Source organism: Paenibacillus sp. FSL H8-0175 (assembly GCF_045040615.1).
GTDB lineage: Bacteria > Bacillota > Bacilli > Paenibacillales > Paenibacillaceae > Paenibacillus_AQ > Paenibacillus_AQ odorifer.
This window is the reverse complement of record NZ_CP150299.1, coordinates 1,153,431-1,211,101: the sequence shown is the minus strand read 5'-3', so window position 1 is coordinate 1,211,101 and position 57,671 is coordinate 1,153,431. Positions and strand designations below refer to the sequence as shown.

Below are 57,671 nucleotides of genomic sequence, written 5' to 3'. Positions count from 1 at the left end.
CGACAATTGCCAGTAATGCTTCCACCGCTCCGCTCCCAGACGAGTTCAGGACTCCTTCGACTGCGTTGCACCCACCCGCAGTTCTCTTATCCCAGAGTATCCTTACTACTTCCGCTCATCGCGTTTGCTTGTTTAATTGAACTGATTATACTCGTTAGCTCCAAATGATGTCAATAGGCAGATACAGACCATTGTTCCAGTGAGAATCCAGGGTCAGCTACCATATCCAGCGGTATTCCACCGTCATGCTGCCACTTCACGTATGCAGCCGCTCCAATCATCGCCGCATTATCCGTGCAATACACCGGTGGAGGAATAATAAGTTCAATGCCCTCCGTTTCACAGCGCGAAATTAATGCCGAGCGGAGTCCGCCATTAGCAGCGACCCCCCCACAGAGCAATAACTGTCTGGAGTTAGTGGCCTTAACGGCGCGTACCGCCTTTTCCACCAGCACTTCAACTACGGATTCTTGGAACCCCCGGGCGATGCCTGCGACATTGGGTTCAAGACCTTTCATTTTGCTCTGATTCACCACATTCAGCACCGCCGATTTTAGACCGCTGAAGCTGAAATCATAAGAGTTCGGCTCCAGCCATACCCGCGGCAATGCAACAACTTCCGTCGCTTCGCGTGCCAGGCGATCTACATGGGGTCCGCCGGGATAAGGGAACCCTAGCGCCCGAGCCACTTTATCATATGCTTCACCTACAGCATCATCACGCGTGCGGCCGATAATTCGAAACTCACCCTCACGCTCCATATGAACCAGTTCCGTATGTCCACCTGACACCACTAGTGTCATACATGGATACTGCAACTCTGCAACCAGACGGTTAGCATAGATGTGGCCTGCAATATGATGCGTGCCAATTAACGGCTTGCCCCATGCAAGAGCAAGGCTTTTAGCTGCTACTACCCCGACCAGTAAAGCTCCCACCAAACCCGGGCCTTGAGTCACCGCTACCGCAGTCAATTGTTCGGGTGTAACGCCTGCCTTGGCGAGCGCTTCCTCGATTACGAGCGTAATTACCTCCACATGTTTACGGGAAGCCACTTCTGGCACCACGCCCCCAAAAGCACGATGTGTCTCTATTTGACTCGAGATGATGTTGGATAACACTTCTGATCCGTTTTTGACCACGGCCACCGAGGTTTCATCACAACTGGTCTCTATAGCAAGTATTAGTACAGGTTGAGCTGCGCCCGTTTCTGTCTTCATTTCAAGTCCACGCTTCCTTCCAAATAGCCATGCTCCTTATACTCCGGTAGATCCGCCCACATAATGAGTGCATCCTCGCGATTATCGGAATAATATCCTTTGCGTGTACCGGCAGAACGAAAGCCTTTTTTACGATATAAATTCTGAGCTACCTCGTTGGATACCCGCACCTCAAGCGTAATGGATTTCATGCCTACGTAAGAGGCTGTATTCATTAACTCCTCCAACAGGCGCTCCCCCCATTTACGTCCACGATAAGCTTCGAGTAAGGCAATATTCGTCACATGCGCCTCATCCACGATAGCCCACATTCCAGCATAGCCAATTATATGACCTGCCAGCTCCATAACCATGTATTTAGCAAAATGATTATGCGTCAGCTCATTCCGGAAAGCTTCCTCCGTCCACGGCATGGTAAAGGCTTCGCGCTCAATAATAAGAATGTCCGGAATATCCTCCAGCTTCATCAGACGAAAAACAAGGTCAGCCTCTTGTGCTCTCAATGATTCCACTTCCGTCATCGTTTTAAGCCTCCTTTACTACTTAACCGCAGATTGGCCTCCGCTTCCGAAATCTGAGTATAGTTAGGGATCAAGCTATGAATATCATCATTCTCTACTTGCAGCCGGGCTTCACCAAGGAAGCCTGTCCAGCGGCCCTCCAGCTCATATGGAATAGCTACAGAAGTGCCGAGTTCCGCCAGCGGATGTAGTGATTCTTCGCTGCCATGTACAGCGGTTTCTCCAACAAACCATAGAATAGCTGGTTTAGTTCCTTCAGCTGAAGCCTGTTGTAAACGTTCTGCCAAGTACTCCACCCAGTCGGCCATCAACCGGATGGCATCTGGTTCAAGGCGGCTAAGAGAACTATTCCCATCCGCTGCGAATAATCCTGTGTAGACCTGTCCCCGACGCGCATCCATCAGTGGAATGATCCAGTCTGGACCGTAGCCACTGTTCGCAGTGGCTTGTCCTGACTCTGCTGTCGTCTTATTCTTAAGGGCTGTTTCATACCCACCCCATGCCACAGCATGCAGGCTCGAAATACCAACTACCGGGACATTCCATGCCCAAGCCAGTGTTTTGGCAGCGGTAACCGCGATCCGTGTTCCCGTATAAGATCCCGGGCCCACACCAACCGCAATCCCGCCCAGATTAGCAACGGTTGTTCCCGAAGCTTGTAGCGCCTGCTCTATAATCGGCAGCAAATGCACCGAATGATTCCGTTCACCGGAAGCATTAATTTCATGCAATAATTCTCCATTCTCGGTCACTGCAACCCCCAATACGGCAGTTGATGTATCCAGCGCTAAAAGCCGCTTGCGCGGCTCTGTATTCTCGTTCGTCATTTTTATTAACCCCACTTCTTGATCAGCTCCCGGCAAAGCTCACCATAAGGCTCCCCGATTGCGGTCACCGTAATGATTCTTTCCTCCGGTCCAACTGTTTCCATGTATATATGCATATGCCGCGGCGGCATTAACTCCGTAATAATACTGCTCCATTCTACCAAACAAACACCCTGACCATAGAAATACTCATCCAATCCAAGCTCATCTGCTTCCTGAAGTGAAATCCGATATACATCCATGTGATATAACGGCAGACGACCTTCGTACTCTTTAATAATAGTAAAAGTAGGACTGTTTACGATCCCTTTCACTCCAAGATGGCGAGCGTAACCTTGCGAGAAGGCCGTTTTTCCTGCGCCTAGATCACCGTCCAAACCGATAACCATGCCTGCCGTTGAAGCAGCAGCTATTGCACTTGCCAGTTGCTCCGTATCCTGCAGATTGTAAGAACGGTAAGTGAACACCGTTTCGACTGTTTTGTCCAACTACAACTACCACCTTTTAAAATATACCTGTCGAAAACCATTACATTCAATTATATCGGTATGGTGCATCCACCGCAACAACTGTCCCTGCCCATTGTTTAAGCTGAAGGAGATACAGTCCTCTTCTTCACTTGCGTGGTCAAGCTGGATTTCGATACCGATCGCTGCGAGAAAAGGCTATGTAGTATCATTCCAAGGATAATGACTAAGATTCCTCCCCATGACAATAAAGAAGGTGAAGGCGAAGACAGGATCAACATTTCACTTAATAATGCGAATAATACCTCTAGGGTTTGGGTGGCTTCGACTGCCGCTAATCCGCTCATGCTGCTCCTACCATATCTGTAGCTTGAAAGAATAATACTGTGGCAATAACTCCTGAACACAGCGCAACAATAATGGACTGTCCTGCCTGATCCAATATATTGGTTTAAATCTTACACCGTCAACCTTGACGTCAGTTATGCTCCAAATCAAAAAAGAGACCTTTACGCAAACTTAAGCATAAAAAGTCTCTTTTTTTTAAACTATAATTCAGCTTTAACGTACGCTCTAAGTAGACCTTTGTTAGTGCTCTTGCTCTTCGAGTCGTTCAACACCCACAGTGTGCGTATTGGTTGGTCGAGAGCCAACTTGTACCGTAGCCATTCCGTTCTCTTCATCCACATGTTCAATCCATACAGGCTCCCCATCCAAATGTACACTTACAGTTTCTTTAGAAGCATAAATATCCTGTGCCCGTTTGACGTCCACAACTGTTCTCCTCCTTTATCTTTCCTAAAGTTTACGATTCTAAGGGTGACGTATCTTCGAGGGTTCGTTCCGCATCTAGCTTTTCCGAATCGGAAACCTGACTGGCCTCCGTGGACGCAATAATGCTCTCCCAATCCACAACTGTGGCCGGAATATCCTGCTCGCTCAGCGCATCGCTCCATTCGTTATCTCTTGGTTCCATACCTTAGATTCTCCTCCTCAACTTCACAGGTCCGAGTTTATTTTTTCCCAAGCTTCTCAAAAAATGCACCCGGCTAGAAAAGCCTTTCCTGCCTCATACTAACCCAAAGCAAATCAACTTAGATCAGGAGGTGTTTCTCATGCATACCGTTTGGAAAGGAGCCATCAGCTTCGGGCTTGTGCATGTTCCGGTTAAAATGTTCTCCGCTACGGAAGACAAGGACATTTCTCTGCGTTATATCCATAAGGAGTGTGGCAGCCCGCTGTCGTATGTACGCAAATGCCCGGTGTGTGACAAAGAGGTAGCTTGGGAAGAGATCGGTAAAGGATATGAGTATGAAAAAGGGAAGTTTGTGCTCTTCGACAAAGAGGAATTGGATCAACTATCCGACGAGACCAGTAAAAGCATCTCCATTCTCGACTTTGTAGACCTGACGGAAATCGATCCGATTTATTTTCAAAAAACCTATTATTTATCCCCGGATCAGGCAGGCTCAAATGCTTATCGACTTCTTATGGAGGCCATGAAGCAGACAGGTAAAATTGGTATCGCCAAAATTTCAATCCGCTCAAAAAGCAGTCTGGCAGCGATCCGTGTGCTTGAGGATTGCCTTGCGATTGAGACCATTTTTTATCCTGATGAGGTGCGGCCGATCTCGCAAGTGCCTGGTCTGCCCGAAGCAGGGACAGTGAACGATAAAGAGCTGGAAATGGCTAAGCTGCTGATCTCACAGCTATCCACTCCTTTTGATCCGGCAAAATATACCGATGATTATCGCCAGCGTATGCTTGATCTGATCTCACATAAAATTGCAGGCGAGGAATTTCATATCGCTCCTGCTAAACAGGAAAGCAATGTGATTGATCTAATGGCTGCCTTGCAGGCTAGTATTCAAGCTGTGCAGCATATTCCTTCAGACCCTGGTCCTTCATTAACAGGCAACACAAAAACCAAAACTAAAGCGGCTCCTGCTGCCAAAAGAAAAACAGCCAAGACCAAAACAACCGCCGCGGAACCTGCGGAGCAGCAAAACGAGGTCTCCGGGCCGACTCCAGTCATCACGCCAAAACCGAAACGCCGCAGCACGAAAAGCAAAACAACCGTATCTTAGGAGGCTCTGCGGATGAAGCTTCAGCCCATTATTCCTTTTGAACCTATACTGGCTGGGCAGCTTCCAGCAGGTGACCAGTGGATCGCACAAATTAAATGGGACGGCGTACGGATGTTGTCCTATTACGATGGAAGCACTACTCAGCTTATTAACAGACGTGGCAATTACCGTACCACGCAATATCCAGAACTTATTGATGTATCTGCTTACTGCAAGGCTGACTCCGTGATTCTTGATGGTGAGATTATCGCGCTCAAGGACGGCAAACCCTCATTTCATGAGGTGATGCGGAGGGACAGTTTGAAAAATGGTTCCACGATTTCCGTCGTTAGGCATCAGGTTCCTGTCATTTATATGATATTTGATATTCTGTTTTATAATGGCCAATCGACGATGGATCAACCATTATTCTTGCGGCAGCAGCTGTTAAGTGACATTCTGCTGCCGCATCCCCATGTTCAAGCTGTGCCAAGTTATACCGATCCTACAGAACTGTTCGCCGCCACTCAGAACCAGGGCTTGGAAGGAATCGTCTGCAAGGACATCAACAGCACTTATGCTCCGGGCGGAAAAGATAAACGTTGGCAGAAACGCAAAATCAGTTCTGATATTACAGCTGTAGCCGGGGGTGTGACGTTCCGTGACGGTATCGTCAACGCACTGCTTCTTGGTCTTTATGATGATAAAGGAAATTTGCATTATATCGGACATGCCGGTCCGGGAAAATTGACTGTGCAGGATAAACGCGACTTAACTGCGGAGGCACACCGCCTTAAGCTGGATCGGATGCCCTTTGCAGATGTTCCACAACGAGGTAAGGATGCTTTTTGGATAAAGCCGGAGCTCGTCTTCAAAGTTCATTTTCTGGAATGGAACACCTCGGGCACTCTGCGTCAGCCTGTTACTCAAGCTAAAGTGAATCTTCCCCCGGAGGCATGCACAATGGAGCAAAAAGGATAAAAGAACGTCCTCCCAATCTGAAATGGGAGGACGTTTCTTATTGTGCTGTAAAACTTGTTACAAGGGCCTCAAGCTCTGCCTTTGTCTGCGCAGTATTTTTTGTACTCGTAAGTGTATAATCGACACTTCCATCAGCACTGGACCATACCAGCTGGACTTTAAGATCACCGTGATGAGGCCCAAAAACTGTGTAAATCGCCTCAACCCCGTTGAGGGTCAAGCTCTCATCCTGATCCCCAGGCAGCTGGGCCAAAGTCACCCCTTCCGGTAGCGTGTATGCAGGTGCAGATCTTAAATTCAACCTCTCTCCATTTCGTAGATAGGTGATAGAGGTTTCTGTATTGCTCCACTTCAAGCTTTGCGAAATCACCTTTTTACCACCAGCTTGGGCTTTAGCTTTTAACTGATCCCTAAGGGTTTTATACTCTGAGCTAAAAAACATTGGAATCACCGGATTTAAAACGACATCCTGTAACTTATAATCCTCTGGTAGAGAAGTAGGTATCAGGAGTGACTTCCCGCTTAATGAAAGTAACTTCTGCGCCGCTTCGTTTATAGAACTGAATCTATATGGCATATAGCTTATACTCAAGGTTTCATGTGGATTAGATTTCTTATCATTTACATACAGGATCTTAAGTTCGCCTGCTTGTAAGGGAACTGTATTTTCTTTGGCAATCAAAGCTTCAATCGTTGAAGATATGGGCGTATTCTGCTCAACGGGTGCTGTAGCTTTACTTTTATTATTACTCCCCGCAGGCACTGCGCCTGCTGTTCCACTCACCGCACTTATCAATACTAATAAGCTTAAGGCTGTAATCGCCGCGCTTTTCTTAATCATCATTATAATATCCTCCTTTAGCCCCTTGGTTATTTGATCATGGTTTTAGCTACCGCCAGCATTTCATTTGTCGTCAGCGTACTGGCCCGATTGTCTGAAAGGGTATATTGTATCGTGCCTGAGTTATCCAGCCATACTAGCTTTGTGTTAAAGCTTGCGTCTTTAGCGGAATCAGTTGTAAGTACTACTTTCCTGCCGTTGACCGTTAATTCTTTCTTAGATTCCGAGGCTCTTACAAAAGGTACCGCTCCTTCCGGAAGTTTGGCGGGCGGCGACCCAGTTACAATGCTAAAATTGGCTTTTCCTTTGGCATACAGCTGCATAGACAAATTCGTCTGGTTCCAGCTGATGATTTTACTAAACAACTGTTTATTAGAATTACCAGCAACCGCTGCTGCCTTCAATTCCTGCTCTAGTTGCAAATACAGCTCTGAATCATTAGCTACAGCCGGTGGATAGATGATGGCTCTCGCCAGAGTGAAGCCTTTAGGAAGATTTCCGGGCTGCGGAATAGACGGACCCCTTAGCGCTTTAAACTTCGCAGCAAAGGATTTATAGTCCTTAAAAACAAACCCTTTGCCAGAGAAGCTGATCGCATCCTGTGGATTGGAGACTTTATCCCGTACGTAGTAGGCCAAAAGCGTACCTTCCTTCACTCCAGCTACGAGTGCCTGCAATTCCTTTTGGGTCTTCTGATCGGTTTGTGAGGCAACCTGCGCTCCTGATGCCGCCGCAATTGTAAGAGACAAGCCGGGTACATCCACACCCCCGGCCACTCCTGTTCCCAGCAAGATTGCTGCAGAGAACGCGATAACTGTTTTTTTGAAATCATAATGGAGCTTCAATTTCTAACATCCTCTCCTTCAATAAGGTAAATGTATTTTCACCCCTGTTTTTTAACTACACTTCTATAACAATCCAACATTAGAAAAAGGGACATTTTCTCACAAAAAAGAGGCTGTCCCAAAAGCCATGAAATAGTTGCTTGGGAAAGCCTCTTTTTTGTTCTTAACATTACAAGTGACGCATCAAGTGACGCTCCTAATGATGCAATAAGTGAAGTACTTATAGAACAATTGAGGAATTTCTCCCTAAACCTCAGATATTTCTGTTCATTGGACCTATAATTAGGGAAAACTTCCCTGAAATTCAGCCAATTCGGCAACGAATAAAGCAATTCTCCTGATTATTAGGGAGGAATTCCCTGATTTCGTTCATTTAGAGCAAATAGCGGCTATTTTCAGGGAGTTTTTCCCTAATTAGTTTAAAGCATTCTATACATTGCACAAACACAGAACGTATCGCCCATAGTCCACCGTCACATATACCACTAATTCCACAAATCATCTACTGCAAGCCGCACGAAAATCATACATAGCACATCGCACATCGCCCACCGCCCCAACCATTAACATAGAACTCTACGCGTGGCATATCGTCACATGGCACAGTAAAATCCATTATTCCCCTATTCCATAAAAAAGCTGCCTCCCAAGTAGAATTCACTACTTTTGAGACAGCTTCTCCTAATGTACAGTTAGAACAGTAGCTAGTGAATAAAACTGGTGGCAATCTTTTGCCATTGCTCACGAGTCAGTTTACTCTCCTGCTTGTCGCTTAGAGAAAAAACCATCTGGGTGACTTCATCATACCAATACAATCGATTCTGAGAAGACCAGGCATTCTTCCCTTTTCCAGTACCCGCCGCGATAAATATTGCCTCTTTACCTGTACCTGTCACAGACCATTTTTCAGCAGTCTGGCCTTCCAAGATAGACACTTGCATGTTATAACCCTTAAAAACACTCTGCCTTAAGGATAGTGTAATTCTTTGATCTCCGTTGTGGTAGGTAACCTCAGCATTATCTATGGAATTTGCAGCTATCTTCTCCATAAACAAGTTTTGTCCAGTTTTATCGGTTGTAGCCTTTTTTTGAAATTGTTCAAGGATTTCTTCATATTCTGTGTCTAGCGACTTGTATAGGGGAGCTGCATTAAAAGTTCCTTGCTCGAATTCATAACCATCAGCTAACGAGGAAGGCAACCCTGGCCAGAAATCGCCAACCGTTTTTAATTCTTTTACGAAGTCTTGATATTTCGAATACACCGGCGAAATAAAAGCAAACTGCAATTGATTTCCATAGCCTAACCCTAACTCCAGCTTATTTAATTCAGCATCCTTCACATAATAAGCAGCCATTTCCCCAGTGTTTAAACGAGCAAGCACTTGCTCTTTATAAGTCATAGATAAGCTCTGATACTTTTCTATCGCAGGCGAGGTTGTCGGATCAGGCGTATTATTATGCACCGTCTTCACAACAGCCTTCCCTCCGCTGTTCACTAGTGTAATAATACCACCTTGGGGTTTTGAGATATCAATTGTAACCTGGCTACCTTGTTCCGATAAATCTCCATCAGCAGATAGCTGAAAAGCACCCAACCCGATAATCCCCAGCAATACAGCCGCGGAGACTCCAGTGAGCACTCTTTTTCTAAACCTAGACGGGTGTTGGGGCATCTCTTTTTGCTTCTGCATAATAGGATCTTCCGGTTCTGGAAACGGATTCAGCTCGATAACGATGTTCGTCCTTTCACCGTCAATCCTATTCTGTTGTTCATGAATTGCTCTTACCCGCTTCATAACAGCTGCTTTTACATCCAGCTCTTCGCAGCTCCCTACCGCATCCATTTTCTTGATCATTTTCTCTTCAACAAAGCCTCGTTGCCGCACCATTCCGTTCCCCCTTTCTGAGCATTCAGCATTTTGCCAAGCTTCGTAATCGTTCGCCTGTATTTTTTCTTCACAGCATCAGTATTCTTATCCAGAATCTCCGCAATCTCCGGGAAGCTCTGTTCCTCAAAGATTCTAAGTACTAACAGGTTTCGCTCCTCTGTCTTCAGCTTCTCGAGGGCAAAAGTCAGATGTTCGTTAAATATGTAACGGTCCATCAACTGTTCCGGGCTTTCTGCAGGCGGATCTGGTTGAAAAAGCGCCATAAACTTTATTTGGCTTTGACGTTTGCGGATCAGACTGAGGCAATGATGGTAGGCAATTTTATATAGCCATGAAGAGAAGCTCGCGATAGGGCGGTATGTGCCTATATGCTGATATGCCTTTACCAGAATTTCCTGTACTGCATCCTCCGCTTCAGTACGGCTCCCAAGCAGCCGACAGCAATAGCGGTAAATCGGCTTTTGAAAAGCCTCGACGATCAAGGCATAGGAATCTACCTCGCCTGCCTGTACCCGAACAACAGTGTGCTCGATCCCGTCCAAAATCAGCAAACTCCCCTTTCTCATTAACGTATATCCTTATAAGTCTTATGATCATCCAAAAGGGACACTATGGGAATATTTTTTTCATGAAAAGGAGCAGACTGACACATAATACCTTCATTCCTATCACAGAAAGGAGTTTCCCCGATGCCGGCAGCGATCAAAGGTACAATTACCATAGACGGAGAAGAAATCATCATCACTAACCCAGAGAAGCTGCTGTGGCCCGAATGTGGCATTACCAAACGGATTTATCTGCAAAAGCTCGCTGCACTCTCTCCCTATCTGCTGCGTTATTGCCGAGACCGGCTGCTTACCGTCATTCGTTATCCGCACGGCATCTCTGGAATGTCCTTTTATCAAAAAAATGCACCTGATCCGCTTCCGGCCTTTGTCCAAACCGCTGTGCACGAGAATATTAACTATATCAAGCTGCAAGGTTTACCTGAGCTGATTTGGCTGGGAAATCTCGCCGCTTTGGAATTCCACCCTTCCCTGCATTATGTAGGCAGCGAGCTGCCCTGTGAGTGGATGATTGATCTTGATCCGTCACTTGAAATCGAACCTCGCATCATGGAAGCAACTGCGATCGTTGGAGGGGTCTTAACCTCCCTTGGCCTCTCCTCTGTACCCAAAACCTCCGGTGCTACCGGGGTGCAAATCATCGTCCCTATCGAGACTGGCGTTACTTTTGATGGATTGCGGAAAATCGGGCATTTTGTGGGTCGTTATGTCACCGAAAAGCATCCCAACCTGTTCACCCTGGAACGTCTAAAAAAGAATCGCGGAGATAAAATTTATTTTGACTACCTTCAGCATTATAGCGGCAAAACATTAGCTGCACCTTACACACCACGCGCAAGACCATTTGCTACAGTTTCTACACCCTTGCTCTGGGAGGAGGTTCAGCAAAATGTATCTCCCTCTAATTTTCATCTGCTCAATATCGAGGAACGCCTTCTGCGTATGGGAGATCTTTTAGAGAAAGTGCCCCCACAGCCCGTTGAACAGCTCATTGCTAAGCTCCCATAAAGGAGCAATCCCATAGAAAAAAGACCCTAAAAACAGCAATAAGCCCGCAGCATCAACTACATGCTACGAGCTTATTTGGCGTCCCACTCAAGGACAGAAGGTATACTATATAAGAATACGGCAGGCCGAGCTTTGTTCACCGTATTTATTGCTTTTTTATCCGTAAAAATACCTTCTTTCAGTTAATGATACTTAAGAGCTACGCTAGTGGATGGATTTCTTCTTGAAGCGGCCACCTTTAACATCATGGATGTTACCTATTGCGATGAATGCATCAGAATCCCAATCTTCAACAATGGTTTTAAGCTTAGCTTCTTCCAGACGGGTGATAACTACAAAGATCACTTTCTTGTTCTCACCGGAAAATCCGCCTTCTCCATCTAAATAAGTAACACCACGTCCAAGACGCTCAGTCAGAGCTTCCCCGATATCGCGGAATTTATCACTGATAATCCATACTGATTTCGATTGATCCAGACCCTCAAGGGTGATGTCAATAACCTTAAATGCAATATAATAAGCAATCAGGGAGAACATCGCGTTATTCCAACCGAACACAAATCCAGCTCCGGACAAGATGAACAGGTTGAAGAACATAACTACTTCACCTACAGAGAAGGGAAGCTTCTTGGCTACCAAAATCGCAACAATTTCTGTACCGTCTAGAGATCCCCCGAAACGTACAACCAATCCAACACCTACACCTAGAATGATACCGCCAAACACGGCAGCAAGCATCGGTTCAACTGTAAAGGCCTCTACATGATGCAGCATTGAAGTGCCGATAGACATAAGTAAAATCGCATATAAGGTAGATAAGGCAAATGTCTTACCGATTTGCTTATAACCGATTAACAGGAACGGAAGGTTGAGCAGTGTCAATAATATACCCAGAGGAATGTCAAATAAATGTGATAAAATAATGGAGATACCGGTAATCCCGCCATCAATCATTTGATTAGGTACTAGGAATATCTCAAGTGCAACAGCCATCATGGCGGCCCCTACGGATAACATGATCATACGCTGCGCGAACTTAGCCATTTTATGGGCACCGGTCTTCTGCAGTTTGTTCTGCTCCTCTTTGGTAAACATTTGTGGACTCACATTCATAGAACTCCCCCTACAATTTAACAGTATAGTTTTGAAACATTCGGAAGTATAACTACAATCTATACTTTCTTACATTTCTTCTTATACAATTATTATATCACAAAATATGCTCTAATAATGAATGGAACACGTACTATCCTTCGAAAAATTCAGATTTAGTCCTCTTTCCGGTCATAACAGCGGTGATAACAACTGACATAGCCCTTCACCGAGTTTGACAATTCTCCCTCTCTCCTTAAATTTTACAGGATCAATGAATTCACTGTTCTTTTGATCCTTTTCAAAACCCGCGACTAGCTCTGCTATCGTCTCAGGATGCAGCAAAACCGCTGTCATTTCGAAATTAGAATAGAAGCTGCGCATATCCAGATTCGCACTTCCCACCGTACCCAGCAGATCATCCACAATCATGACTTTAGCATGCATAAATCCTTTGGTGTAGCGATAGAACTTCACGCCTGCATCTTGTAAATTCTCCAGATAAGACAAAGAAGCATGATAAACAAGCTTATTATCAGGCTTTGCCGGAATGATGATTCTAACATCCACTCCACGAAGGACTGCACTCTTCAAAGCACGACAAATCGCAGGGTCCGGAATAAAATACGGTGAAGTAATCCAGATCCGTTCCCTAGCAGAGCAAAAAGCGGCAAAATACATCTCCTGAGAAGCATCAATCGCAGCATCCGGTCCACTTCCTACAATCTGCACGGCCTCTTGCTCCTTGCAAGAGTGCTCAGGGAACAAACGAGGATGACTCATACCTTCACCAGAGGCCAGTCTCCAATCCTTCAGGAAGACATACTGAATATAATAAACAGAATCTCCTTCTAAACGCAGATGGGTATCGCGCCAGTAACCCATCTTGGCGTCCTTTCCTAAGTAATCATCACCGATATTCATTCCCCCCGTAAAACCAATCAATCCGTCCACCACTAGGATCTTCCGATGATTGCGGAAATTAAACCGACGATCCAGTAAAGAACTAATCGGAGGTAAAAAAAAGTGGAACTCCACCCCGGCATTTCTCAGGGTTCGAATAAACCTACGGCTTAATCGATGACTGCCCAGTCCATCACAAAGCAAACGCACCTTTACTCCCTGCCGCGCCTTTCGAATCATAACGTCCTGAAACTGTTCTCCGATCTCATCATCACGATAAATATAAAATTGCATGTGGATATGTTCTTTTGCCTCTTCCATGGCTTCCAGCATAGCGTCGTAAGCTTCTCTTGCAGTTGACAGCACTCTGCTTTTGTTATGGCCTGTAATAGGCCCTTCCGAGAGCTTTGCAAGCAAAACCAATAAACCCTCGTTATTCTCAAACTGAGCGTTTCCAGTATCCGACGCTTGTTTTACTACCTTAATCTTACCAGTGACATACGAACGGATTTCCCGGAAGAGTGAAGTACATCTTTTGTTCAATTTTCTATTCTGTCTGTAGTCACGACCTAGAAAATAATAGAATGCCAGACCGAGCGGTGGACAACAGAAGGAAATAAACAACCATGCTATAGCCCTTTGCGGGCGTCGGTACTCCAGAAATACAATCAATGCAATCTGTATGATAAAAAGAATTAGAATTATCGCGAAAATCTTCAATTCTCTACCCCCTCAATTAATAAAAACAGATGCAATAGACTCTCTGCGATGACTCTAGTACAGGTTTTGCCGTAACTCTCCTTCTTTATTCAAACAAACCGTTGTCATGTTCCTGAAAGATATGGAATACATAGAGTAGTAGGACAATTCGGATGAGCCTAATGGAAGAAAAATCGTTAGCCTCAGGTATCGCAAGCGGCTGCCATAAGCCGCAGAAAGGAGAAGCCATGAAGAGTCAGCCAGATCATAAACGGATTACGCTGCTTGTCGTAAGGGATGCCGGACGTCCAGTCAAACAGCTCCACATCTCCAAACCGCTAGCGTTCGCCTTACCGGCAGCAGCAGCCCTGTCTATCTCCAGTCTGGTCACCTCTATGCATTTCCATGCCTCTCAGTCCATCTCACAGCTAGAAGCCGAGGCAGCCGCACTATCGCTAACCAATCTCCGCATGGAAATGAAGGTCGCCGACAAGGATAAAGATTTAACACAGCTTCGTAGCCAGGTCAGCGAACTTTCGGAAGAGGCAGATAACATTAAAGACAAGCTGAAGAGTGTAAATGCACTGGAACAGGAGCTGCAAGCATTGATTAACAAAAGCAAAGGTGCTGCTGCCGCTACAGACACGAATGAATCTCAACCGGAGAAATCCGCAACAGAAAAATCAAAAGCTGGATCGGCCACTTCAAATTCAACATTAGGTTTATCGAACCGTCTTTCTTCTCCTGTTCCTAAAGAGACTTCCTTTAAGCAGAGTACAGAAGAGAACTCATCTTCCACTTCTCTATCCGCCATAAGTTTCCGCTTTGGGGCCATCACCGCAGCCCTTCCAAAAACACTCACCCCGCAGGTTGGTGGAGAATACATCGCGGTGTATCAGAACGACGCTACGAGCTTGGTGGAAGAAACTAAGGATGACTTTGAGGAGATTCACGGGATGCTTGATGAAATGGTGGAAAGTATCACACAGACGATCACACAGGCAGAGCATGAGAATAACGTACAGGCAAATCTGCAAGCTCAAAAGGCCCGTGCAGAAAAGGCTAAACTTAACGCTGTACCGCTCTGGCCTACCGAGTCCAAAGTCATTTCTTCAAGCTTCGGTTACCGCTCAGATCCATTCAAAGGTTTGTCTGCGTTCCATTCCGGTGTCGATATTGCTGGGAACATCGGTGATCCTGTATATGCTGCCTTAGATGGCGAGGTTATTACTGCGGAACAAATGGGCGCACGCGGAAAATACATCGTGATTAAGCATTCAAATGGATTGGAAACCTGGTACATGCATTTGAACGGAATGATCGTATCTGCGGGAGACAAGGTTAGCAAAGGGCAGAAAATCGGCTTGCTTGGAAGCACTGGCCGAAGCACAGGTCCTCATCTTCATTTTCAGGTTGTGAAGCAGAATAAAACAGTCAACCCTTTGGCGTATGTCAAACCCTAAAGGGTTGCATTTAATTTCAAAATAGGAGGAATTTATAAATGTGGAACAAACGGCAGCAGCGTGTCCCCTTTAAATCTACCGATTCCCTAATTGGGCATGGAGGAACACTGGAGGGTAAGGTGCAATGTGATACAAACCTGCGGATTGAGGGTACCTTTAGCGGTGAGATTATTTGCAGTGGTGTCGTGACTGTAGGAGAAGAAGGAACAGTGCGCTCCAGTATTAAAGCGGAAGAAATCGTGATTGCCGGCAAAGTATACGGGGATGTTACGGCTGATCGCAGACTCATTATGACCGGAACCGGAGAATTGCATGGCAATATTTCAGCAGGAGCACTTAGCATTATGGAAGGCAGCCTCCTGAATGGCTCCATTGCCATGCAAGAACAGCCCACCTCTGAAAAAGCAGGTGAGCCCAAAAGTAATATGAAAAAGGACAAGGCAGCCAAGCGCTCCTCCAAAGCTCAAGGAACACTTGAAGCCGGCTAGACTTATTTCTATGAAGCAACGTCCCTTTTACGGAAGACAATCCAGGAAATGGCCAGGAATAGGATATAGTACACCGCTAATACAGCTATGGAGAAGCCAAGTGTTGAGCCCCCCGGACCCGTATCCGACAATAGGTAACCTCTTAGATCCATATGTGTGAAGATTAAGTATTGGGCCCATTCAAACCGTTCTGGACTAAAAATAACCGTAAAAATACTCTTGGCAAACATAATAAATAAGGATAATCCAATAGCCAGCCCACTTGCGCGGAATACGCTAGATACCATGAAAGCCAGAGCAGCAGTCAGGAAAAGCTCAATGTAACGACATAGGAGATCTAGGAAGGAATATTCCGCTGGACTCCAAGCCGTAATGGATGACATCGTATCTCCCGAAGATGAGGAGAAGATTAACGAAGCACCAAACCCAAAAGCAATCAATACTGCGGTGCTAAGCAAACTGAATAACACCATGGAAATATATTTCGAGAGCAGGATCTTGGAGCGACTCCACGGGCGAATCAGCAGCAGCTTAATGGTTCCCCAGGTAAATTCGCCCGCTACGGAGTCAGAAGCCACTACAACGGTAAAGATTGTATTCAAGAAGAACGCAATACTCACCGTCATCTGAAAGTTGTCCCAAAGCCCCATAAGCGATGAATCGCCTTCGCTTGTGAAATAAATAAGCGCAGGAAGCAGCACGCTCATCACTGCAAGAATAAGCAGCATAATCCATGTGCGGACACGGCTGTATATTTTGATATTCTCATTATGTATGAGAGCTGTAAACTCACCCAATTCCTTCACCTCCTGTAACCTCTAAGAATTGATCCTCCAGCGTACGGGCAAGGGTTCTGATGTTATACACCTTAATCCCACCTGCCACTAGCTTGGCATTTAATTCTGCAATCTCCTCACGCTCTGCCTCAAGCACAAGTCCCCCACTCTTAAATACTCCACGTCCAATGAGGGCTAACGCAGCCTCAGCATTATCAACCTCGAACAAGGTTTCTCCCAGAGGCATTACAGTATTGCCTACCCCTTTCAGCTGCTTCACATCCACCAGTCGTCCATTTTGGATAATCGCAACGCTGTCACACATGAGCTCCATCTCGGAAAGTAAATGACTGGAGACGAATACAGTTGTTCCTTCTTCCTGACATAAACGGCGTAAATAGTCTCGGAGCTCGCGTATCCCTTGTGGGTCCAGCCCGTTGGTTGGCTCATCTAGAATCAGCAGCTTGGGTCTGTGCAGCAGTGCTTGAGCCACTCCCAGCCTCTGACGCATACCTAGCGAATAGGTCTTAACTTTGTCATGAATTCTTTGACCTAGTCCGACTAGCTCGACAACCTCATCTATCCGTTGCTTTGTTACCCCTGGCACCATCCGTGCATATTGGCGCAGATTCTGATAACCGGTGAGGAACTTGTACATCTCTGGATTTTCTACAATGGCCCCTATATTTGCGATAGCCTCTTCAAAATGGTTTTTAATACTACGGCCACAGATCAAGATGTCTCCACGACTAATGGAAATCAATCCTACCATCATCCGTATTGTAGTAGTCTTACCTGCTCCGTTGGGTCCCAAAAAACCGAAGATTTGTCCAGGCGGGATGTCCAGCGTTAAATCGCTCACCAGCGTTTTCGAGCCGATTTTTTTGGTGACTCCCTGCAGGCGGGCAACAGGCTCCATCAATATTTCTGTATTCGACATAGTCTCACTTCCTTTCATCTATAACCTAGTTTACCACATATACCCTTTTTTCCGAAAATCACTAGAGGATAAGAGTCTGCCAGTTAAAAAAGGAACCTGACTTCTCCGGTATTAGGAAGAGTCAGGTCCCCTTATTCATTTAGTTCCTATTTCATTCAAGTACAACAGTTTAACCGCCAACACGGGCAAGCTCGCGCATATTTGCTTCAAATGCAGCCATCAACGCAGCTTCTCCGGTCAATCCGGTTTGTTCTACCTTGCGAATTTGCTCCATCATCCGTTTGTAATCCTTCGGAATGACACGAACGAAGTTCGGCAAGCTATCTGCCCATTGATTCAGTACCCGTGCGCCAGCCGCACTACCTGTAAGCTCGGTATGGCGGATAATCAGCTCACGCAGCTCTTCGATCTCCTCAGACTCTTCCACTCTCTCGAGTAGTACCATTTCGAGATTGCAGCGGCCGATGAAGGTTCTATCTGGGTCGTAGACATAAGCGATGCCGCCTGACATCCCTGCCGCAAAGTTACGGCCAGTTTCACCAAGGACAACCACTCGGCCTCCAGTCATGTATTCACAGCCGTGGTCACCCACGCCTTCTACAACAACCTTCGCTCCGGAGTTACGGACGGCAAAACGTTCACCAGCGATACCGTTAATATAAGCTTCTCCACCTGTTGCACCGTAGAATGCAGTATTTCCGATAATGATATTGTCCTCAGCAGCAAAGGTAGCTTTCGGAGATGGCTTGATAATAATCTTACCACCCGACAATCCTTTACCTACATAGTCATTGGAATCTCCTTCCACCGTAAGCGTGATTCCCTTAGGCACGAATGCACCCAAGCTTTGACCAGCAGAACCGGTGAAATGAAGCCGAATCGTATCATCCGGCAAACCTGCGGCCCCATACTTGCGGGTCAGCTCGCTGCCAAGGATAGTTCCGACGGCACGATTAACGTTCGTGATTGGCAGTGATGCCTCAACAGCCGTACCTGATTCCAGTGCAGGTGCTGCCAGGTCGAGCAGCTGCGAAACATCCAGTGTCTCTTCCAGACCATGATTCTGGTATTTACTGCGGAAGCGTGTGCTTCCTTCCGGTAATTCCGGTGTATGCAGCAGGCTGCTCAAATCTATGCCTTTCTTCTTCCAATGCTTCGACGCCTGAGTTGCGTCTAGACAATCGGTACGGCCTACCATTTCTTCAATTGTACGGAAGCCGAGACTTGCCATAATTTCACGTAGATCCTGTGCCACGAAGGTCATAAAGTTAACTACATGCTGCGGATCACCGGTAAAATTCTTACGAAGATCCGGATTCTGTGTAGCTACACCAACCGGACAAGTATCCATTTGGCAGACACGCATCATTATACAGCCAACAGATACTAGCGGAGCAGTGGCAAAACCATACTCTTCGGCCCCAAGCAATACAGCTACAGCCAAATCGCGGCCGCTTAGCATTTTACCATCTGTTTCCAGAACTACACGGTCACGCAGATTGTTGAGCATCAATGTCTGATGGGTTTCAGCCAAGCCAAGCTCCCACGGAAGACCCGCATGACGAATGGAGTTCATCGGCGATGCCCCTGTACCTCCATCATAGCCACTAACCAAGATAATATCAGCGCGCCCTTTGGCTACACCCGCAGCAATCGTACCCACTCCAACTTCCGATACGAGCTTAACATTAATGTTTGCACGTGGATTTGCATTTTTCAGATCATAGATCAGCTCTGCCAAATCCTCGATAGAGTAAATATCATGATGCGGTGGAGGTGAGATCAGACCCACACCTGCTGTTGAGCCACGTACTTCAGCGACCCAAGGATAAACTTTACGTCCCGGAAGCTGTCCACCTTCCCCTGGTTTAGCGCCCTGAGCCATTTTAATCTGGATCTCATCAGCGTTAACTAGGTAGTTCGAGGTAACACCAAAACGTCCAGAAGCTACTTGTTTAATCGCACTGCGACGTGAATCACCATTGCTATCCGGAATATAGCGGGCTGGATCTTCGCCGCCTTCACCTGTATTACTCTTGCCACCGATCCGGTTCATCGCAATGGCCAATGTCTCATGTGCTTCCTTACTAATGGAACCAAAGGACATTGCACCCGTCTTAAAACGTTTCATAATGGACGATGCAGATTCTACTTCTTCCAGTGGAATCGGTTCATAGGCTGACTTGAATTGCAACAAGGAACGAAGCGTCAATTGCTTCTCGCTTTCTCCTTGAACAAGGGCAGCATATTTCTTGTACATATCATAATTCCCGCTACGCACAGAGTGCTGAAGCAGATGAATCGTCTGTGGATTGAATAGATGCTCTTCCCCATCATTACGCCATTGATAATCGCCACCGGAGTCAAGCACCTTATCATTTCCGTCTTTTTCTGTAAAAGCACGGTTATGATGGATAAGCGCCTCAGTTGCCACTTCCTCCAGGCCAATCCCCCCAATGCGGGAAGGTGTCCAAGTAAAGTAACGATCCACGAACTCAGAGTTCAGACCCACAGCTTCAAAAATCTGCGCACCGCGGTAAGATTGAATCGTCGAAATTCCCATTTTGGAAAGAATCTTAACTACGCTCTTAGTCGCAGCTTTAATATAGTTCTTCACTGCTTTTTCATGCGAGATTCCCCGCAATAAGCCTTGGCCGATCATGTCATCCAAGCTTTCAAAAGCCAGATAAGGGTTTACTGCACTCACACCATAACCGAGCAGCAACGCATAATGATGGACTTCACGTGGTTCACCGGATTCCAGCAAAATACTAACCTTCGTCCGTGTTCCTTGGCGGATCAAATGGTGATGCAGACTCGATACCGCAAGCAGAGCTGGAATCGCAGCATTCTCACTGTCCACACCGCGGTCAGTCAGAATCAGAATGTTATGCCCTTTAGCCATAACACGGTCAGCAGCCTCGTTCATGCGCTCAAGCGCGATGCGTAATCCTTCTGACCCAAGCTCAGCCGGGAAAAGAATTGGAATAGACATCGATTTGAAGCCTGCACGGCGAACATGGCGAATCTTAGCAAAATCTTCGTTCGAAAGAATTGGCGTTTGCAGCGAGATCTGGCGGCAGCTTTCCGGTTCCGGTTTAAGCAAATTACGCTCTGGTCCAATCGTAGTCGTTGTGGATGTAACCAGCTCTTCACGAATGGCATCGATGGGTGGATTCGTTACCTGAGCAAACATTTGTTTGAAATAGTTATAGAGACGTTGCGGGCGGTCCGAAAATACGGCGAGTGGAGCATCATAACCCATGGAACCGACAGCTTCAGCACCAGTAGATGCCATTGGCTCAAGCACCTTGCGCAAGTCTTCAAAAGTATAGCCGAAAGCCTGCTGTAGCTGTTGTACATTGTCATGCTTAGGATTTGGCAGTTCAGGTGCATCCGGAAGCTCATCAAGACTGATCAAATGCTCATCCAGCCACTGGCGATAAGGCTTCTCAGAGGCGATAGCCGATTTAACTTCCTCATCAGAGATAATGCGGCCTTCCTTCGTATCCACGAGCAGCATGCGGCCAGGTTTCAGGCGGTCTTTATATAAGATGTCCTCTGCTGGAATGTCCAGTACACCGGCTTCTGAGGATAAAATAATCATATCGTCTTTCGTTACATAATAACGAGCAGGACGCAGGCCGTTACGGTCCAGAATAGCGCCGATTTGTATCCCATCGGTAAAGCCCATTGCAGCAGGCCCGTCCCATGGCTCCATTAGAGTACTGTGGTATTCATAAAATGCTTTTTTATCAGCATCCATACTATCATGATTGCTCCATGGTTCAGGAACCATCATCATGGCTACCTGTGGCAGGGAGCGTCCGCTCAAATAGAGAAACTCAAAGGTGTTATCGAACATTGCAGTGTCCGATCCATCCGGGTTAATAACAGGCTTGATCTTGTTCAGATCTTCACCAAACACTTCGCTCTTAAACAATGACTGGCGCGCATGCATCCAGTTCACATTACCACGCAAGGTGTTGATCTCACCGTTGTGGATCATAAAGCGGTAGGGATGCGCACGTTCCCAGCTTGGGAAGGTGTTCGTGCTGAAACGGGAGTGAACTAACGCGATCGCTGATTCCAGCTCTTCGTTCTGCAAATCCAGGTAGAATTGTCCGACTTGTTCTGTAGTCAGCATGCCTTTGTATACAATCTTACGGCACGACAAGCTTGGAATATAGAAGGATTCATCCTCTTCTGCACCACCGTAACGAATGGCAAGCTCTGCACGTTTGCGGATTACATAAAGCTTACGTTCAAAAGACAACTCATTCGTGACCGAAGCCGAGCGGCCGATAAATACTTGACGCACAAAAGGCTTAGCAGCTTTCGCTGTCTTGCCAAGCATTTCATCATAGGTAGGCACATCACGATAGCCGAGTACTATTTGACCTTCTTCAGCAATAATATTGCTTAAGAGAGCTTCATGCTGCGCCCGAACTTCTTCGTTATGAGATAAAAAGATCATGCCCACGCCATAATGGCCTTGTTCCGGCAAAGCAAAGCCTAGCTTCTGAGCTTCGCTTGCAAAGAAACGGTGCGGAATTTGAAGCATGATACCTGCTCCGTCACCAGAGTTGGGTTCGCTACCTTGGCCTCCCCGATGCTCCATATTAAAGAGCATTGTCAAAGCATTACTTACGATATTGTGAGACGGTGTGCCTTTAATATGAGCTACAAATCCCATGCCGCAAGCATCTTTTTCGAACTGGGGATCATACAGGCCCTGTTTTACGGGCAGTTCAGTGTGTTTCATCGAACGCAACCTTTCTATTATAAAGTATGCAATGTGTTAGGAAAATTTTTCACATGAAAATCTTAATAATTATTCAATCCAGATTAGTGCTATTATTTTATCACCGAGGTATCATCAGCGCAATTTAAACTTTTTTATGATGCTGATTAACAATTGTTTTTGCATCACAGCTTTAGCGAGTAAAAGTTTAAAAAAACTTCATGTTGCATAATTATACATAAATAACGCATAAGTGCATATGCAATGAAAGCGTTACAAGATTTTTCACTCCTTCTAATATGTTTGCAAGAAAAAGGGTTTTTATGATTTTAAATCAAAAAAAGCGTCTCCCAGAGGAGACGCTTTTTTATACTTTTTTTTCAAAAAATTTATCAGTTTATACAGTCAAAACTTGTTCACTATTCACTCCAACTTCATTCTCACGGCTACGTGTCATGAAGTAAGCGAAGGTAAGAGCAAGGAATCCAAGACCAAAGATTGCCAGGATACCTACATCTCCCCACATTGCACTGAAATCACCTGTAGAAATTACTGCTTTGAGACCACTAACTGTGTAAGTCATTGGAAGCAGTGGATTAAAGAATTTCATCCAGTCAGGGATCAATTCAAGTGGGAATGTTCCGGCACTAGTTGTTAATTGGAAAATCAGAATAACGATAACAACGAAACGTCCCGGTTGATCCATCCAAGTAACAATCGCTTGAACTACCCATGTGTAAACTAAGCTTGTTAAGAATGTAAATACGAAGAATAGCGGTTTACTTTGTACTTCCAGTCCAAGTCCGTACAATACAACCACAGCAGCCAGCATAGACTGGATGAAGCTCATGATTGTGAAGGTAAGCGTACGGCTGATGAAACGGTTCATACGGCTAGCACCAAGGACAGCCGAATCACGCATTGGAATAACAATTGTTGAAATCAAAGCACCTACAAACAATCCAAGGGATAGGAAGTAAGGAGCAAAACCTGTACCATAGTTCGGAACATGATTCACAACTTTATCCTCAACCACAACTGGTTGTGCGAACATTTCCATCATTGCATCTGTTTTGTTCACACTGCCTGTTTTTTCAGCAGCATCGCCAAGCTTAGTTGCCAGTTCTGTTGATCCAGATTTCAGATCATCCATACCATCTTTCAGCTCGCCTGCGCCATCAGCCAGTTTTTTCGAACCATCTGCTACCGCACTGATACCGGAACCTAGTTCGCCTACACCGCTAAGTAGTTTTGAGGTACCATCACCAAGTGCTTTACCGCCTTCAGCCAGCTTGCTGCCTCCAGCTGCAGCTTCTTTAAGCTTCGCACCAAATTGTTGCATTCCTGCATTCAGCTTATCGCCACCAGCTACAAGTGCAGATGCGCCTTGTGCCAGTTTTTGTTGTCCTGTCAACAGCTGTGTGCTACCAGCATTTAATTGCTTAGCTCCATCATGCAACTGAGTTACACCAGCAGCTACCTGCTGTGACCCCGAGTGCAGTTGAGTTGCACCTTGTGCCAGTTGCTCTTGCCCACTGTGGAGTGCAGTAGCACCCTGTGCCAGCTGCTCTTGGCTTTGTTGCAGTTGCTCACTGCCTTGTGCCACGGCTGCACTAGCTGCCAGCAGCTTCTGTACCGCTGGATTTTGTGCCAGCTCAGGACTAGCCTGTGCCAATTGCTCCAATCCTTGAGCTACCGCTTTAGCACCCTCAGTTACCTTCGTGCTGCCTGCGGCGGAAGCTTGCAAACCCGCTTCCAGTTTCGCGCTGCCATCTACGGAAGAAGTTAAGCCCGCTTCCAGCTTCGCGCTGCCATCAACTAAAGATTGTGTTCCTGCTTGTAGTTTAGAAGTACCATCCACAGCAGACTGTGTTCCCGCCTGAAGCTGTGTAGCACCTGTTACAGCTTGTTTCAAGCCGTCACTAAGCTGTTTACTGCCGGCAGAACTTTGGGCAACACCGTCTTGAAGTTGCGTATGTGCAGTAGACAATTGTTGCAATCCGCTTGCCAACGTGGTTGATCCTGTTTTAAGCGCCGTAGCACCTGCATTCAAATCAGTCACGCCTTGTGTAAGGGGTTCTACACCATTTTGAAGTTTACCTGTACCATCTGTCAGTACAAGTAGATTATCTTTCAGCTTCAAGGCTCCGTCATCTAGCTTACCAGCGCCATCAGCGATCTTGGAAGCACCATCTCCGGCTTCGCCCAATCCATCAGATACTTCTGTAATCTGATTGAATACAGACTCCACATAAGCTTCTGTTACTTTAGCAGATACTTTATTTTTAATTTCTGCTACAGCCGTACCACCGATCTGACCAGCCAAGAAGTTATAACCTTCATTTGGCTCATAAATAATTTTTGCCGGCTGTGGTTCATCATCCATAAGAGTAGTAGCTTTGGCAGAAAAGTCTTCCGGAACAATGATCGACATATAATAAGTATTGTCCTTCATTCCTGCTTCCGCTTCTTCAAGGGAAACGAAGTTCCACTGGAAGCCGTCGGTTACCTTCAACTCTTCTATAAGATCATTACCGGCTTGTAGTTGCTTGCCTTCATAATTAGCGCCGACATCCTGGTTGACCACAGCAACCGGAAGTTCATTCATCTTGCCATACGGATCCCAGAATGCCTTCAGGAAGAATCCGCTGTACATCACCGGAATAAATAGGATAGCAATCATTGGAATCAGCACCTTCGGATTTCTAAGGGCTGCGCCAAGATCCTTGGTAAATACGGATAATGATTTCATTCTGGTTCTCTCCTTATGAGCTTATGCTCTCTTTAAAATGCTTTGTTTGCGAAATATTACGTAACACTAAGTGACTGTTTTCCCCATTCGGTCAATTCAGGGTATAAAAAAATGCCTTGCGGCTCTTCTTCAATGCCTAATCATCTTGAGAATTGTTAAGGGAAAGCGAATCGAGTGATGCTGAGAACGCCATCCCTATCCTGAATCAACCCTTACTGTGCCAATCCTTCGGCGAGAAACAAATGAAAATACATCTTGATCTGTTCCTTGTCCAAGGGAGTATGTGTTTTATTCAGTTCAGCAGTCAATACAATATATAATCTGAACATGACTACCGAGACGATTTTGGGATCGCAAGGTTTGATTTCTCCCTGTTGGAGCGCTTGTTGCACCTCCCGTTCTAAATATTCTAAAACTACGTTCTCGATCTTCTCGAGTCCTTCTCCAGCCTGCGGCGTACCGAATTCGCGATTCTCCTGGGAAAGTTTTATGAATAGCTCCTGCTCACTTCGAAACTCAAGCAGAGCATCCAGCACACGATGCAAGTTATCAAAGAAAGGTCTGTCTCGCCTGATCTCCCGTTCAGCTATCGTCTTCATTTCCATCATCATATCGCGCAGGATCTCGTCAAACAATTGCTCTTTGTTTGTAAAAAAGGTGTAGATGGTTCCCTTACCGACATTTGCAATCTTAGCAACCTGATCCATTGTAGTTGCCTTATAGCCAAATAATGAAAAAGATTTCGCTGCGGCCTGAAGCACCTGCTGTCTTCGATCCACCACTGCCACCTGTGCACACTTCCTTTCTCCAGAAAATATCGTTCCCGCTGACTTCTGACCACTTTACTAATCCGGTCAATTGGTCATTCACTACTTTATCATGTTGTTTTCTAGTTTGCAATACTTTGGGCGAACCTTTTATTTTTTTATTTATTGCAGGGTTTTAACTTTCTATTTACGTCTTACTTGTATAATGTGAGTATAGTATAGATTTCCTAGTATAATTAGAAGAAGGAAAGCATTTCTATAGAAAAGGAAAGTAGCAGGTGAACTTATGCGAAAGAAAAGAGTACTGCTGTTTTCGGAAGGCTTCGGTACGGGCCACACAGGAGCAGCCTATGCTCTGGCCGAAGGAATAAAGCTGCTGAATCCGGATGTCCAGTGCCGAGTCATCGAGCTGGGGAAATTTCTTAACCCGACGGTCGCCCCTTGGATTCTTTCCGCTTACCGCAAAACAGTTAGCAGCCAGCCTAAGCTGGTCGGCATGATGTATAAGACACAATATCATAAATCATTGAACCCGTTGACTAAAATGGCGCTTCACCGGATTTTTTATACACATGCTTCACAGGTGATCGAACAGCTAAAGCCTGATTTGATTATCTGCACTCATCCCATTCCGGCTGCGGTCATTTCCAGACTAAAGCGTCGTGGATTAAATGTGCCTCTGTATACATTAATTACAGATTATGATGCACATGGGAGCTGGGTAAATTCCGAGGTCAATCGTTATCTCGTATCTACCCCACGCGTCAAATCCATTCTGACAGGCCGTGGGATCGCTCCAGAGCTAGTAACCGTCACTGGCATCCCAGTGCATCCAAAGTTCTGGGAACGCTCCAACAAGACGCTGCTGCGCAAGGAACTGGGATTGGCTGATATCCCAACCGTACTCATTATGGGTGGAGGCTGGGGGTTAATGTTCGGCAAAGAGATTATGCATTCCCTCACCGCCAGAATGGATGATATTCAGCTCGTGTTCTGTATGGGCAGCAATGAGAAGCTAATCGCCAAAATGAAGTCCAATCCACTGCTTAATCATCCCAATGTTAAAATTCTGGGATATAGCAGTGAAATCAATAAATTGATGGATGCCTCAGACCTGCTGATCACGAAGCCTGGAGGGATGACCTGCACAGAAGGTCAGGCCAAAGGAATTCCGATGCTTTTCTATAAAGCTATTCCAGGTCAGGAAGAGAAAAACTGCCAATATTTCGTAGAGCTTGGGCTGGCAGAGGTGCTCGACTCGGAAGTAGTGAACAAATGGTTCACTATGATGCTTCGTGAATATTCAGTTCTGGAAGAGCAACGCAGACGACGTCTCGCTCCAGATAAACATCAACCGCAAAGCTGTGCGACTACTGTTCTGAAGATGTTAGGTAACCCCGTAAGCGAGGCAACTGAAATCAGAGGCTCTAGAGCGCAAGCACGTAATGAAGAACCTGTATGTATTACACCTTAAAGAATAAGCAGGTAGTCAGGGAATTTCCCCCGGCTACCTGCTTTTTTTAATATAAATCGGGTTGGTTTAAATTTCTACACTCTCACCAGCTTTAAGCGGGAAACCTTCTACTCCCTCTTGGTGCAGGCGATCGCAGAAATCAGCACCATCCTGAGCAATATCCGGAAATGTATTGTAATGTAGCGGGATCACCTTATCCGCCCGCAGCCAGCGTGCGGCCAGCAAGGCGTCATCCGGTCCCATGGTTAGCATATCGCCTATAGGCAGAGCTGCCAGGGCAATCGCATTCCTTTCTCCAATGAGGCGCAGATCGCTGAATAGCGCGGTATCCCCCGCATGGAAAATCGTCTTGCCCTCAATCGTCAACAAAATCCCCGCGGGTTGTCCAGCATAAATCCAAGAGTCGCCCTCCTGAATGGATGAGGAATGAAATGCCTGCGTAAATTTCACAGTCATCCCGGCATAGGTATGACTACCACCTATATTCATGTGCTTTACTTGTGCACCCTTCATCCGGCAATATTCGGCAAGCTCAAACACCGCAAAGATCGGACAATCATTCTGCTTGGCAATTTCGACAGCATCTCCAAAATGGTCAGAGTGGCCGTGAGTAAGCAGAACGGCATCAACTGAAATATTGGCAGGTGAAATACCGGAGTTCGGATTGCCTGACAAAAAAGGGTCAATAATAACCTTCACGTTCTCCGTCTCTACCAGCAGAGCTGAATGTCCATAATAAGTGATTTTCATGGTTATCTTCCACCTCCAGATTCATATAGTTTAGTTTACCCTATATAGCGCTGAGGTTCACAGATCCACCAAATTTATTTATAAAAAGTATGATTGCCAATGGTTTTAACATAAGTCTGTGTATGATGTACGGTCAGATCCTGTGCAAGTTTTAGCGACAAGAAAAAGTAAGTATTATCGGGAACTTCCTTTACTCCGGAGAGTGCAGCATTCACCGCTTTAATACTATCATCGTTAGGCTTCACACGGTTAAGACGCCCGTTAGCTACAGGGCTGAACTGGCTCTTCTGATAAATAACCTTATATATCGTGTCGGGGAAATTGGCTGACCGCAGCCTATTCAGAACAACGTTGGCAACTGCCACCTTGCCCTTGTACGGTTCACCTTCCGCCTCTGCCATTACAATTTTTTGTAGCAGAAGCAGTTCTTCTTCGGATACAGCGTAGCGCCGGGTTGCTTTACTTTGCTGCTCCTGGCTTAATAGCTCTGTCCGAGAGAAGTACAATGTTGTGAGGGGATGTTTCTGAGAAGCCGAGACTGTCTTCGCTGTCGCCTGACTACTCTTTGTTGCTGTTTCCGCCAATTGCGACGCTTTTTGCGCAGCTGGCTTGGATTGTACTACATCAGCCTTCACCCGAATAATGGAAACGTTCGATGTGTTTTTTGTGTTTTTTTGTTTTAATTTTTTTACACTAAGCCATTCCACACCCTTCGCCGGTTTCCAAGCGGAACTTAAAAGACTGAATGTGTTATTAAGCTTATTGGCTTGTGTAACTTCTGTAATGCCCCTCGTAATGCTACTCGTTATACTAGACTTCGATTCATCTTGCAAAAGAGAAAGTACGGATGCACGGCTAGTGGATTGCAACTTATCCATCTGCACCCTGTCCATCTTCCCTTCCGCAACTTGTTCGGGTTGCAATAAGCTTATGGCAGAGAAACACACTAGTATAACGCCAACGAGCAACGCAATATAGCGGTTTTGTTTAAAAATTAACATGATATTCCTCCTATTTCACGGCACATTCCTATTGTATGTAACCGAAAACGGAAGCTTTGAAAACTTTATTATCGATTTTAAACTGTAAACTTTTCAATAATTTCATACATAGGAATGGCATACATTCTGGTAGCATACAACACAAAACTATCAATCGTCCAGTCTCTCTGATAGTTTTTTAGGTTCCAATCATCATCCAATTTCAGTAAATTTTCCAGCAATTTATCATCATATGAATTTTTTCCCCGGTACTTTCGAGCCACGGTAAGATGCGGTTTATAGGCCCTGGATTCGCCTGAAAAACCTAGTGGAAACGTCGCTGAATGCACTCTGGCAGCTAATTGATTTAATGCCTCTATTTCGCCGGAAACCCCTATCCACAGGACTCTTGGGGAAGCTGGAAGACCAAATGTGTCCCATTTGTCCAAAGAGAGATTGAAGGGTCTGCCTTGCCCCGCAGTCTTCCTCAAGGATTTCACTAAATCTGGAATTTTGGCCTTTGGGGTATCTCCTAAAAATTGCAGGGTAATATGATAATCTTGCGGATTTGTCCATTTAGCAAAATCAAAATTTTCAGATAGCTTTGAACATGCCTGCGCCACTATTTCTTGCAGCTCAGAAGGTAATTTCACAGCTAAAAAAAGTCGTTCTGATTCGTTCTCTGATGCTTTAGCATCCATGGTCAATTTCACCTTCTCCAATAGATTTGGTATTCTTAACCTATAACATGATCCATATCCATTAAACCACAAAGTAGGAGGAACACATCATGACTAAGTCTATAGTATGTCTACAACCACTTACATCTCAGCAGCAGGAAAGGATCAAAGCGGCTGCCCCAGGCTATACATTTACACAAGGAGACGCAAAAAATCCGGATTTGCAGCTGCTTGCAGAAGCAGAAATTGTAATTGGCTGGGCAAAAGGTATTTCGGATACACTCCTTCGCCCCGAGTCCTCCCTTCGCTGGGTTCAGTCCTGGTCTGCTGGTATTGAGAAGCTTCCTCTCGATCGTCTTAAGCAACAAGGAATCCTGCTCACCAGTGGGAGCGGGGTTCATGCCGAACCTATTTCTGCGGTAATCTTCGGATTCATACTTCTCTTCACCCGTAATTTGCATACAGCTGTACGCAATCAGCAGAACCGTATTTGGAAATCTGATGGCAGTGAAAGCGAGCTGTTCGGTAAAACAGCCGTAATAGCTGGAACTGGAGCGATCGGCAGTGAAACCGCCAGAATTGCTAAAGCCTTCCGGATGAAGACTATCGGTGTCAGCCGTTCCGGTAAGCCAGTCGCAGACTTTGATCAAATCTATACAACAGATCGTTTATCCGAAGCTGTAAGTCAAGGCGATTTCATCATCAATACCCTTCCTATTACCGATGAGACCAAGCATTTATTTAATGCCACCAGCTTCTCCGCGTTTAAAGAAGGCTCCTATTACATTAACATTGGCCGGGGCGCAACTACCGATACAGAGGCGCTGATCGACGCATTGAATCGCGGACAACTCCGTGGTGCTGGGTTGGATGTTTTTGAGACCGAACCCCTTCCGCAGGATCATCCGCTTTGGTCTATGGAGCAGGTTATTATCACTCCACACTCCGCTGGAATTACAGATCAATACGCTGACCGGATCGTTAATATTTTTACCCAAAATGTGAAGTCTTACTTATCATCAGGCACACCTTCTCTAAATCTTGTTGATTATGACCGGCAATATTAATAATAAGCTTTACAAAACAAGAACATCTGTTCTATAATAAGAAAATCCAAAGTTATCCATAAAGAGAGGGTTAGTGCAATGAAGGTCACGGTCACAGAATTTAACGAACAATGGAGTCTAATGTTCAACGAAGAAGCTCAGAAGATTAAAGATATCTTTGCTGATGCCCTCGTTGATATTCACCACATTGGCAGCACTTCTGTTTCCGGACTCAAAGCGAAACCAATCATAGATATAATGCCAGTAGTACGAAATATCGAAGCTGTAGATGAGTTCAACCAGCAAATGACAGCACTTGGTTATGAATGTATGGGTGAGTTCGGTATCAGTGGCAGAAGATATTTCAGAAAAGGCGGAAATAGCAGAACCCATCATGTTCATGTCTTCCAAATGGATAATAAGATAGATATCGGTCGTCATCTGGCTGTAAGAGACTACCTTCGATCATATCCGGAGGCGGTTAAACAGTACGGAGATTTAAAAGATACTCTTGCCAAACAATTCCCAGAGGATATTGGAGCTTATATAGACGGGAAAGAAGAATTTGTGGTTAAGCTTGAAAAAACTGCATATGAGTGGTATTTAAATCAATAACCCTTATAAAAATAGCCCCTGCTGTTCATTTAGATCATCCTAAATGAACAGCAGGGACTACTTGTCTAAGAGCCTCTAATCCAAATCATAAATCGAGCCGACTTTCAGTCCGTACAGCTCATTATATATTTTCTCTGCAAAAGCATCAGTCATCCCTGCGATATAATCAATCACCATATGCTCCCAAGTCCAAATCGGCTTTGCCTGCTTCTGATCTTTCTCAAAGCGCTGCAGCCAATCCGATGGAATAATGGCTTTAGAGGTCTGTGGATCCAGAAATGCTCCCCATAGTCGGCGCAAAATCCACTCACTACGTTTCTGCAGCCGCTGCACACGCAAATCACGGATCATAGTGACCCATGCGAAGCTTTTCAACACACTGACGGTCCGCAGCATATCTTCATCTTCTTTTCCTTCCTTTATAAAGGTGACCTTCTTCCAGTCTCCATCTTGGATCACTCCCAAGCTTGCGACAAAGGTACTTACCCAATAAGCCTTAACTTCACGTCGAGTGCGGGAATAGTCGTTTTCACAGGTTGGCATTTTTTCCTTCCAAACCCGAAGAAATGAACTGAGCACTTCCTCGACCTTCGCGCGAATGCCTTCCTCTTCCCAGCCCTTCCAGAAGAAATCCTCGAGCGTGGTGATTTTCTCCACGATTAACCGTTGGATATAAGAATCATGCATAAAGTGTTCATGCACTTCAATCTTTCCGGCTTTAATCCCATCCTCCAGATCATGTGCAGAATAAGCGATATCGTCACAAAGGTCCATAAGCTGAGCCTCCAACGTTTTCTTACCTGCTGGTATTCCCCACTCTTTGCGGATCTCCGAAATATATCCCCATTCGTTCAGGTACATCCCCTTCTTCAGCGAGGTGCCGGGAAAAGGATACTTATTTATGCCTAGCAGCACAGCATCCGACAGATTTAGGCCATCAATATTTTCACGCTTCTCCAGAAACATAATCAGCCGATAATTGTGGGCATTGCCTTCGAAATGCTCATAACGTTGCTTCATCTGCTCATGGATCAGCAGCCGATCCACACCCGTTGCGCCTGATTGCAGCGCAGCTTCGTTAGTTTTCTTTTCAATAAGCTGTTCCAAAATATTATCCAGCACTTCTTCCCCTTTATGTCCAAAGGGAGGATGGCCAAAATCATGAGCGATAGCTGCGCATTCCACTACCTCTGGATCGATAACAAGACCCGGATTCTCCGCCTTAGTGGTTTCCACTTCTGGATACGATCGCAGCAGACTTTTCGCCGCCTCACGGGCAATCTGCGCAACTTCAAGTGAGTGAGTCAGACGCGTACGGTAATAATCACCCGTCCCTGCTCCGAATACTTGTGATTTACCTTGTAGCCTACGGAAAGTAGGCGAATGAATCAGGCGTGAATAATCACGCTCATAAGCAGCTCTCGACGTTTCAAGGCGGGTAATCTCCGGATATTGCCGGTGTTCTCTTTTTTCAATAAGTGTCATATTCCCACCCCTAACCAAATGTCTGTATATAGTACTTCATTATAAGGCATTTTCATAACTATTTTCACATCAAAATACAAAAGCTAATTTAATTATAAACGGGCATGTCGATAACTATGTAATCATCAGAAGCCAAAATGAATCTCATAACCTGTACATGAAGGTATAGTAGAAAGAAGAAAGAGCACGAAAAAAGACTGGTTGTCTTTACAAAACTTAAACTATGAATATACCGACCCCCAAAAGGAGCACTATAAAATAAAAAAAACAGGTGAAATGATGAAAACTCGCAGCAAAATTATGATGATCACCCTTACACTCTTTTTATGCTTCACGAACTCTGCTCTAGGCAGTCCAAGCAAAAACCGCGACTACTACGAAAAAAGAGGAGACATGATTTGGGAAGTACATACTAACCAAAAAGTGATTGCATTGACGTTCGATGACGGTCCTGACCCTACTGAAACCGATCAAATCTTAAAGGTATTGAATCAATACCATGCGAAATGCACCTTTTTTGCGATAGGAAAAAGAATTGCAGCCTATCCAGAGGTAGCGAAACGAGTGATTGCTGAGGGGCATGAATTAGCTAACCATACCTACAATCACGTTTATTTTAAAAGACCTATTAATGAAGCCCAATTTGAGCAGGAGCTAAAATTGACCGAAGAAGAGATTATAAAAGTCTCCGGTAAACATAGTTCACTGTTCAGACCACCAGGCGGCATGTATGACGAGACCTTAGTAGATCTGTCTAACAATATGGGCTTGAAGCCCATATTATGGTCCTGGCATCAAGATACACGTGACTGGAATCGCCCAGGGGTATACAGTATTTCGAACAAGGTCATTCGAAATGCACGTAATGGAGACATCGTTCTGTTTCATGATCATGTGCACGGGCAGTCACAAACTAGAGAAGCGCTTAAAATTATTTTGCCCGAATTAGAAAAGAAAGGCTTTCGATTTGTCACTGTCTCTGAGTTGATCAAATTATCCAGTACACAACAGGCTGGGAAACAACAATAGCCTAATTGCACAGGACTTCAAAATAGGGTAGTCTTGTCCTAATATGAAGTTCTGGAGGCTTTTGTGATGTCCGATAATACATCCTATACGACAGAGGAAATTGCCCGCTTATTAAAAATATCAAAATTAAAAGTATATGATCTAATTAAAAAAGGGGAGCTCCCCTCCTACCGTGTAGGAAAACAAATGCGCGTGGATCAATCCGATTTGGAAGCCTACAAACAAAATACACGGAGTGGGGTGTCTACCGCTAACCCTACTACTATAATGGGCCAGACTCCACCAGCAATCCCCTTGGCCTTTTCCGGTACAAATCCAGCACAATCTCCTCACCTTAAAGCTGTAGGACACAGCTTGGTGATTACAGGTCAGGATATGTCACTGGATATTCTAGCTACCTATTTAGAACGGGCTCTGCCTACTGAACGTCCTCTTCGTTCTTATGCCGGGAGTCTAGACAGCCTGATTGCCATGTATAAAGGGGAATCGGACATTGTCAGCACACATTTACTCGACGGGGATACTGGAGAATACAACCTACCCTATATCCGTAAAATACTCGTCGGATGTTCTTATGTTGTAGTTCGCCTGCTAACCCGAAGTGCTGGTTTATACGTACAAAAAGGGAATCCCAGAGGTATTCAGGAATGGTCTCACTTAGAGCAGGATGGACTCACGCTGATCAATAGAGAACGAGGCTCAGGTGCACGCGTATTATTGGATGAACAGCTTCGATTGCATGGCATTCCAGCAGCCAGCCTATCAGGCTATATGAACGAGGAGAACAGCCATTTGGCAGTTGCCGGTAAAGTGGCCCGGGGAGAAGCTGATGTAGCCATCGGCACCGAGAAAGCCGCCAAGATTGTCGACGGCGTTGATTTTATTCCTATGATTCAGGAGTGCTACGACCTGGTGATGATAAAAAAACCGGAGCATGAGCAATGGATCGCTGCCGTGATTGATATTTTGCGTTCACCAGCCTTCCAGAGTGAGCTTGGATCCATTCACGGATATGATCTCACGGAAACTGGTACGATAATTTATGAGACTTAATGGTCGCAGACAGAAGAAGGAAGCAATCTGCAGAAGCGTTTAACTGCATTTCGTACAACTATATAACTTCGAACAACTAGCAAATTAGATATAACTGTATTTGGTACACCTATTTCTTTTGATTTACTACCTCATAGGTGATTTTTCGCGTTTTAGTTGTATAGAATACAATTAAAGTTAGAACGTTCCCTTATGCAGACCGAATAACTGTATAGAATGCAGTTAACCTCACAGACTCCATCAAAATTTGGCGGCGCTAAAAGCTGACATCAAAGTCGCCGGGTTTCCACTTGCTCAGCATCTGCTCCACCGCCCGCTTCAAACCCAAAACACCAGACAGCAACTCTCCCATAACCGGAGAATCGCTGTCTGGTGTTTTTTTAAGAACGCCGATTCACAAACATCAGCATAGCGGCTGAAATAACAATAATTGAGCATACCCACATCCACGCGAGCGTCATATTGCCTCCATCTACCGCAACATAGATCGCTGTGGGTAAGGTTTGCGTACGGCCCGGAATATTGCCAGCTACCATGATGGTAGCGCCAAACTCCCCAAGACCGCGGGCAAAGCCAAGAACATAACCGGCTGCCAGCGACCGGCCCGCAAGCGGCAGCGTGACATAGCGCAGTACCTGCAGTTCACTTGCCCCTTGTGCCCGCGCTGCATCTTCAAGATCTGCTTCTATCCCTTCGAAACCCGCCTTCACTGTGCGGTATACGAGTGGAAAAGCTACGACTACAGCGGCGATAACAGCCGCCCCCCATGTGAACAGGATCGTCTGCTCCGTCATCTGTTCATACCATCTGCCGATCCAGCTTCGTCGGCCTAAAATAACTAAAAGCACAAATCCTACGACCGTCGGCGGCAAAACGAGCGGAAGCAGCATTATAGTCTCTACCAAGCTGTGGCCGGGAAACTTCCGGCCTGCCATGGCCTTCGCAGCAGCTGTTGCCAAAATGAATACAATAATGCTGGTAATCACAGATATTTTTACGGAAAGCCATACCGGGGCGAAGAAATCAGTCCAGTTTATTTCCAACCTTATTCCACCCGCTTCTACTCTTAATTTCTATTTAAGGAAGCAGGAAGCCATAACTTACAAAGATATCATTAGCTTCCTTGCTCTGAAGGTAACTATACAACTCCTTAGCTGCCTTTTGATTCTTCGAGCTCTTCACGATGCCTGCCGGATAATTAATGGCTTTGTGTACATGTGGACCAACCGTCAAAGCGATTTTAGTTTTCTTTGAAGTAAGCGCATCTGTCTTATAGACAAAACCGGCATCGGCATTTCCTGTTTCTACATAAGAGAGAACCTGACGCACATCCTTGGCGAATACGAGTTTGCTTTGCAGCGGATCCCATACCTTTTTCGCTGTCAGCGATTGCTGCGCATATTGACCCGCCGGCACAGATTCAGGCTGTCCCACTGCGACCTTCTTAAAAGCTTTATCCGTAAGCTGAGTAATCGTAGTTAATTTAACCTTTGAATCTGAGGGTACAACTACAACCAATTGATTCTTAAGCAGAACCTTATGATCGGAGACAAGTCCACCTTCCACCAGTGCATTCATCTGTTTATCACCTGCAGAGAAGAACAGGTCCGCCGGGGCCCCTTGCTCAATCTGCTTTTGCAGAGTGCCGGATGCTGCATAATTAAAAACCAAATCAATATCGGGATGTTTCTTTTCATAAAGGAGAGCAATCTTATCCAGGCTGTCTTGCAAACTAGCCGCTGCGGAAACAATAATTTCGGTCTTCTTGGTGGCTGCTTGCACCTCTACACCTGAACCTGCAGATAAATTCACAACCAGAAGGATTGCCAATATCCCCATCACGGAGAGTGCCCATTTCTTAAACATTTCCATTCCTCCCAATTTCGTATGTATATATTTAGATGCTATTCTAGCATACAGTTTTTCGTTTTTCTATAAGTACAGTTGTGTTTGTATATGTTTAGTTATATATTGTTATAATTAGACAATATACAACGATGATTTTGGCTTTTTGCACACAAAAAAGATGCCTCTGACACCCCTAAATAGGGCTGCAAAGACACCTAACACGAATGATATTAATTCTTCACGTTAAAGCCCAGTACATTCAACATAATGGATAATCCACTCCCCCAGGAACCTCACCCGGATTAATATATTCATTTTTAAGAATCAAATGAATCTTAAGAATACTTTTCTTCTATATAAAATTGAACAAAGGTCAAATTCGAGGATAGAAATAACCCTATAAATTATAATTATGTTATTTAATGTATGATGATATTATAAAAAGACTCACCAAACAAGAGAAATATTCTATAATTTTTGATTTGTAACAATATATGTAAACGAATATTTCATTTGAAGGTGAGAATCCATCTTATTTATATTGTGATATCCATTTCTCCAACTGCTGCCTGAGCACTTCACGATAATATAACGGCTCTATGATTTCAGCATCCTCTTCGAATCTCTTAATCCAGCGGACAAACGCAATATCTTGTTCCAACGCGACTTTAAAATAACAACACCGAGCTTGACGGTCTACTTTATTCGGCTTATAGGGCAGATCCTCTCTCTTTAGCCCTTCCATGATTCGCTCCGAAAATTTCACTTTAAACTCTACCTGCAAACTATCGCGGTCAAGTGACCATTTTTGCTTCATAAAAGCTTGCAAATCAAATGATTCCTTTGAGAAGCAGCGGTTTAGTGGCTTCACGTTTGAAAAATCGTTGATATGATATGTACGAATAACACCCTGATGATGGCAAAATCCAATGAGATGATAACGATTTTCCAGTGGGACTAAACAATAAGGATCAATGGTTATTTCTTTCTCCTCCACCGCATTCTCACAATAATTCGCTTGAATACTCCTCTGCTTTAATAAAGCCTCCAATATAGGTGTTAAAAAAGATTGATGCTCCATCTGTGCACCGCTTCTTTCCAACCAGCTTGTACCTGCTTCTCTTCTTGCACGTTCTATCGTTTCTTCCCGCTCCGCCTTTCGCTTGTATTCAGCTGCAACTACTTTTTCATAAGCGCCTTCAAAATCGATAGGCAGAACGGGTTTAATATCTTCCATAATATAGCGTAGTTGCGAAAACGCAGACGCCTCTTCTTCCGACCAATCCAAAGGATAAAGTGCAAAATTGCCAATAAAAGCATAGCCTTTTCCATGTCCAAGGTGGGTTATAGGAATATGCATGGCGCTAAGCGCGTCCATATCCCGGTATATCGTTCTCTCGCTGTTGCCGCAGCGTTCCGCCAATTCACGGGCTAATATCCCTGGCTTGGCTTGAACAAGTGTAATAATGCGCATCAGTCGGATTAATCGGTCTGTCATATTCAGTTCCCCTTGATTTATGGTTAAATAGACCCATTATTTTATGAAAAAAAGTAATAGTGTGATAGAACTTTTTTACTATGTTACCACATTTTATATTACAATTCTTCTGATTATTTTCCGCCGAACCCGCTGACAAAACAAATTTATGTATAGGTCTTTTTTCGTCAATATGCATCTTCTAGTTGTATGTCCTATATCAATTTCCAGTAGCAGTTTTCCCCCGCTTCTGATACTCGAATCCAATCTGTTTATACAACATTTCGGCCTCTTTAAGTAGTAAAGGATCTCCAGAACGCACGGCTAGTAATAGTAATTTATCTGCGTGACGGCAAAGCTTTTCATGAGCTTGACTATGTTGTCCTTCATTTTGCAACGTGGTTGCCTCCTCAATCGTTTCAGCTGTTTTTAACAATTCCAGATGTTTCTCTACGTGAAAGCAGCAGGTTTCACTCAGAACCTGAGTATGATGCGTGTATTCTAGCTCAAGAACCTTTACTGGAAGCTCTTGAACACGCTCTACGGTTGGCTTTTTATATTTCCACTGTAAGGAAAGAGCTTCATATCTACCTGCAATAGTAGTAGAGATATTGAATTCCAAAGCAATAAACTTTCGTTGCCCCGTTTTTATTTTGCCAAGCTTAAGAAGTAGCGATCTGCCTTCACCGACTTCAAACTCACACCCATACGAACGCTTAAAAGTTACATGGGGTTCAAGCCAAACCCGCAGCTCAATTTCACGCGCAACCACTTTATAACTGCTGGGTCGGCTGTGCTCTGCAGGTATACTCCCTTTCCATTCGACAAGCAAAATAACCTTACGATTGCCGCCTGCAAAAATACGATTTTGACTCCATGTGAATACGGGATGAATACTTTCTATCATTATTTCCACCTCTTTCTTTTTTTGGGTCTTCTATTAATGTACCAATAATGGCGGACAACTCCATGTCATGGAATGTATGTTCGGTTCTATATTATCGACAAAAAAAGAGTCATTCTACATGCTTAGTAGACTGACTCTTGTAAAAACAACTCCTTTTGTCTATTTATGACGAAAATTTTATGTTTTTTTCTCATCGACTCCCTAATTTAGTCTGCATTCGCTCTCGCTTGAAAAATAGTCCCAGTGCCCATTTGGCACACAACAGAGAAAATATAAAAAACAGTGTAGCCCAAAATATAGCGGGTATGGGAGTCATTCTTGCCAGATTGCTGGCATCTCCTGCACGGGACGGTGATACAGCAGCCGCGTATACCAGAAATAAACTTCCCATTACAGACTCCTCCAAGGTTAAAAAGGCCAATAACAAATAATAATATTTGCTGGCCTTCTTCCAAACCACCAGCATTAGAATATTTAGCGCAATAAATCCGCCCAACCACATCATGCCAAAGCTTCCTCGCACGTATAGCAGGAGCATAATCAACGCCACACCCGTAGCTAAGATAAGGCCCCAATCATGGCGTCCCTTACTGTATAAATAGAAGAGCAGAAGTGCAAATAAGGAGGCTAGCAAATAACCCGAGAGGGAAACTAATATTGCCTTGCCCCCTTCTTGAATAGCTGAATAGGTTACACCGCTATGATCTGCGTATAATTCAATCCTCAGCACACTACCCGACAGTAGTAAGGTCATCAGAGCATGACCAAATTCATGAATCATCGTGTCTAAATTCCGAAACAAAGATGAAAATGGGATCAATCTAGTCAAAAAAGCAGATCCGATCAGAAGCAATATTGTTTTAAGCCATTTGTTCAATCGACAGCAGCCCCTTTCGTCCAAAGTATACGATAAATAGTACCTCTTCTCAATCGAGATAATCACGGACTGATCGTGTTTAATAATGAGTAAACGAAAACCTTAAGGAGGTAAAAATTACTTTCATTATAAGCATTACCAGTCCCATGGCGTACGCTGTCAGAAGCTGTCAAGCTGTGTTAAAATAAAAGAACTACAAGCCTAAATTGGGTGGTGATTATATAGATGAAGCAACATAAATCCCGAGCATATCTACAGCTGTTATATTCGCTCCTGTTCTTGCTGACGCTTACTGTATGCCTGCCAGCTCCTGTAGCAAAAGCTAATATATTCAGTGATATCTATAATGGAGTTAAAAATTTCTCCGAGCTGCCAAACGAAGTGAATGAATTAAAGGAAGGTTTTCAGCAAACCGCTGAAGAGCTTCAGCAGGCAAAGGATAAGCTCGCGAATACCACGCAGGAGATAGAAGCTTACCGGATACAGAACGAAAGCCTACAAGAGCAGAATCGCCAACTAACGCAGATGGTTGATGAATTAAAAAATGACCGGACGGCACGCGAAGAATATTATCATAAAATCAAAGTGACTATTTTTACAGGGATTGGACTAATCCTAGGTTATTTTATACTGATCCGTTTTATTCGTTTCAGCATGCTTTACCGTTCGCGAAAAGGCGACCGTCTGCGTTAGTCTTACGTATTCATTGAAGATCACAGTCACAGCATGAGGGAGATGAACTATGAACATCGATATCCAAGATGAAAGCGACAGTGGAAGCGGACAAGCCGTAGCCTTCTCCCTTGAGGAGAAGGAAGAGGTTCATGTACTCCATCCACAACAAATTATCGCTTATCAAGGTCCTTCCTCAGGACGAGCGGACAGATTTATGGATGTGAAGGGCATATACCGCAAGCGAAAGTTGATTCGTTCCGATATGGCAGGTCCTTGCCATTTCGTCGCCGCCCTTCCACCAGGCTATCGCATAAAAATCCTGCAGCTCGATGGCAAAAGCGATCTGCTGTACGACTTTAAGCATCTCTTCTTCTACAGTATAGGTATTTCACTGGAGACCCGAGTGCTAAGCATGAAGAATGTGCTCGTTACACGGGACATTGTAAAAGTGAAATTCTCGGGCAATGGCATGATTGGCATACTGACGGAGGGTACGGTCTGTGAAGCTGTACTGCACCCGACCAACCCCCTTTATGTCGATGCAGGCAGCATTATTGCCTACCCTGAGAATGCCAAGCTGGAGCTCACCGTTTACGGCAACCATTTGGCTAGCCAGCATATGAGCTATCACTGGAAGATGACAGGTCACGGGCCTGTGCTGTTTCAGGCAGGACGTCAGAACCGCCGATTCGAAAGAGATAACAACGATGATGGAATTGTTAAACGATTTCTACGCGAGGTAGTTCCCTTCGGGGGTGTGTTTATTAAATAGTTGTGTTCAGCAGTAAAACAACAAAACAAAGAGCGCCATGCGTATCCTATACGCAGGCGCTCTTTGTGGTTCTATCCTTTATAAGAATGTTGTCTTAGGCGATAAAAGCATTCAACATCCAAGCATGTTTCTCAATGCTGCTTCTAATACCAATCAGCAGATCCGCAGTGGGTTGATCAGCCAGTTCTTCTGCAGTAGCAATCGCAGCCTGCAGTTCTTTAGAAACAGTTGTAAAGTCTCTAACCAGCTCCATTACCATACCCTTGGCATCTTCGCCGCCACGAGCTTCCTGTAAATCGGAAAGCTCCAGATATTGTTTCATAGAGGAGGCAGGTTGTCCACCAATAGCAAGCAGGCGCTCAGCCAAATCATCTGCATAACCAGCAGCTTCATTGTAGAGTTCTTCAAACTTCTCATGCAGCGTGAAGAATTGGGATCCGCTAACATACCAGTGATAATGATGAAGCTTTACCCCAAGCAGGAACCAGTTCGCGGTCTGGCGGTTCAAAGCAGCGTGCAGTTCAGTTTGGCTCTTTAGTTGTGTAGTCATTAATAAAACCTCCTATGGTTAATTTATTATATTGTATTTAGACTCGTTCTAAATCTATATACAATTTAACACATCCTTTTGCTTTTTGCAACCACTCTGAAGATTTGCATGTTGCCGATTCTAGCATAACTTTTGTTATAACGCCTATTATCTCTGTCACACTCTGGATAACGTCCTCTTTCTAGACTTAAATCAAAGATATATTTTCCTCCGCCGTCTTCCCTTTCTGACTCCGGAAAAAAGCCCTCATCTCATCGCGTTTGCTCTTTGGACTTAAGACATATACAGTATCCCCTGGCTCAATGACGGTACTGCCATGGGGGGTGACAATGCTTTTATTCCGGATAATAGCAGTAAATAAGATATCATCTGGCAGTCCGATATCGGAGATTTTCTGCCCGGCAATGGGCATGTAAGGTTCAATTCCTATGTGGTTGAACTCGGAATCCGTCTTGCCAAGGGCGACCAGCTCCATCAGTGATGGCTGTGCTGAATCCTCTTGCCCCACCAGCTTCAACCGGGAAGCCAGCGGTGAAATGCTTGTTCCTTGAATCACTGCTGAGGTCAGCACGACGAAGAATACTACATTAAAGAACAGTCGGCCGTGGGGAAGATTAGCTAGCAGCGGATAGGTTGCCAGCACAATTGGAACGGCTCCGCGCAGGCCGGCCCAAGAAATTAGTGTTTTTTCACGAATAGAGAATCTGGAAAAGAGCAAGCTTATAAACACTCCTATTGGCCTTGCCACAACCATCAGAATGACGGACAGCAATATACCTTGCCAAGCCACCTCTGCCAGCTCCTGTGGAAATACCAGTAGACCCAGCAATATAAACATAAATATTTGCATCATCCAAGCAAAGCCATGACTAAAATTCATAATGGTTCGATGATACATCAGCTCGGAATTGCCAAGGGTAAGACCCATTACATAGACAGCCAGCAAGCCGCTGCTATGAACGAGTGCAGATAAGCCGTAGGTTAGGACAGCAAATCCAATTGCCAATACCGGGTAAAGTCCCGTAGAATCCAGGTTAATTCGATTGATAAGATATACTGCGACTTTACCAAGTACAATCCCTATCACCAAACCAACTGCCATCTCCCATATAAAGGACAGCACAAGTCCCCATATCGCCATATCCGGATGCTGAATCCATTCGATCAGCGATACTGTCAAAAATACCGCCATAGGATCGTTGCTGCCTGATTCCGCTTCGAGTGTCGAGGTCAGTCGTTTGTCAATATTCTTACCGCCTAATACCGAAAAGACCGCAGCCGCATCAGTCGAACCCACGATAGCTCCGAACAGAAAACTTTCTGCCCATGACACCTCAAGAATCAGCTTAGCGAACACCCCAACGATAGCTGTCGTTAACAATACGCCTACCGTGGATAAGGATAATGCCGGCCGAATAATAGGCTTGATATCCTTAATACTGGTCTGCATCCCACCTTCGAACAAGATAACAACCAGCGCAAAAATCCCAGCCATTTGTGTTAAGGAAGCATTGTTAAAAAAGATAAATTGACTCAGTACCATCCCCGCAGCAAGGAAAAGCACTAGAGCTGGCATTCCAAATTTAGTGGAGAATTTGGTGGAAAACACACCTACAAGTAAGAGAGCTGCCAGCAATAATATGATATTATCTGCAAGTTGGGTCACCGTTTATTCACTTCCCTTTCGCTTCTAGCTTAAAATATAAGCTTCCTTATTTATGTACGTTATTACCCTTATCCACCTCCTTTTGAGACATTGAATAATATAAGCAGGATTGAAGATTTCATCCGCTGGGGCTTATACTTAAAATAATTCCTTTCTACCCTACTCGTATTTACATATAAGGAGGCTGACTGTATATGCAATTGAGATTAATTAAACCTGCGGAGCTGGAGCAAGCCGCTCTTCTAGCCCATTCCATCTTTCGTAAAGCTGGAGACACTTCTATGAAAGAGCTGTTTCCGCTGATTTTTAGCCCTGGTTACACTCACTCTTATGCAGCCGTTGCCGAGGACGGTAACATCGCTGCTTTTATGGGATTGGTGCCCTCCACGATCTGCACTGGAGAAGCTTTCCTGAACGTGTTCTCCATCGGCGCGGTTTGCACAGATCCTGCTTATCGCGGCCAGGGACTAGCCGGTCAGCTTCTACAGCTATGCCAGACCCATGCTGCGAATGCCGGCGCATCGCTTATCTTTGTCTCGGGTGACCGCTCGCTGTATACCCGAGCGGGATGCGTACCGTTCGGCGGTACGCAATTTGCCGAGCTGAACGCAAGCTCGGCTCACGCACTTGCTGCCGCAGCAGGGGAAGAATGGACGCTGCGGCCCATGCAGCCGGGCGACTTCTTCGCCGTCAACCGGCTGCTGAATGAACGCGAAGCCGGACAGGTGTACAGTCCGGGTGAGCTGGCGCTGCTGCTGGGTGCCGAGGCTTACGCGGGTGTGCTGGGCTTGTCCCAGCGCACACTCGTAGCCGTGCGGGACGGCAGCATCGAGGGGTTCGCCGCGATGGCTGTGCCCGCGGCGGATGTGCCGGCGCCGAGCCCAGCGACGGCGGTGGAATGGGCCGGCCAGCCGCAAGCGGTAGCGGCGTTGCTGGCCAAGGCGGCTCTGTGCAGCGGCGTTGGCACGCTGCAAGTGCCTGTGCCGTGGCAGGAGCGCAGCCTGCTCGCGCTTCTGCGGGACGCCGGCGCCTCCTTAAGCGCCGGCGCGAACAGCGGGACGGTCTGCATCGCAGACCGGGAAGCGCTTTTGCGGCAGACGGAAGTATGCCGCAAGCGTAGCCTCGACTTGTCGTCCGTGGACGACAAGGAGCTGATCTCGCTGCTGTTTGATCCAGCGAGCCCGCTTCGCACCTCTGATTCCTCAGGGGAATCTGAGGCAATCCCTTTACCTTATATGTCAGGCCTCCATTTTATTTAAAGCACAAAAATAACCTCAGCGGGAGAAGGATCCCGCTGAGGTTATTTAGTATGCTCTATTAACAGTTATATAAATTCAAATAATTGCTTATTCTCTGGAGTACACCTGTAGCTCTTGAATAGACCAATAATTCCCGCCGGCTCCGTTCTGTACAATTTTGACATACCTCGTCTTCACTTTAGAAAAGGATATCTTAGTAAGCTCTTTCGTACCTTTTCCAGACGTGAGTTTTTTCCAGTTTTGAGCATCGTCAGAAATATAGACTACATAGTCTCTTGGATAATCAAACGGTGATAACGTGCTATCCAAATCTATTCTTTCAATTTCATGTGCTTCACCCAGATCAATCTGAAAATACTCTCCGGATACCTGATGTTTTCCCGTATCCCAGCGCGTGCGCCGATCCCCATCGATAGCCAGACTAGGAGCTGATGCTGCCGTATTCACATTTGAGGATACCTTCCATTTAGTACGATCCAGAGGAACCAGTCCGGTGGCTGTAATCTGAACTTTATCGGACAGTAAATTAGAGCCGGATACCCTTACCGCGTAGGTATATAACGTCCCTTCACGTAAATTATGATCCGTATATTCTGTAAGCTTCACATCGGTGGCCACCACCTTCATTTCCCCGCCGCTACCTTCAGCGCGAAGCAGCTCATAGCTTGCTCCTGGTGCCTCCAACCAATTTAATTTTACAGCTAAACCTTTTGTTGCTGCGGCTTTGAATCCTTTAGGTGCCGACGGCTTTACTTCAGAGGAAGGCTGCAAAATATACTGCACAGCCTCTCCTGGAGCAAGGGTCTCCGTAAAGGTTAACGTAGGAGTAGCCTTTTTACCTGTTACATAACTTCTTGCTTTTTCATACGTATCCCCGTTTCCAAAACGTTCCCCTTCATACACCCCGTTTTTCGGCATAGTCACATTTACACTCACAGTTTGTGGAGTTGACTCAAAGTTAACGAAATTAACCAGCACCTTATTTGAGGTCGCTCCGCTTCCCGCAAGAGGCTTCAATGTAGAAGTATCCACGGCCCGAACATATACCAGCTTGTCGGCTAACACATCTTTGTTGGCAATTTGATAAGTTAGCGGAGCTCCATGTGTAGCATAGGCAAGACTGAGCCTTCTCATGATGCTGACACGTGAATCCTCATTTTCTTTTGTATAATAAATCTCTGTGGTCGCCGGATCATGCTCTTCTAAATTAAACCCGTATTTGAATAAACTGAAATCCTTAAAAAAAGCAGCATGCTGCACAAACATATCCGCATAACCAATATGTGCACGCATGATCCGGTCGAATACAGCCGCTGTCCGCTCCGTTGCCCCGTATTGATAGGCATCCACATGACTGTCCGAGGTACCAAATTCAGTGGTCAGCATTTTTTTGCCGAGTCCATTGTCTGCACCAGTGAAGGTCTTCAAATTCTCAGTAAAGCTTCCTCCATTACTAAAAATATAAGAGTCGCCGTAGGAATGTCCATTGGTCAAATCCGTAACCTTCTCCAGCTCCATACGTTGCTCTGGATCACGTTCCCAGCCATCCGGATCTCCACATTCCTTCCCAGTTCCCTTCTGATTACCGCAAGAATCCTCACTGTAGCTCGGCCAATATGCCCAGCCCGGAGCAACAGTTTGTAAATGGGGCGCGATTTGCTTGCCCTTTTTATTCAGCCAGTCCGCAATCGCCAGGTTCACTGCCTTAGAACGATTGAATAATCCCGGCTCATTATCTACCTCATAATATTGAAAATAGGGGCTATATTGCTCAAAATAATCTGTCAGCTTTTTCTCCGCGTCAGCAGGCAACGATCCATCTGCCTTAAGCTTAATATCACCAGTATGCAAATACAAAGCAACCGCCTGCATGTTGTAATCCTGCAATACCTTGTAATATTCCATCATATCCGAGCAGGATCTCCCGACATCACTGGCACAGCTAGTACGCATCACATTCCCGCTATAAGCCATCCCTAGCCATTTGATAACATAAGGCAAGTGCGTAACTGCACCTTCATCGAAATAAAATTGTTTATTATTCACTACTGTTCCCGTCAGTGTATAGCTGCCATGGATAGGCTCAGAAATTGGAGCGTTAAGAGATTCTAAACGGAGATTATCCCAAGTCCACCAGGAATATTCGTCTTCTTTGTCACTGCAATATAAACAGCGAACCGTTTGCAGCTTCAATTCATTCGTTCCTATCTTCAATTGCTCCTTGGGAATATATAATTCATAGGTCTTTTGAAAGTTATATTCGCTTTCTGTGCCAGCAACGCCCGCAATTTGAATGATCCCCGACAATTGATGATTGGAGAACACACTCATTTGCGGCACGGATTTATAAGCATCCAGAATACCTACGCTAAATAAGACCCCATTCTCCGGGATCTTATTTAGCTGATAGGTGATCGTTAATTCCGGCTGGGTCTTTCCATTCAAGCCTGCAGGCAAGCTCTGAAGAGCCGATGATTTGAGCACCGAAGAAGTAACATTAAATTCCTTCTTGCTGCCAGAAGTGCCACTCGCAGCGAATTCAGCTGCTGAGCCATCATGTTGTCCCAGATTCCAGATCACAGTACCATCCGGTATTTCTGCTGCAGCATCAGTTCCTGCAGATAGTCTCGGTATATTGGCACCTACCTTATAATCGTTTGTCCTATTCGTTCCGAAGACAGAGACAGACAACAGAAACAAGACGGTTAATGCGGCGAATTTTAGTAATAACAGTAATGGTTTGTTTGCAGATATCTTATTTTTTCTATTAGATATTCTCCTCGTTATTCCCATCCATAGGTCCTCTCTTTCTTCCGGAATGTCTTACCCTATCATTTCATTAGATTAAGGAAGGAACAATGCCCCTTGTGGAATTACCTGCTGCTTCTGGCTGGAACTCTCCCATAGCAAACGAAGATTGGCATCTCCTTCATTCTCATAATATTCAATTTGGATATCATAAAGCGTTCCGGCTGTGAGTGGGATACTTCCTTTATGAAGGGTTGCACTTTGATTTTTCCAATTGTCGATGATCAGCTTTCCGTAAATCCAGACACGGACTCCATCATCAGAGGATGCCGAAATCGTATATTTTTCACTGAATTTGGGTTTGAGTTTCCCTTTCCAGCGTACAGAAAAGTGATCTTCATTTATCTCTGAGGCAGGAGACCCACCATGCCAATTAAAATCAATCTTACGGTCATTGCGGATAAGTACCGCTTCTCCCTCTAAATCAGTATTGTTATAGTATTCTCCAGTTAAACCCGTTAGGGTTACCGGAGTTACGGGTGCTATCGAAGGATCTCCTGTTGTGAGAACATAGTCCTCTCTTGATACTATAAACGAGTCTTTCATAAAGCTTTTAATTGACTGTAGCGTATTATTTTCTGTCAGTAATTTTCCCCAGGTCATCATATAGACCCATTTATTTTGTTTCTCAGTTAATATATCCGGGTTCGGCAGTTGCCCACTCTCCCCGATTCCGATAGGTTTACCCTCGGCCAATGCGAGCAGATCCTCATAGTAGGACTGTTTATAATCGTTATTGTAGATATCCGCAGCCAGAACATCGAGTTTATCCCCACCGGGATAATATGCAGCATATGGATCTGACCATTCATTCGGCGCATTCGGATTCCACACCCACAGTAGATTATTTAGCTTGTGTGTGTTTACAAAACGATCATAGACAATACTCCACAGCTCTGAAAAATTGTCCTTTTTCCCCCACCAAAACCAACCACCATTCATTTCATGGTAAGGTCGCCATAAGACCGGAACTCCGGCATCACGCAGCTGACCCAAATATCCAGCAACCTCGTCTAGATCTGAGATTAGCCTCTTATACTGAGCTGTCCCAGGTGTAACATAAGCATTAAATTTCTCTTGACTGAGACTTCTGTTTACATTGGACCACTCTGGAGAGGTTCCCGGTAAGCTCTGATGGAAGGTCATCGCTACAATGCCACCCTCTTGATGCCATTCAATTGCACTGTCTATAACAGCTTGCCGCTGTTCTGCGATCGTCTCTTCGGATTGATTATTAATCGCCCCTAATTCATAACCATGTAGAACAGCATTTTGTCCCGAAGTATTCTTCAGCTTATGAACCAGTTCATCTGGACTTTCTAGATAATCATGCTGGCCGGACAAGATCCCTTTGCCACGTAGATTTACCAAATTACTTAGCAGTTGCTTGGCTTCTTCAGAAGCCGAAGGATTACTTGGTATAGCTGGAGGTAGGGAGGAAGAAACACTCATAGCCTTCGGAAGACTTTTAACCTCTCCCCAAGGCAGCAAGGAAAAAATAATAAAGACCGGTAACATAGTAAACAACAATCTGTTTTTCTTATAATATTTACGCAAATAAATCCTCCTTTCGGTAGCTGTACTGCCTCCACAGGTGTTAAAAACATACCTGTTATCGGACAATCGTCTTCTGACCTAATGAGGACTATAGCTTAGTAGCTCTGCAATAACGCAGAGCCACTAAGGATCGACCTTTAATTTTCATCAATCAGGAGACATCCGGAAGAAAAAGTGCACTTGCTGGAACTGTCTCTTTAGCTTGACTAGCACTTTCCCACATCAAGCGGACTCTCGCATCGCCTTCATTCTCGTAATACTCCACCTTGATATCATATAGCTGGCCAGCCTTCAGCGTTATAGTGCCCTTACGCTCAGTACCACTTTGCTTAGTCCAACTATCAATCACGGATTCCCCATTCACCCAGACACGGATACCATCATCTGAGGTAGTGTAAAATGTATATTGCTCATTATATAATGGCTTAATTTTACCGCTCCAACGTATGGAGAACCGATCAATCCCGAGGGCGGCATCCGGGGAGCCTTGCCGCCAATTGAAATCGATTATTGCATCAGTTCTGTTAAGAGCTGCTGCTCCCGACAATTGCATGTTGTTGTAATACTCTCCTGCAAGCCCCTTCGCGAGAGGAATTGCTGCCTCCCCCTCTTCTTCAGAAGGTGCCGGCGCTGGTGCGGCGCTAGGTGTCGGTGCCAGACCAGTATTTAATTTATCTCTGGTCAGGGTATAGTTGCTATTCATAAATGTTTTGATTGTGTCTGCACTGTTATTCTCGTAAAGCATTTTTCCCCAGCTCATCATATACGTCCATTTACTTTGCGATTGCTGAAGCTTCTCCAGATTAGGCATTTCACCATTTTCCCCGATCGCAATCGGTTTGCCTGCGGCTAGACTCAATAAGCTGTCATAGTATTTTTGCTGGTAATCATTTTCGTATATATCTGCTGCCAGAATATCTACTTTATCAGCACCTGGATAAGTTAGCGCATAAGGATCTGACCAAACATTGGGAGCATTCGGACTCCATACCCATAACAAATTATTTAATTTATGAACGTTAACAAAACGGTCATACATAATATTCCATAGTGTAGAAAAGTTATTTTTCTTCCCCCACCAGAACCAGTTCCCGTTCATTTCATGATAGGGTCTCCAAAGCACCGGAACATTGGCATCGCGCAAGCTTTTTAAAGAGACGGCCACCTTATCAAGCTCAGCGATCAGATTGTTATATTGCTTGGTACCCGGTGTAACGTAACTATCGAACTCACTCTGGCTAAGTGTTTTTTTCACATTATCCCAGTCATAAGAGGTGCCCGGCAGGTTAGCATGAAAAGTCATAGCTACGATCCCGCCCGCTTTATTCCAGTTGATGGCGCTATTCACCACATTTTGACGTTGCCAAGCCATCGTTGCTTCGGACTGGCCACTGATCGCACCCATTTCATAACCGTGAAGAGCCGCATATTGTCCGCTGGTTCCCTTCAGCATATTGTTAATTTCATCTGGACTTTCTAAATAGTCATGTTGACCGGCAATAATACCTTTTCCTGAGATCGAGTAAAAATAGTTAAGCAGCTTTACGGCTTCAGGTGAGGCACCTGGGGTAACTGGCGTTCCAGAATTTGAAGCAGCTATGACAACAGACGGCGAAATTCCAACAGCAAGCGGAAGTGCAGTCAGAAACAGGACGAGTGACAGAAATGCACCAAACAATCGATACGTACGGTAAGCTTTCAAAATAATCTCCCTTTCGGTAGCCAGGCTGCCACTCTTTCGAAGGCCCTATAGCTTTGCGTCCCTACCTTTCGATAGGTTTGCCTTTTCAATTTAAGAGAAATAATCTCTCTTACCGTAAGTATCGACGACAATTAATGATATATTTAGTGTTTTTATGACTTTTTTTGATAATTGAGTCAATTTACCTGTTTCAAGAAAATTTGAATTGGTTAAATAGATAGGTTAGACCTATGAAATGAATTGTTGTAGTTCTATATCATTCCAGTCTAAAGTAATACGTATGTTATCTTCTTCTACTAATTCAGACCCCGTCTGTACCTCTATAAACTCAACATCCGTCAAAGCAAGGATCGCGTGCTTCGTTCCTTCCGGTATACGTACCACGTCCCCAGCCTTCACATTATGTTTTTTCTCATTCAGCACAATACTAGCTTCGCCGCTGACGATTGTCCAAATTTCACTACGCTTGCGATGTAATTGATAGCTGATATTATTCCCCTCGGATATAAAAATCCGTTTGGTCAGCACTTCATTGCCTTCATCATATTTCACATAATCAATAACTTTGTAATGACCCCAACGGCGTTCCTCGTACATCGGTCTTTGTTCAAAGGTCTTCAGCACTTCTTTAATCCGTGGGCTCTCAGCTTTATGGGTAACTAGAATTCCATCCGGGCTAGCCGCAATGATCAGATCCTTCGCACCAATTACCGTTATCGGAATGTCCAGCTCATTAATCAAGCAAGTCCCCTCAGAATCCGCCGTCACAAAACCTTTTCCTACATGCTTGCTGCTCATTTCCTCTGTCAGCGTATTCCACGTTCCAAGATCCTTCCAGAATCCATCATACGGCTGCACCACAATATGTTCTTCTTTCTCCACCACTTCATAATCAAAGCTGATGGAAGACAATAGCTTATACTGCTTCTGCAATTCTTCATATCCTAAAGGCAACCCTTTACGCTGCAAAATATCTAACAAGTACCCTAAGCGGAAGGCAAACACTCCGCAATTCCACAAGGCATTTTGTTCGATGAGCTGTTCTGCTTGTATGCGGTCTGGTTTCTCTTGAAAGTGACTCACCTTCATAAAACCATTTTCCCCCGCCTCTTCGGTGGTAGGAATAATATATCCGTATTTCTCTGAGGCATGTTCAGGAACAACACCCATTAGAGCCAGATTTGCTCCACTTTCCAGCATGGTCTCCTCAAGCATAGCTATGGTATCGAAAAAGGATGCTTCTACATAAGGGTCAACAGGCAATATTGCTACCGTCTCCGCTGGAGAAACACCTGCCACTGAATAAAGATAGGTAGCTGTTAAGGCGATAGCCGGAAAAGTATCCCGACGCTCCGGTTCAACGATAATCGGCACATGACTTCCCAGTTGGCTTTGTATCATTTCTACTTGGCCGCGGCCGGTGGCCAGATAAGATGATTCTGCCATCCCTGCTTCCTCCAGCTGTCTCCAGACACGTTGTACCATGGATTCTGGTTCACCTTGAGGGCTTTCAAGTACCTTTAGAAATTGCTTTGAACGTGAGTCGTTGGACAACGGCCATAACCGTTTACCTGAACCGCCTGATAGAAGTACCATTTTCATAGAATGAACCCTCCTTGAATTATGGAAATCGAGCATATTTGAATTGTTATCAAAACGTCAGCTTCCACTTAGCCTTATTTCGAGCGGATGCACTAAAAAAATTTGTTAGGTAGAAACCACTCCAAGGGATTTTGGACTTCCGATCGCTGTTATCCTCAGATTTCCTGATTGAACCGCTTCTCGCGGTAGAAATCCGAGGATAGCATATGCTTTCGAAGCTAGCTTTCCTACGGAAATCTTTCGGGCGAACACTCCGTTTCTACAGTTCCAAATTCCCTTTCCGTTCTTCACCTAACCAACTTCTTCTTAATACTTGATCCGTGCGTACCGGACTGTACCAGCCGGAAGCAAGCACGTTTTTCTAAAGATTTGCTTCTGCTCCGGGGGAGGCAGCTGCAACTGCAAGAACAACTGCAACTACAAGAGCAAGACTAATTGCCACCACAGAGACAGAGACAATGACAACTACAACTACAAATGCTACTGCTACTGCGGTATATAATCAGAGTACCTAACTTTATAAATTGCTTAGAACCTTAAAATAAGGGAACGAAGTGGCGGAGGGGAATTTTGGAACTGTAAGAGCGATAGCGTCCGCCTTTGTCTGCGGATTTCTACCGCTATCAGCGGTTAAAATCAGGAAATCTGCAGACAACAGCGGCTGGAAGTCCAAACATTCACCGCAGTTGCGACTGACACTTAACACAAATCATTAAACTGCTCCAGCCACACTAGCAGAATAACCGCTCAATCCACCCATCTGCGGGCGGCCGACAGAATGATAAACGAGGCCGGTACCCTCGATTTGCTCCTTGGAATACACGTTGCGTCCATCGATCAGCACCCCATTGCGCATGCTTTTCGACAGCTGATGCAGATCAATGTCCTTCAGTAGGCTCCAATCGGTCAAGAGGCATACGGCATCGCTGCCCTCAGCCGCCTCCTCTGGCAGATTGCACCAGCGAAGCTGCGGATGATCGTATTGCTGCCTGAAATTTGTAGCTGCGATTGGATCATATAGCTTGACTGTTGCCCCTTCAGCCACCAGTGCCTCAACAATCTCTCTGGCTGGAGCTTCGCGGACATCATCAGTGTTAGGCTTAAAAGCAAGCCCCCATATCCCAATTGTCGAACCGCGCAGGCTGCCAAGTGATTCATGCAGCTTGGAGATGATCATAAACCGTTGTCCCTTGTTCACTTCGACTACAGATTTCAATAATTTGAATTCGTAATCGACGTTGCCCGCAATTTGAATGAGCGCATTAGTGTCTTTCGGGAAACAGGAGCCTCCATAACCGATACCAGCCTGCAGGAAGGATGACCCGATTCTTTGGTCCATACCCATTCCTTGTGCTACCTCGGTTACATCAGCTCCCACTTTTTCACAAATATTGGCGATCTCATTAATAAAGGAGATCTTCGTGGCCAAAAATGCATTCGAAGCATATTTGATCATTTCAGCACTGCGTATATCTGTTACAAATACATTTTCTGTGAAACCCTTATGAAGCTCGCGCATTGTTGGTTCCAGCTCTGGATTATCAAGGCCAATGATAATTCTATCAGGATGGAGCGTATCGCGAATCGCTGACCCTTCACGTAAAAACTCAGGTGCAGACACGATATCAAAAGAATGTTGGGTATACTTAGAGATCATTTGAGAGATTTTTTCATTTGTTCCTACTGGAACTGTAGATTTAGTCATTATAATTTTGTGCCCTTCCATCGCTTTGGCGATTTCAGCGGCTGCACCCTCAATGTAGGTTAAGTCTGCTTCACCGTTAGGCAATGATGGCGTACCTACAGCAAGAATGATAATATCTGAACGGCGCACCGACGCTTGAAGATCTGCAGAAAAAGATAACCGTTCCTCACGAAGATTCAGTTCAATCAGTTCCTCGATTCCCGGCTCATAGATGGGCGATTCCATCTGTTTCAGCTTCTTAATCTTTTCCTCGTCCTTATCCACACAGATGACATGATGTCCGCCCAGTGCAAAGCACACGCCAGATACAAGACCCACATACCCAGTACCGATTACTGTCAGCTTCATATAATCATCCTCCTTTTAGAAAATTGACGTACGCCTGCTCAACATACTGCTTGAACTTAACCATAAACGCCTGCTCATCGAATTTACGTGCATGCTCCATAATTTGATCGATATCCCAAGCGTAGGACTCTACTTCATAAATAGCCTTAAGTAGATCCTCCACTTCTTGATGCTGAAAGAACACACCATTTACATAAGGAATAATAGTATCTAGTGCCCCACCTGCTTGATAAGCAATTACCGGTCTTCCTGCAGCGTTCGCTTCCAGCGGTGTAATTCCAAAGTCCTCTTCTCCTGGAAAAATAAATGCTCTACACTGTGCCATCATTCCAGTTACTTGTTCATCTTCTAGCCGGCCCAGAAACGATACATTATCCTTAGCCATGCCTTCGAGACGCTTGCGATCCGGTCCATCCCCTACGATATAAAGCTTAAGACCGTTACGATTGAAAGCCTCTACTGCCAGATCAATCCGCTTGTAGGAAACAAGCCGGGAGACAATTAAATAGTAGTCACCAATGGTAGAAGAGCTTGTAAACCGGGCTGTATTAATCGGTGGAAATATGACATCTGCATCCCGGTGATAATAATTCTGAATTCTCGTCTTCACTACTGAAGAATTGGCTACGAACTGATTCACATTTTTGGAAGTCCGTTGGTCCCACGTTTTGAGCTGCTGCATGTATACCTTAAGCATTTTTTTGAACAGCCCGGAATTCGACTGACGTTCCATGTAGGTGTCATAATCCCATGCGAAGCGCATAGGCGTATGGCAGTAACAAAGATGAAACGTATGTTTAGGAACTTGAATACTTTTCATAAAAGCACTGCTGGAACTCAGGACGATATCGAAACCGCGAAAGTCCAAATCACGGATGGCCATTGGATAAAGTGGCAGCACCCCTTTAAAATTGGTCTTTACCCCCGGAATCTTTTGCAGCCAGGAGGCACGGATATCCGCATCTTTGAGATTGTCAGTAAGGCGGCTTCCGTTAAAAACCGTTGTGTAGATTGGAGCCTCGGGATACATGTGATGAAAGACTTCCACCACTCTTTCCGCGCCGCCCATTTGGATTAAGTAATCGTGCGCTATCGCAATTTTCATGTGAATCATCCTCAAAGTTTTATGGAGCATCATCTTCAGAATTACCGCGTCATATCATCATCTGTCAGGTGCCCGCCAACAAACCTTTATAGTAGTCAACGATGTCCTTGACCGTATTCTCGATAACAAAATGCTCTTTCACTCGTTTCATCCCATTGTCCGCCATCCGCCGTCTTTCCTCTGGGTGATCCAGCATCCATTTAATGGAGTCTGCCAGTATCGCCGCGTCACCAGGCTCTATCAGTAGCCCTGTCTCACCTTGAACTACAATTTCTACCGGCCCGCCTTCATTGGAGGCGATCACCGGCAATCCCGCTGCCATTCCTTCAACGATAACTTGGCCAAAAGGCTCAGGAGTTACCGAAGTGTGAATCAGTAAATCAGCAGTATTCATAAGGCCTTGAATATCATCCACATGCCCTAGCATGCTTACATTAGTAAGCTCGTCGTTTTTTATCTTTTGCAGCAATTCCTGCTTATAAGCCTCTTCTCCAAACAGAGCGTCTCCGGCCAGCCAGAATTTCACACGAGGTTCGTTCTTAAAGCTTTTTGCGGCTTCCAGCACAATATGCTGACCTTTCCAATGCGCCAATCGACCAACTAGCAGTACGTTAAAATCCTTCTGGTCCCGCATACCGATCCCATTACCAATCGCTTTAGCGAAAGCGGAGTATACGACCAGCGTTTTTTTCGAACGCGGCAGCTCCAAAGCATTCAGCGTAGAATGTGAATTTGCGATGACTCCATTGGGGAGCAGACGCGACAGCAAACGAATTCCTTTGGCAACGATTGGCTTTAAATAAGGAGCTCCAATATGATCCCGGATGTGCCAGATCAATGGAACGCCCGCTATTTTTGCAGCGATGGCTCCGTATAATGCAGATTTCAGGGAATTGGTGTGCACGCAATCTACCTTCTCCGCTTTTAAAAGCGGCGCAAGCTTGCGGCCATAAGCCAACAGCTTGAAGGCTGCAGCAGGTGCTCCCAAGTTGACTGCATTTCTACCACGACTTCTGATGCTCTCATCCAGCGGAATAATACGGACATCCATTCCTTTTTCACGTAGCCGTTCAGCCAGGGCACCATCCTCAGCCAGGATTACCAGGGGATCGATCTGTTCTCCAATATGGGTAAGGATGTTAAACAGGGCAACTTCTCCACCACTCCATTTAGCAGTGTGATCTATATAAGCCACTCTAAGCATTACGTGGTCACCTCCTCTCCTAAAGCTTGTAGGAACACGGATTCTACTTGATCCGTAACATGCTCCCAGGTATATCTCTCCAGTACATGCTCCCTACATTCATCCCGGCTCGGAAGCAGTTTTCGATTGCTAAGCATATGGATCATGCCTTCAGCCATGTGGTCGCTACTTGAACTCTTAAATAGCAGCTCCGGCCGGAAGCCTTGCAAAATTTCCTTATTGCCGCCAATCGGTGTAGCCATCACTGGCAATCCTGAAGATAAGGCTTCAACGGTAATCAAACCAAAGCCCTCCAATGCCTGTGAGGGAACCACGAACATGTCCGCTGCCTGATAATAAGAGGCTAGTTCATGATCAGGAATGTAGCCTAGCAGTCTTACCTTGTTGCTTAAGCCATAGTCGGCGATTTTTTCTTCCAGTTCCCCCCGCAACGGCCCTTTACCACCAATCAGCAGAATTGCATTTGGGAATCGCTCCGCAACTTGCTTCCAGGCTTCAAGCAGCTGGAGTAGTCCCATCCGATTGACCAAACGCCGGACAGTCAGCACGGTTGTTGCTCCCTCAGGTAAATTCAAGGTCCGGCGAATCGCCAATCGATTCGTAGCGGGAATAAAACGTTCCACATTAGCTGCGCCTGGAATC

49 protein-coding genes, 1 pseudogene, 1 riboswitch and 1 other annotated feature (2 of these 52 cut by a window edge) are annotated in these 57,671 nt (G+C 45.3%); of the genes and pseudogenes, 13 read left to right on the top strand and 37 right to left on the bottom strand.

Translation table 11 applies throughout. The features are described 5' to 3' along the window. Positions 1-128 (bottom strand) — a binding site (T-box leader); it reaches 167 nt to the left of the window's first position. A gap of 42 nt (positions 129-170) precedes the next feature. From tsaD to MHH46_RS05160, 7 genes and pseudogenes are all read right to left on the bottom strand, one after another. Beyond that, complete coding sequence (tsaD, locus tag MHH46_RS05190; RefSeq protein WP_076099403.1) at positions 171-1,220, bottom strand: tRNA (adenosine(37)-N6)-threonylcarbamoyltransferase complex transferase subunit TsaD; 1,050 nt, start codon at positions 1,218-1,220, stop codon at positions 171-173. Beyond that, positions 1,217-1,741 carry a ribosomal protein S18-alanine N-acetyltransferase gene (gene rimI, locus MHH46_RS05185; RefSeq protein WP_036676521.1) on the bottom strand — a complete coding sequence of 175 codons (525 nt, stop codon included), beginning with the start codon at positions 1,739-1,741 and terminating at the stop codon, positions 1,217-1,219. The genes tsaD and rimI overlap by 4 nt, the downstream gene beginning before the upstream one ends. Next, on the bottom strand, positions 1,738-2,568 hold the full coding sequence (tsaB, locus tag MHH46_RS05180; RefSeq protein WP_076129228.1) for a tRNA (adenosine(37)-N6)-threonylcarbamoyltransferase complex dimerization subunit type 1 TsaB: 831 nt from the start codon (positions 2,566-2,568) through the stop codon (positions 1,738-1,740). Before tsaB ends, rimI begins: the two co-directional genes overlap by 4 nt. A gap of 5 nt (positions 2,569-2,573) precedes the next feature. Beyond that, positions 2,574-3,056 (bottom strand): tRNA (adenosine(37)-N6)-threonylcarbamoyltransferase complex ATPase subunit type 1 TsaE, encoded by a 483-nt coding sequence (tsaE, locus tag MHH46_RS05175; RefSeq protein WP_076129229.1) that lies wholly within the window; start codon positions 3,054-3,056, stop codon positions 2,574-2,576. Between the two features lie 98 nt (positions 3,057-3,154). Continuing rightward, positions 3,155-3,477, bottom strand: a pseudogene (locus MHH46_RS05170) (multidrug resistance efflux transporter family protein). Between the two features lie 146 nt (positions 3,478-3,623). Next, entirely contained in the window at positions 3,624-3,809 is a 186-nt protein-coding gene (locus MHH46_RS05165; protein WP_036676525.1) for an H-type small acid-soluble spore protein, read from the bottom strand. A gap of 31 nt (positions 3,810-3,840) precedes the next feature. Beyond that, on the bottom strand, positions 3,841-4,011 hold the full coding sequence (locus MHH46_RS05160) for a hypothetical protein (RefSeq protein ID WP_175617343.1): 171 nt from the start codon (positions 4,009-4,011) through the stop codon (positions 3,841-3,843). A 139-nt stretch (positions 4,012-4,150) separates the two neighbouring features. Between MHH46_RS05160 and MHH46_RS05155 the strand changes: the two genes are divergently transcribed. Beyond that, positions 4,151-5,122 (top strand): Ku protein, encoded by a 972-nt coding sequence (locus MHH46_RS05155; protein ID WP_076185058.1) that lies wholly within the window; start codon positions 4,151-4,153, stop codon positions 5,120-5,122. Positions 5,123-5,134: 12 nt separating this feature from the next. Next, the gene (locus MHH46_RS05150) at positions 5,135-6,082 is read left to right on the top strand and encodes an RNA ligase family protein (RefSeq protein ID WP_076194219.1); all 948 of its coding nucleotides are present in this window, start codon (positions 5,135-5,137) and stop codon (positions 6,080-6,082) included. A gap of 37 nt (positions 6,083-6,119) precedes the next feature. Here MHH46_RS05150 and MHH46_RS05145 read toward each other — a convergent pair whose 3' ends face one another. The 4 genes from MHH46_RS05145 to MHH46_RS05130 all read right to left on the bottom strand — a co-directional run bounded on the left by MHH46_RS05145 (position 6,120) and on the right by MHH46_RS05130 (position 10,223). Next, positions 6,120-6,926: a hypothetical protein gene (locus tag MHH46_RS05145; protein WP_076194217.1), complete on the bottom strand. Its 807-nt coding sequence runs from the start codon at positions 6,924-6,926 to the stop codon at positions 6,120-6,122. 26 nt (positions 6,927-6,952) lie between these two features. Then, complete coding sequence (locus MHH46_RS05140; RefSeq protein WP_076194215.1) at positions 6,953-7,768, bottom strand: hypothetical protein; 816 nt, start codon at positions 7,766-7,768, stop codon at positions 6,953-6,955. Positions 7,769-8,472: 704 nt separating this feature from the next. Then, entirely contained in the window at positions 8,473-9,657 is a 1,185-nt protein-coding gene (locus tag MHH46_RS05135) for a hypothetical protein (protein ID WP_076194211.1), read from the bottom strand. Further along, positions 9,621-10,223 (bottom strand): RNA polymerase sigma factor, encoded by a 603-nt coding sequence (locus MHH46_RS05130; protein ID WP_256717243.1) that lies wholly within the window; start codon positions 10,221-10,223, stop codon positions 9,621-9,623. Before MHH46_RS05130 ends, MHH46_RS05135 begins: the two co-directional genes overlap by 37 nt. A gap of 123 nt (positions 10,224-10,346) precedes the next feature. Here MHH46_RS05130 and ligD point away from each other — a divergent pair, with 123 nt between their 5' ends. After that, positions 10,347-11,231: a non-homologous end-joining DNA ligase gene (gene ligD / locus MHH46_RS05125; RefSeq protein ID WP_076185052.1), complete on the top strand. Its 885-nt coding sequence runs from the start codon at positions 10,347-10,349 to the stop codon at positions 11,229-11,231. A gap of 204 nt (positions 11,232-11,435) precedes the next feature. Here ligD and MHH46_RS05120 read toward each other — a convergent pair whose 3' ends face one another. Next, a complete protein-coding gene (locus MHH46_RS05120; RefSeq protein ID WP_248547977.1) occupies positions 11,436-12,275 on the bottom strand; it encodes a YitT family protein in 840 nt (279 codons plus the stop codon). 240 nt (positions 12,276-12,515) lie between these two features. Then, complete coding sequence (gene cls / locus MHH46_RS05115) at positions 12,516-13,946, bottom strand: cardiolipin synthase (protein ID WP_076129238.1); 1,431 nt, start codon at positions 13,944-13,946, stop codon at positions 12,516-12,518. Positions 13,947-14,107: 161 nt separating this feature from the next. Between cls and MHH46_RS05110 the strand changes: the two genes are divergently transcribed. Then, on the top strand, positions 14,108-15,388 hold the full coding sequence (locus MHH46_RS05110; protein ID WP_076185051.1) for a M23 family metallopeptidase: 1,281 nt from the start codon (positions 14,108-14,110) through the stop codon (positions 15,386-15,388). Between the two features lie 38 nt (positions 15,389-15,426). After that, positions 15,427-15,876, top strand: coding sequence for a polymer-forming cytoskeletal protein (locus MHH46_RS05105; RefSeq protein WP_038568928.1), 450 nt, complete (start codon positions 15,427-15,429; stop codon positions 15,874-15,876). A gap of 8 nt (positions 15,877-15,884) precedes the next feature. Here MHH46_RS05105 and MHH46_RS05100 read toward each other — a convergent pair whose 3' ends face one another. The 5 genes from MHH46_RS05100 to MHH46_RS05080 form a co-directional block, all read right to left on the bottom strand. Further along, a complete protein-coding gene (locus MHH46_RS05100; RefSeq protein ID WP_076185050.1) occupies positions 15,885-16,673 on the bottom strand; it encodes an ABC transporter permease in 789 nt (262 codons plus the stop codon). Further along, positions 16,666-17,592 carry an ABC transporter ATP-binding protein gene (locus MHH46_RS05095; RefSeq protein WP_232061156.1) on the bottom strand — a complete coding sequence of 309 codons (927 nt, stop codon included), beginning with the start codon at positions 17,590-17,592 and terminating at the stop codon, positions 16,666-16,668. The genes MHH46_RS05100 and MHH46_RS05095 overlap by 8 nt, the downstream gene beginning before the upstream one ends. A gap of 169 nt (positions 17,593-17,761) precedes the next feature. After that, positions 17,762-22,357 carry a glutamate synthase large subunit gene (gene gltB, locus MHH46_RS05090; RefSeq protein ID WP_076194209.1) on the bottom strand — a complete coding sequence of 1,532 codons (4,596 nt, stop codon included), beginning with the start codon at positions 22,355-22,357 and terminating at the stop codon, positions 17,762-17,764. A gap of 376 nt (positions 22,358-22,733) precedes the next feature. Further along, entirely contained in the window at positions 22,734-25,088 is a 2,355-nt protein-coding gene (locus MHH46_RS05085) for a YhgE/Pip domain-containing protein (RefSeq protein ID WP_076194207.1), read from the bottom strand. A gap of 212 nt (positions 25,089-25,300) precedes the next feature. Next, positions 25,301-25,876, bottom strand: a complete 576-nt coding sequence (locus tag MHH46_RS05080) for a TetR/AcrR family transcriptional regulator (protein ID WP_076129243.1) — start codon at positions 25,874-25,876, stop codon at positions 25,301-25,303. Between the two features lie 265 nt (positions 25,877-26,141). On the opposite strand from MHH46_RS05080, the gene MHH46_RS05075 reads away from it, so the two are divergent. After that, on the top strand, positions 26,142-27,329 hold the full coding sequence (locus MHH46_RS05075; RefSeq protein WP_076129244.1) for an MGDG synthase family glycosyltransferase: 1,188 nt from the start codon (positions 26,142-26,144) through the stop codon (positions 27,327-27,329). Positions 27,330-27,395: 66 nt separating this feature from the next. Here the strand turns inward: MHH46_RS05075 and MHH46_RS05070 are convergent, their stop codons facing one another. The 3 genes from MHH46_RS05070 to thpR all read right to left on the bottom strand — a co-directional run bounded on the left by MHH46_RS05070 (position 27,396) and on the right by thpR (position 29,760). Beyond that, positions 27,396-28,079: a metal-dependent hydrolase gene (locus MHH46_RS05070; RefSeq protein WP_076129245.1), complete on the bottom strand. Its 684-nt coding sequence runs from the start codon at positions 28,077-28,079 to the stop codon at positions 27,396-27,398. Between the two features lie 74 nt (positions 28,080-28,153). Continuing rightward, complete coding sequence (locus MHH46_RS05065) at positions 28,154-29,080, bottom strand: cell wall hydrolase (RefSeq protein WP_076137184.1); 927 nt, start codon at positions 29,078-29,080, stop codon at positions 28,154-28,156. 77 nt (positions 29,081-29,157) lie between these two features. Next, complete coding sequence (gene thpR, locus MHH46_RS05060) at positions 29,158-29,760, bottom strand: RNA 2',3'-cyclic phosphodiesterase (protein ID WP_076194205.1); 603 nt, start codon at positions 29,758-29,760, stop codon at positions 29,158-29,160. Between the two features lie 89 nt (positions 29,761-29,849). Here thpR and MHH46_RS05055 point away from each other — a divergent pair, with 89 nt between their 5' ends. Together MHH46_RS05055 and MHH46_RS05050 are read left to right on the top strand one after the other, a co-directional pair. Beyond that, positions 29,850-30,806 carry a D-2-hydroxyacid dehydrogenase gene (locus MHH46_RS05055; protein ID WP_076194202.1) on the top strand — a complete coding sequence of 319 codons (957 nt, stop codon included), beginning with the start codon at positions 29,850-29,852 and terminating at the stop codon, positions 30,804-30,806. 78 nt (positions 30,807-30,884) lie between these two features. Continuing rightward, positions 30,885-31,400, top strand: coding sequence for a GrpB family protein (locus MHH46_RS05050; protein WP_076129249.1), 516 nt, complete (start codon positions 30,885-30,887; stop codon positions 31,398-31,400). A gap of 75 nt (positions 31,401-31,475) precedes the next feature. On the opposite strand, the gene MHH46_RS05045 is transcribed toward MHH46_RS05050, so the two are convergent. Further along, the gene (locus MHH46_RS05045) at positions 31,476-32,885 is read right to left on the bottom strand and encodes a deoxyguanosinetriphosphate triphosphohydrolase family protein (protein WP_076129250.1); all 1,410 of its coding nucleotides are present in this window, start codon (positions 32,883-32,885) and stop codon (positions 31,476-31,478) included. A 279-nt stretch (positions 32,886-33,164) separates the two neighbouring features. Between MHH46_RS05045 and MHH46_RS05040 the strand changes: the two genes are divergently transcribed. Together MHH46_RS05040 and MHH46_RS05035 are read left to right on the top strand one after the other, a co-directional pair. Continuing rightward, a complete protein-coding gene (locus MHH46_RS05040; RefSeq protein ID WP_076129284.1) occupies positions 33,165-33,914 on the top strand; it encodes a polysaccharide deacetylase family protein in 750 nt (249 codons plus the stop codon). Between the two features lie 66 nt (positions 33,915-33,980). Next, complete coding sequence (locus MHH46_RS05035; RefSeq protein WP_076129251.1) at positions 33,981-34,967, top strand: helix-turn-helix transcriptional regulator; 987 nt, start codon at positions 33,981-33,983, stop codon at positions 34,965-34,967. A gap of 380 nt (positions 34,968-35,347) precedes the next feature. Here the strand turns inward: MHH46_RS05035 and modB are convergent, their stop codons facing one another. The 5 genes from modB to MHH46_RS05010 all read right to left on the bottom strand — a co-directional run bounded on the left by modB (position 35,348) and on the right by MHH46_RS05010 (position 40,076). Next, positions 35,348-36,004, bottom strand: coding sequence for a molybdate ABC transporter permease subunit (gene modB / locus MHH46_RS05030; protein ID WP_172628881.1), 657 nt, complete (start codon positions 36,002-36,004; stop codon positions 35,348-35,350). A gap of 40 nt (positions 36,005-36,044) precedes the next feature. Then, on the bottom strand, positions 36,045-36,839 hold the full coding sequence (gene modA, locus MHH46_RS05025; RefSeq protein WP_370510711.1) for a molybdate ABC transporter substrate-binding protein: 795 nt from the start codon (positions 36,837-36,839) through the stop codon (positions 36,045-36,047). Between the two features lie 508 nt (positions 36,840-37,347). Beyond that, on the bottom strand, positions 37,348-38,313 hold the full coding sequence (locus tag MHH46_RS05020) for a YafY family protein (RefSeq protein WP_076129254.1): 966 nt from the start codon (positions 38,311-38,313) through the stop codon (positions 37,348-37,350). 199 nt (positions 38,314-38,512) lie between these two features. Continuing rightward, positions 38,513-39,199 carry a hypothetical protein gene (locus MHH46_RS05015; RefSeq protein WP_076129255.1) on the bottom strand — a complete coding sequence of 229 codons (687 nt, stop codon included), beginning with the start codon at positions 39,197-39,199 and terminating at the stop codon, positions 38,513-38,515. A 190-nt stretch (positions 39,200-39,389) separates the two neighbouring features. Further along, on the bottom strand, positions 39,390-40,076 hold the full coding sequence (locus MHH46_RS05010; protein WP_076194197.1) for a M50 family metallopeptidase: 687 nt from the start codon (positions 40,074-40,076) through the stop codon (positions 39,390-39,392). Between the two features lie 225 nt (positions 40,077-40,301). Here MHH46_RS05010 and MHH46_RS05005 point away from each other — a divergent pair, with 225 nt between their 5' ends. Both MHH46_RS05005 and MHH46_RS05000 read left to right on the top strand, forming a co-directional pair. Beyond that, positions 40,302-40,769 carry a hypothetical protein gene (locus MHH46_RS05005; RefSeq protein ID WP_076129257.1) on the top strand — a complete coding sequence of 156 codons (468 nt, stop codon included), beginning with the start codon at positions 40,302-40,304 and terminating at the stop codon, positions 40,767-40,769. Between the two features lie 49 nt (positions 40,770-40,818). Then, on the top strand, positions 40,819-41,523 hold the full coding sequence (locus tag MHH46_RS05000) for an AIM24 family protein (RefSeq protein ID WP_076129258.1): 705 nt from the start codon (positions 40,819-40,821) through the stop codon (positions 41,521-41,523). Positions 41,524-41,617: 94 nt separating this feature from the next. Here MHH46_RS05000 and MHH46_RS04995 read toward each other — a convergent pair whose 3' ends face one another. Together MHH46_RS04995 and MHH46_RS04990 are read right to left on the bottom strand one after the other, a co-directional pair. Further along, the gene (locus tag MHH46_RS04995) at positions 41,618-42,073 is read right to left on the bottom strand and encodes a Dps family protein (protein WP_076129259.1); all 456 of its coding nucleotides are present in this window, start codon (positions 42,071-42,073) and stop codon (positions 41,618-41,620) included. A 187-nt stretch (positions 42,074-42,260) separates the two neighbouring features. Beyond that, a complete protein-coding gene (locus MHH46_RS04990; RefSeq protein WP_076137164.1) occupies positions 42,261-43,739 on the bottom strand; it encodes a potassium/proton antiporter in 1,479 nt (492 codons plus the stop codon). 194 nt (positions 43,740-43,933) lie between these two features. On the opposite strand from MHH46_RS04990, the gene MHH46_RS04985 reads away from it, so the two are divergent. After that, complete coding sequence (locus tag MHH46_RS04985; protein ID WP_076194195.1) at positions 43,934-44,998, top strand: GNAT family N-acetyltransferase; 1,065 nt, start codon at positions 43,934-43,936, stop codon at positions 44,996-44,998. 87 nt (positions 44,999-45,085) lie between these two features. On the opposite strand, the gene MHH46_RS04980 is transcribed toward MHH46_RS04985, so the two are convergent. The 8 genes from MHH46_RS04980 to MHH46_RS04945 all read right to left on the bottom strand — a co-directional run. Continuing rightward, entirely contained in the window at positions 45,086-47,791 is a 2,706-nt protein-coding gene (locus tag MHH46_RS04980; protein WP_081383792.1) for a discoidin domain-containing protein, read from the bottom strand. 51 nt (positions 47,792-47,842) lie between these two features. Further along, positions 47,843-49,363, bottom strand: a complete 1,521-nt coding sequence (locus MHH46_RS04975) for a glycosyl hydrolase (protein ID WP_256717242.1) — start codon at positions 49,361-49,363, stop codon at positions 47,843-47,845. A gap of 151 nt (positions 49,364-49,514) precedes the next feature. Then, complete coding sequence (locus MHH46_RS04970) at positions 49,515-51,065, bottom strand: glycosyl hydrolase (RefSeq protein WP_081387948.1); 1,551 nt, start codon at positions 51,063-51,065, stop codon at positions 49,515-49,517. A gap of 12 nt (positions 51,066-51,077) precedes the next feature. Then, a riboswitch (cyclic di-GMP riboswitch) is annotated at positions 51,078-51,157 on the bottom strand. A 136-nt stretch (positions 51,158-51,293) separates the two neighbouring features. Beyond that, a complete protein-coding gene (locus tag MHH46_RS04965; RefSeq protein ID WP_076194192.1) occupies positions 51,294-52,667 on the bottom strand; it encodes a sugar phosphate nucleotidyltransferase in 1,374 nt (457 codons plus the stop codon). A gap of 712 nt (positions 52,668-53,379) precedes the next feature. After that, positions 53,380-54,720, bottom strand: coding sequence for a UDP-glucose/GDP-mannose dehydrogenase family protein (locus MHH46_RS04960; protein WP_076194190.1), 1,341 nt, complete (start codon positions 54,718-54,720; stop codon positions 53,380-53,382). Positions 54,721-54,724: 4 nt separating this feature from the next. Then, complete coding sequence (locus tag MHH46_RS04955) at positions 54,725-55,825, bottom strand: glycosyltransferase (protein ID WP_036676592.1); 1,101 nt, start codon at positions 55,823-55,825, stop codon at positions 54,725-54,727. A gap of 64 nt (positions 55,826-55,889) precedes the next feature. Further along, entirely contained in the window at positions 55,890-57,029 is a 1,140-nt protein-coding gene (locus MHH46_RS04950; RefSeq protein WP_036676593.1) for a glycosyltransferase family 4 protein, read from the bottom strand. After that, on the bottom strand, positions 57,029-57,671 hold the 3' portion of the coding sequence (locus tag MHH46_RS04945) for a glycosyltransferase family 4 protein (protein WP_036676596.1). Its footprint extends 545 nt past the window's final position; 643 of the gene's 1,188 nt are visible here — the last part of the coding sequence; its start codon lies beyond the right edge, outside the window — the gene reads right to left on this strand; its stop codon occupies positions 57,029-57,031. The genes MHH46_RS04950 and MHH46_RS04945 overlap by 1 nt, the downstream gene beginning before the upstream one ends.

Coding starts and splice junctions, on each gene's coding strand:
- tsaD (WP_076099403.1), bottom strand. CDS start 1,220: ATGAAGACAGAAACGGGCGCAGCTCAACCTGTACTAATACTTGCTATA.
- rimI (WP_036676521.1), bottom strand. CDS start 1,741: ATGACGGAAGTGGAATCATTGAGAGCACAAGAGGCTGACCTTGTTTTT.
- tsaB (WP_076129228.1), bottom strand. CDS start 2,568: ATGACGAACGAGAATACAGAGCCGCGCAAGCGGCTTTTAGCGCTGGAT.
- MHH46_RS05160 (WP_175617343.1), bottom strand. CDS start 4,011: ATGGAACCAAGAGATAACGAATGGAGCGATGCGCTGAGCGAGCAGGAT.
- MHH46_RS05155 (WP_076185058.1), top strand. CDS start 4,151: ATGCATACCGTTTGGAAAGGAGCCATCAGCTTCGGGCTTGTGCATGTT.
- MHH46_RS05150 (WP_076194219.1), top strand. CDS start 5,135: ATGAAGCTTCAGCCCATTATTCCTTTTGAACCTATACTGGCTGGGCAG.
- MHH46_RS05145 (WP_076194217.1), bottom strand. CDS start 6,926: ATGATGATTAAGAAAAGCGCGGCGATTACAGCCTTAAGCTTATTAGTA.
- MHH46_RS05135 (WP_076194211.1), bottom strand. CDS start 9,657: ATGGTGCGGCAACGAGGCTTTGTTGAAGAGAAAATGATCAAGAAAATG.
- MHH46_RS05130 (WP_256717243.1), bottom strand. CDS start 10,223: ATGAGAAAGGGGAGTTTGCTGATTTTGGACGGGATCGAGCACACTGTT.
- ligD (WP_076185052.1), top strand. CDS start 10,347: ATGCCGGCAGCGATCAAAGGTACAATTACCATAGACGGAGAAGAAATC.
- MHH46_RS05120 (WP_248547977.1), bottom strand. CDS start 12,275: ATGGCTAAGTTCGCGCAGCGTATGATCATGTTATCCGTAGGGGCCGCC.
- MHH46_RS05110 (WP_076185051.1), top strand. CDS start 14,108: ATGGAAGAAAAATCGTTAGCCTCAGGTATCGCAAGCGGCTGCCATAAG.
- MHH46_RS05105 (WP_038568928.1), top strand. CDS start 15,427: ATGTGGAACAAACGGCAGCAGCGTGTCCCCTTTAAATCTACCGATTCC.
- MHH46_RS05095 (WP_232061156.1), bottom strand. CDS start 17,592: ATGTCGAATACAGAAATATTGATGGAGCCTGTTGCCCGCCTGCAGGGA.
- gltB (WP_076194209.1), bottom strand. CDS start 22,357: ATGAAACACACTGAACTGCCCGTAAAACAGGGCCTGTATGATCCCCAG.
- MHH46_RS05085 (WP_076194207.1), bottom strand. CDS start 25,088: ATGAAATCATTATCCGTATTTACCAAGGATCTTGGCGCAGCCCTTAGA.
- MHH46_RS05075 (WP_076129244.1), top strand. CDS start 26,142: ATGCGAAAGAAAAGAGTACTGCTGTTTTCGGAAGGCTTCGGTACGGGC.
- MHH46_RS05070 (WP_076129245.1), bottom strand. CDS start 28,079: ATGAAAATCACTTATTATGGACATTCAGCTCTGCTGGTAGAGACGGAG.
- MHH46_RS05065 (WP_076137184.1), bottom strand. CDS start 29,080: ATGTTAATTTTTAAACAAAACCGCTATATTGCGTTGCTCGTTGGCGTT.
- thpR (WP_076194205.1), bottom strand. CDS start 29,760: ATGGATGCTAAAGCATCAGAGAACGAATCAGAACGACTTTTTTTAGCT.
- MHH46_RS05055 (WP_076194202.1), top strand. CDS start 29,850: ATGACTAAGTCTATAGTATGTCTACAACCACTTACATCTCAGCAGCAG.
- MHH46_RS05050 (WP_076129249.1), top strand. CDS start 30,885: ATGAAGGTCACGGTCACAGAATTTAACGAACAATGGAGTCTAATGTTC.
- MHH46_RS05045 (WP_076129250.1), bottom strand. CDS start 32,885: ATGACACTTATTGAAAAAAGAGAACACCGGCAATATCCGGAGATTACC.
- MHH46_RS05040 (WP_076129284.1), top strand. CDS start 33,165: ATGAAAACTCGCAGCAAAATTATGATGATCACCCTTACACTCTTTTTA.
- MHH46_RS05035 (WP_076129251.1), top strand. CDS start 33,981: ATGTCCGATAATACATCCTATACGACAGAGGAAATTGCCCGCTTATTA.
- modA (WP_370510711.1), bottom strand. CDS start 36,839: ATGGAAATGTTTAAGAAATGGGCACTCTCCGTGATGGGGATATTGGCA.
- MHH46_RS05020 (WP_076129254.1), bottom strand. CDS start 38,313: ATGACAGACCGATTAATCCGACTGATGCGCATTATTACACTTGTTCAA.
- MHH46_RS05015 (WP_076129255.1), bottom strand. CDS start 39,199: ATGATAGAAAGTATTCATCCCGTATTCACATGGAGTCAAAATCGTATT.
- MHH46_RS05005 (WP_076129257.1), top strand. CDS start 40,302: ATGAAGCAACATAAATCCCGAGCATATCTACAGCTGTTATATTCGCTC.
- MHH46_RS05000 (WP_076129258.1), top strand. CDS start 40,819: ATGAACATCGATATCCAAGATGAAAGCGACAGTGGAAGCGGACAAGCC.
- MHH46_RS04995 (WP_076129259.1), bottom strand. CDS start 42,073: ATGACTACACAACTAAAGAGCCAAACTGAACTGCACGCTGCTTTGAAC.
- MHH46_RS04985 (WP_076194195.1), top strand. CDS start 43,934: ATGCAATTGAGATTAATTAAACCTGCGGAGCTGGAGCAAGCCGCTCTT.
- MHH46_RS04980 (WP_081383792.1), bottom strand. CDS start 47,791: ATGGGAATAACGAGGAGAATATCTAATAGAAAAAATAAGATATCTGCA.
- MHH46_RS04965 (WP_076194192.1), bottom strand. CDS start 52,667: ATGAAAATGGTACTTCTATCAGGCGGTTCAGGTAAACGGTTATGGCCG.
- MHH46_RS04960 (WP_076194190.1), bottom strand. CDS start 54,720: ATGAAGCTGACAGTAATCGGTACTGGGTATGTGGGTCTTGTATCTGGC.
- MHH46_RS04955 (WP_036676592.1), bottom strand. CDS start 55,825: ATGAAAATTGCGATAGCGCACGATTACTTAATCCAAATGGGCGGCGCG.
- MHH46_RS04950 (WP_036676593.1), bottom strand. CDS start 57,029: ATGCTTAGAGTGGCTTATATAGATCACACTGCTAAATGGAGTGGTGGA.